Source organism: Mesorhizobium sp. M1322, from assembly GCF_040318085.1.
Taxonomy (GTDB): Bacteria; Pseudomonadota; Alphaproteobacteria; order Rhizobiales; family Rhizobiaceae; genus Mesorhizobium.
The window spans coordinates 111,682-159,499 of sequence record NZ_JAMYLP010000002.1; the positions used below are offsets into that span (position 1 = coordinate 111,682).

Consider the following 47,818-nt stretch of genomic DNA (forward strand, 5'->3'; position numbering starts at 1 on the left):
GGTCGCCCATCTGCATGGAAAGATTGGAACGCCTTGGCGCTGGTAGGAAAGTGCGGCGTCGAGCGCGACATTGGTTTCAGGCTGCGCGGCGGGCAGAGCGTTCATTCTGTATCTCCAAAGCGGTGACAGCAAGTTGGGCAATGTGGTCGCGGAAGGCAGGTGCGAGGTCGGCGCTGTGGACGCCGTTCTTTAGGTCAGGGGCATAGGCGTGATAGGCACCCGACGGCGTGAGGATGAGGCGCCAATCATGCACCGTGACGGAGTCGCCAAATGTCATGTCGAACATGGCGACGCGGCGGAAGCCCTTTGGGGACGGGTCCTCACCCGTCGCCCATATCGATCGAATGCTGGGCTCAAGCTGCACGTTGTGCCATCCGAGCGTAGGCCTCAACGCCAGTGTCTAGGTACTTCGCGTACAGTTCGTCAGCGGTAGTGGCTTCCGGGGTGACTGAGTTTCTGCACTCTTCCAAATAAGCAAGCATACCTTTAAAGGCTTCAACGTCTGCACGATGGTATGCAAACGCGATTTCGAGCGAGGCGAAGTCGCTTTCCGTCTTTCCGCCGTTCTTAATGCAGACATATCGTCCGACTAGGTCGACATCGCCGCCGTCATCGTAACTGCCGCGGGTGGAATTGATGAGAGCCTCAAGCCTATCCGAGGTGAATCCTAGTTCTGAACGACCACTCTTAAAGAAATCAAGCAGCAGGCTCTCTTTGGGATTGTTGGGATCGCGAACCAAGTGAAACTCTACGGTCAAAGACGTTATACCGTCGTCTTTTTCTTCTCTAAATGTACATCCAATACGATAAGTCTTGAATGCGAAAGTCGGTTTGAAAGTATGCATTATGCCGCCCTCGACGCGATTTTCTTATCAATCCAGTCTTCGACTTCCTGGCGGATATAGGCGTTGCGCCTATCCGATAGCGAAACTGGTTTTGGAAATTCGCCGGCCTCAGCCATAAGTACCAGCAAAGTTCGAGAAAGGGACGTTGCAATCGCCGCCTCCTTGGGCGCCATGAGGCGCGGTCGATTGTCGTTATCGGCTGGTTGCATTTTTTTCCTCCAGATGGATTGACATGATTTGGCAAAACTGCGATTGTGTATTGACGGTACTTCCAGACTTGGCGTATAGAGCGCAAAGCGGATTTGCAAACTAGGCGTTTTCACATTTTTTGTCAATGTGGAAAATGTGCGCCGTGGCGTTATTTCGCCGACTGGCAGTAAGCCGCCCACTGATCCATCAGCAAGCGCCTCTTCTCTAGCGCGTCAGACCGCCTATACGCTGCTTCGGTCTTGTCTTTGAGCGTGTGCGCTAAGGCAGCCTCGGCGACTTCGCGCGGATGGCTGGTCATATCCCCGCACCAATCCCTAAACGAGCTGCGCAGGCCGTGGAGCGTGGAATCGTCGCAAGTTGCTCTGCGCAACGACTTCACCATTGCTGTGTCTGATATCGGAAAGACAACCGAGGAGCCACTTGCCTGCTCCTTCATCTTGCGCAAGATGTCAACGGCACGCGCCGATAGCGGTACGCGATGCTCTCGACAGGCCTTCATCCTTATGGCGGGAATGACCCATAGCGCCTCGTCAAAATCAAACTCTGGAAACGTCGCGCCGCGAATCTCACCAGAGCGGGCTACAGTCAAGCAGGTGAACTCTACCGCCAGAGCAGAGATAGCGTCTGACGTTCGAAGGCGCGCAAGAGCTTCCGGCAGATCCTTATATCCGATCGCCTTGTGATGCCCACGGGACAGCTTTTGACGGGGCGCCAGAAGATCCTTTAATCCACCGCGCCAGTCTGCAGGATTGTCCCCAACGTATAGCCCCCGTGCTTTGGCGTGGTCGATCACAGAGGCGATCCGCATCCGCAGCCTATCGGCTGTCTCAGGTATTGTTTCCCATATCGGAGTCAGAACTCGCACCACATCGTCGCGAGTGATGTCTGCCACCGGCATGTGGTGCAGGTCAGCCGCATAACGCGTCAAAGTCATGGACCATTGAGCGCGGTGCTTTTCATTTCGAAATTCTTTCTCCTTCACGGCGATGGTAGCTTCCATCATCTCTCGGAACGTTGTCCGTGAAGACTTCCCACTCACCAATTCGTCGCCGCGCGCCAGGCGTTCACGAACAGCCTTGGCTTTCTCTCGAGCCAGGACTAGAGAAACAGGCGCGGTCCCCTGCCCGTATCCGCCTAGACCGATCTCCTTTCGAACCCTGCCGCGGCGGAATATGAAAATCCAATTGCGACTTCCGCCCTTCTGGACTCGGATGAACAAGCCGTCGCCGTCGCTATAGATACCCGGCTTTGTTAAGCGCTGTATCTTACTCTCTGATAGCTTGTTTGTTGCCATTCGTTGGCGCTGTGTCACGCGGGTTTATATACGACCCGCGTGGGCCGTCCTTCTCACCCCCAGCAGATGCGCCATGATTAAACCCGAATTGTTCCCGCTGCGCGGCACGCCCGTTATCATAACCGTGCGTATGGCATATGCGGTAAATAGGGGAAAAACAACCGCTTTTAGGCGCAAATACCCGCATTACGGCCAGCGCTGCGGACACTCCCTCCGCCAATGCACCCTGCCCCAACATTCTCTGGGTCGATTTGAGAGCGCAGTAATCCTGCAGAACTGCGGCTTCGCAAAGAAAAGCTGATAACCACATCCCCGCATATTTCCGCTGAACGCTCGTTCTCTCGGCGGATATTCTCCTAATCTGTCAACCTCGCAGTTTTGGTTCTCAGCTATCGACTTGAACAATTTCAGATACTTGCAGTGTGTCAAACCCGAGCAGGTTGCGTGAACTCTCACTAGGCGAATGCATCGGCTAAAAACTCCTTGGCGACCGCAGCTGATGAACGTTTCGCCCCCTGCGCAAGCACTACCGCCATGAGTTGAAGATCGGCCACACAAAGGCCAACTCAGCTGTTGCCCAGAGTCTGTTCCGCAAAGCCACAGGCGAAGGCCCTCATCCGTTACCGCGGCGATCTTCTGGGCCAAGACCTGCATGGGCTGGAAGGAAACGATCGTGAACGAACACAGCGGTGAGCCAGTGCGTAAGATCACTCGCATCATCATCTCTCCGCCGGATTCGCAAACTCTTCGAGCAAGACGCGCCATCGCAATCGAACCTGAGCCGGTCCAATGGGAACCGGTCAGCTCACGCCAGAGGGTTTTGCTTGAGAGTCCTGTGACACGCCCCGCGATAACGAATAAATAACGAGCCCGAACAGACGGTTAGCTTGCTATCCAAGGCCGTGTGAGCACACTGCAAACGGTGGTTGCAGTTTGAACACGCCGGAAAACAGCAGCATGACGAGCGCGGTCGCCTACTATCGTGTCTCCACACAACGGCAAGGACGCTCGAGCTTGGGCATTGAGGCCCAACGTGCTGCGGTCGCCCGCTTTGCCGAGGCCGAGGGAATGATCATCCTCCAGGAGTTCACCGAGATCGAAACTGGAAGGGCGCAGATGCGCTTGACCGACGCCCACAACTGACAGCCGCCCTCGCCCTTGCGCGCCAGACAAAATGCCCGGTGGTCGTGGCCAAGCTCGATCGCCTCTCTCGTGATGTCGCCTTCATTGCCGGACTGATGGTCCAGCGCGTTCCGTTCATCGTCGCCGAGCTCGGCGCCGACGCTGATCCATTCATGCTGCACCTTTACGCCGCGTTGGCAGAGAAAGAACGGCGGTTGATCTCGGAACGGACCAAAGCTGCCCTCGCCTCATGCAGGACCACTGGAATGAAGCTCGGTAATCCGACCAACACAGTGGAAGCTGCAGCGAAAGGTCGGAAGATCTCGATCCGGGAGGCTGACAGATTTGCCCAGACCGTGCTGCCGATCATCGCCTCCATCCAGCAGTCCAGCATCACCAGCCTACGTGGCCTAGCAATCGCTCTGAACAACCGCGGCGTTCGAACAGCGCGCAACGGCCAATGGCAGGTCTCTAATGTGCGCAACATCTTGGCGCGGCAATCTACTGCCAGCTTTAATAGGCGGGAGTAACTAGCAGTTGCCGTACTTTCGACAATCTCTATTGGGGATTAGCCAAGCTCACTGCCGCGTACCGACGGAAATCGGCATGACAAATGTGAACACCGTCTGGTCAACATCAGAGGTCACGGACAGTGTGCCGCGATGTGCCTGAGCGATCTGCGAAGCAATGTAGAGGTCCCAGCCCGAGACCTTGAGGGCTAGATCGGGGCCCCCTCGCTAGAACGGCTGGAACAGGCGCTGCATTGTCTCGTGCGGAATGGGCTCTCCGGCTAGCATTGCCGCAGTTCGCTTGCCGACAACTATTCCTGCTGGAATTGACAGGGCCAATCTTCAGGCCTCGTCAAGCCAGAAGGCAACTCGGTCCGGGCGTCTCCGCAAGCCATGTTGAGCTGCCACTGGGACAGACCCGCCGAATTGGAAAGGTCGACGCCCTCGATACGGGTCAGAAAGAAAAAGGCGCGGTCAAAGTCTATCGGCGCGGTGAACGTCGCTCCTCGGAAGTCCGCCCGTGCGAGATTGGCAAACGAGAAGCGGCTGCCGCTGATATCGGCGTCATGGAACTGCGCACGCCCCAATTCTGCCTTTGTGAAATCAACATTGGTCAGATTGGCGTCCTGGAAATTCGAGCGCTGCATTTCCGCGCTCGCAAACACAGCGCCCTGCGCGTCCATACGGCTGAAGTCGGTCCTGTAGGCCTCGATTCTGTCAAACCGGGCGCCTTTGGCGGTCGAGTCGGCCAGGGAAGCACGCACAAGCGTTGCCTTCTCAAGATTTGCCGCAAGGAGATTGCTGTTCCTGAGGTCGGTCGAAGTGAAATCAACACCGAACAGGTTCGCCCCGCTCAGGTCCTGTCCTTCTAGGATGAGAAGCTTCTTGTCACACTCGTGCCAATTGACGCCAGGCGTCGCGGCTGCGTGGCAATTGTGAGCAGCAGTGGCGTTCTGCCAAGCAAACACAGTGCAAACCGCTAGAACCAAGCCGGATGCGGCGTAAGCTCTGGTTCGCCTCAAAGTCATTGTTGCTGGACCTCTGCTACTCGCCGACACTCACCCTTACCACATCTGCTGACACTCGAGCCACCGTGACCACCGCCGTCACAGTTAGCGCATTTCTCATATTCAAGCTCTTGACCCGAACCAGTCATTGCCGGTGCACGGCGGCGTCGTCGCCAGAGGGTGGTGAGCGGTCGCCCAGGCTGCGGCAAGAATGCCGGATGTGGTTTTGCCAAACCGCGGCAGCCATCGCACTGCTTCTGTTTCGAGCAGCGTGCTCATGGCGAGCGGATTCTTTAGTCTCCTAGTGGTCAAATCTGACGCTTGGTTCCGGGGTGCGTAAGGGTGGAATCTTGCCGTCTGAGCTGACTACCGGAATGTGAAGCTTGCGCCATATCCTCGCCTCACGCCCCGATTCCCCTGGCGACCGCATTCGCGGACGATGTGGATGTGACCCTGCTTACGCCTGACAAGCTGGTATGGAATGATAATCCTCTCCTGCCGAAAGGGGCTCAAACCGCCATCTTGGTGGGCGATCCGGCGAAAGCTGGCGACGTGTCCTGCTGCGCGCTCAATGTCTGTTAATGCCCTTGCAGCATCCGACGTGCGCTCCTGCCTATCGTATTTTTCTTGATGGGTTAAGCCTTGTCTTCCCGCATTTCCTGTCCTCGATCTGACGGTATGGCGTTCTGCTGGCGACCCGAACGATCGTCGCGAGATCGTGTTCCCCCAGACAACGAAAAGTCCGCGCCTCTGGCGGAGCGCGGGCCCGATGTTCCGGCGGCCGAGTGCTATTCTTCGAAATGCGGGCCACGTGACACCCACCAGGAACTTAAGTGGGTGTCCCAGCATTGAGGGAGACCTGAAGTCGCCCCCTCCTTTTCAAGGAATTCAAGCATGGCCAAGACAACCAGACAGTCGTCGGGCAAGCCCGCGACGATCCATGATCAAAAGCTAGTGCGGGGGAACGGAGGCGAGCTTCACCAGATCGCCGAAGGCGATAGCGAGATCCTGACGACCGCCCAAGGCGGCCCAGTGGCCGATGACCAGAATACTTTAAAGATTGGCCAGCGCGGACCGTCACTAATCGAAGACTTCCACTTCCGTGAGAAGATTTTTCATTTCGATCACGAGCGCATTCCCGAGCGCGTCGTGCATGCACGCGGCTATGGCGCGCACGGCTTCTTCGAGACCTATGAATCGCTAGCGGCTTACACCCGCGCGGATATCTTCCAGCGTGCCGGCGAGAAGACGCCGGCCTTCGTGCGGTTCTCCACGGTTGCCGGTTCGAAAGGCTCGTTCGACCTGGCGCGGGACGTGCGTGGGTTTGCCGTCAAATTCTACACCAACGAAGGCAATTGGGATCTCGTCGGCAACAACATCCCGGTTTTCTTTATTCAGGACGCAATCAAGTTTCCCGACGTCATTCATTCAGTGAAGCCTGAGCCTGATCGTGCCTTCCCGCAGGCCCAATCGGCACACGACAATTTCTGGGACTTCATCAGCCTGACGCCCGAATCGATGCACATGGTCATGTGGGTCATGTCGGATCGGGCGATACCTCGGTCCTTCCGCTTCATGCAGGGATTCGGTGTTCACACGTTCCGGCTGGTCAATGCGAAGGACGAATCCACCTTTGTCAAATTCATCTGGAAGCCGAAGCTCGGCATGCAGTCGGTCGTTTGGAACGAAGCGGTCAAGATCAACGGCGCTGACCCCGATTTTCATCGACGCGACCTCTGGAATGCCATCCAGTCTGGTGATTTCCCGGAATGGGAGCTCAACCTCCAGCTCTTCGATCAGGACTTCGCGGACAGTTTTGACTTCGACGTTCTGGATCCGACCAAGATCATTCCGGAAGAAATCCTCGCGCCGGTCCCGGTCGGCCGCTTGGTGCTCGATCGTATGCCCGACAATTTCTTCGCCGAGACCGAGCAGGTCGCGTTCATGACGCAGAACGTACCGCCCGGCATCGACTTTTCCAACGATCCCCTGCTGCAGGGTCGAAACTTCTCCTACCTGGACACGCAACTGAAGCGTCTCGGCAGCCCCAACTTCACCCATATCCCGATCAACGCACCCAAATGCCCGTTCCACCACTTCCAGCAGGATGGCCACATGGCGATGCGCAATCCGGTCGGCCGCGTGAACTACCAGCCGAATTCATTCGGCGAAGGCCCGCGGGAATCGCCGCAGCACGGTTTCCGGTCGTTCGCCGAGGCGGAGGAAGGCCAGAAAGTCCGTCTGCGCGCAGAGAGCTTCGCCGACCACTACAGCCAGGCGCGACAGTTCTTCAACAGTCAGACCGCGCCTGAGCAGAAGCATATCGCCATGGCGCTGTCCTTCGAGCTCTCCAAGGTCGAGACAACGGTTATCCGCGAGCGCATGGTGTCGCATCTCCTCAACATTGATGAAGGCTTGGCAGAAACTGTCGCTGACAAGCTTGGCATGAAGCAATTGCCCAAGCCCGCGGATGCGGCGGTCGCGCCGAGGGACGATCTCGAACCATCGCCGGCGCTCAGCATCATCCGGAACGGGCCTGACAGTTTTGCTGGCCGCAAGGTCGGTGTGCTTGTCAGTCCCGGCGCCGATGCAGCGCTGCTGAAGAACCTCCAGGCAGCGATCGAGAAGGAAAGCGCGGTGATGGAGGTCATAGCGCCCAAGGTGGGCGGCGTCGAGGCGGCGGATGGAAGTCTCATCGCTGCAAAGCACATGATCGACGGCGGACCATCGGTCCTGTTCGACGCAGTAGCGCTGATCCTCTCCGAGGAAGGAGCGGAGCGCCTGACGGGCGAGGCCGCGGCGCGCGATTTCGTTGCCGACGCTTTTGCTCATTGCAAATTCATCGGCTTCACGTCGGGCGCCGTCCCGCTGCTGCAGAAGGCCGGCGTCGATCCGGAAGCCGATGAAGGCATGATTGGTCTCGATGATCCCAAGGCGATTACCGGTTTTATCGAGGGCTGCCGCAAGCTGCGTCTCTGGAGCCGGGAAATGGCCGTCAAATTGTAGCGATGGTGACGGAGTTTCTCATGCAGATCATTCGAACCGAAGTTACCCAGGCAACCGCCCCGACCGGACAGCCCATCCTGCGGGTGATCTTCTGCGGCGAAGGCGGTGACTGCGTTACCGTCGACATGGCAGGGGTTGACGGCGGAAACAACGAGGCCGCTATCAATCGAGCGAAGGCGGTCCTGGTCCAGACCGCGACCTTCGATTTGGCTGTGAACGACTATGATGCCCGAAGCAATGGCAATTTTGACGAAGTCGCCGTCACAGCGGCGAATGACGAAAACGGCGGGCTCTACATCTTCGAGTATCGCGACGGTGGACGCGGCCGTCAGGTTACTCCGTCCAGGATGCCAACTTTAGAGGCTGCGCGGGAGGAAGCGGTTCGATGCGCTATCGATCTTCTGGTCGACCTTCAGCCGGGCACGGACGATCTTTCAGGTTGGCTCGTGCGCCTGCGCGACGAGAACGGCGAACTGCTGTACGCCATCGACGTGCAGGAAGCGGAAGCGGCCCGCCTGACAAGAACATGAACCGGCAACGGCTAAAGGCGGATTGGCAGAGATGCGAGGCTAAGGCGGGACCTCCCGGGCTATGCCCGCGCTCAGATAGAGACAATGCATCACCCGACCGCGGCCGCGGCTGATCATGGCCGCCCTAGGCCTGGTACACGGTCCGCTTGGTGAGAATTCCCTCCGTCTTTGCGTTGACATGCAGCGCCTGTTCGCGCCGGGCGGGCCTTGGGCCGTGCCGTGGGCGCAAAACGTGCTGCCGGTCATCGAGGAATTGACCGCAAGACATCCGCAGCAAACGCTGTTCACACGCTTTGTTCCGGCCGCTCGGCCTGGCGAAGGACCGGGCATGTGGGCGCGGTATTATCGGCGTTGGGCCGAGGTCACCCTTGCCAACATCGATGCCGGCCTCGTCGATCTGATGCCTTCTCTGGCGCGGTTCGTGCCGCCGGCAAGAACGCTCGACAAGCATGTCTATTCGCCGTGGGCTGAAGGCCGGCTCGACGCGATGCTCAATGGATCAGGGATCGACACGCTGGTCATCACCGGCGGCGAAACCGATGTCTGCGTGCTTGCCACGGTTCTCGGCGCCGTCGACCGTGGTTTTCGTGTCGTCCTTGCGACCGATGCCATCTGCAGTTCGGTCGACCAGACGCATGACGCGCTGATGGAGCTCTACCGCTCTCGCTTCAGCGAGCAAGTCGAGGCGGTGAGGATTGAAGTAATTCTGGAGAACTGGCGCTAGCCGAAGGCTCCGTGGGAGACAAGATCATGAGAACCATATTTCGGGACAACGGGCTTACGATCGCCCTGGTGGCGATGTTCCTGTTCAGCGCGCTCGGCATGATCTGGTCGGGGCATTCTGCCTATAATGAAGAACTTCGTGAGCATGGCTCGGCAGCGATTGGACTGTTGGCTTATTTGAAAAGCGGCGACTTCCTCTCGGCGCTCTTCGAAAACTGGGAAAGCGAATTCCTGCAGATGTCGGCTTATGTCATGCTAACTGCAATGCTGTTCCAGCGCGGTTCCGCCGAGTCTCGTGATCCCGATGATCCCAACCGGCCCGAGGACGAACTTCCGCCCGCCACCCGCAGGCGCAACCCGATCCTGTCGTGGCTCTATTCATACTCGCTAGGCTTGGCGTTGGCCCTGCTGTTCATCATCTCATTTGCCTTGCATTGGTGGGCGAGCTTGGCGGCCGCGAATGAGGAGGCGCTTCGGCACGGCGGCGAGGTTCAATCCCTGGGAGACTATCTTCTCGACACCCAGCTATGGTTCGAGTCCTTTCAGAACTGGCAGTCGGAATTCATGTCGACGGCCGTCCTGGTCCTGCTGTCGATTTTCCTGCGCCACAAGGGCTCCCCGGAATCAAAGCCAGCCGGCGCGTCAAACTCCGAAACCGGCGCATGAGTCTCCGCGTGCAAGCAACGATCGCTATGCTTCGGCAATCAGGCGGTGCCCGAAACGGTCGCGAAACTGGTCGTTGAAGAACCGGCCCTTTACGAAGGCGTTTCGGAACGCCGCATAGGTCTCCGGCGGCACAGCCTCGTAGTCATAACGCTTGCCGCTCGCGACGAACCGCCGTTCTAGTTCCGCCCGCCTTTTGCGCCAGTCCGGCAGGTCGATGTCCTCCACCATCACTTCGATGATGACGATGTCATCTTTGCTGGACCGCTCGCCATCCTGCCACTGACCTTCCGCGGGCGCCCGCAGGTAGGCCGTGACGCCGTCGAAACGGCTGGCAAGGTCTTCCTTCACGCGGTCGAAATCGTCCCGGCCAAATGGCTGGCCGGTGTTGTCCGCTCGGGGAAGCAGGATCTGGACGAGGTGCATGACGACCGTTCTCTGAAAAGCGGTCAACGATTGCAAGACCAACGCGTTCCTTTTCGTTGGTCGAAGCCGCTTGCGATTTGCGCCGTCCGCCTAGCGCATCAGGCCCGCTGCCCGCAGGGCATCCTCGATGATCTTCTTCACGCCGGGTTGGCCCAATTCCGTGTGACGCGGGAACTGATGGATGGCAGTCGGCTGCGGGGGCTTCGACTTCGCATTTTCTATACCTGGCGCCGGTGACAGGCGTAGTTGCCGTTGGCTGGCGGTCACTTGCGGCCTCGATTTCCGGGAGGCGCTATCCTCGGTTGCCGCGATCCCCCAAAACTGTGCGATCTCGCGTGTGGAGGCGATGCCGACATCAAGCATATAAGGTCCCGGAGCGCCGAGGCCGTTGCCGAGCGGCGTGCCGTGGCCCATCCCGGCGATCATGTTGATTTCGATCAAGGCCTCTCCCGCGCCGTTACGCCAGACCTGCTTTGCGTGCGATCCGGCAACTTCGCGACGCGTCGGCGCTTTCTCAAGCCGGTGGACTCCCCGCCATTGGCCTGCGATCGCTTCCGCGTTGGAAGGCGAAACCGTGTGGTCAGCGGCACCGTGCCAAATCGAAATCCTCGGCCACGGTCCCCGATGATCCGATGCGCCGCGGAGGGCCCGTTGCAGATCCTGTTCCGAAGGACCGCCGTGGCCGCGCATGCGATCGAAGGCCTCCGGGATTGTCGTTGCGCTGCCGTAGGGCAGGCCGGCGATTAACGCACCGCCGGCAAACACTTCCGGATAGGTCGCCAGCATGGCCGCCGCCATTGCGCCTCCGGCCGAGAGGCCGGTGATGAAGATTTGCCTTCGGTCGAGGCCGTGGGTGACGACCATCGTCTCGATCATCTGGCGAATCGAAAGCGCCTCGCCCGAACCACGCTTGGTGTCGCCAGGCTGGAACCAGTTGAAACAGAGGTTCGGGTTGTTGCCTCGTTGCTGTTCGGGAAAGAGCAGCGCGAAGCCAGCCTCGTCGGCGAGTTGGGACCAGCCGGAATGATGGTCATAGCCGGCCGCGTTCTGTGTGCAGCCATGCAGCACGACGACGAGCGGGGCTCCCTTGGATAGGTCATTGGGAATGTAGAACTTCGCTTCCAACCCGCCAGGATTGGTACCGAAGTCGGCCAGCGTCCGGAGATGGTCTGACGCACCGAGGTCGGCGGGATGTGCGCCATGTCGCGCCTGCAGCGCGGCGAGGCGGGCGATAGTATCGGAGATTTTTCGCAATGGCGCCGTCCCTGTTCTGACGCCCGGAATGGACGCAATCTGTGTAACGCAGTGCAGCAATATCGTTGCTGCACTGCACAATAGCAAGGGGGCGTGGCGGGAGATGGAGTCCGGCCGACCCTCTGAATCGGCCGGGAGTAGACGTCTTCAGCCTCGACTTGCCGTGAGATAGAGCGCGCGTCTTCTTCGTCGTCGCGCTGCTTGCCGCCTAACGCTGCTGCTGCGCTGGCGATGAACGCACCGATGATGAGAGACAGCGCGCCAACCAGCGCGAAGATGGCGCCAGCTTTTTTAGCTGTGTCGGCTGCTGGTGCTTGGACTTTGGCCGCCTCGACCTGAGCAAGCACCGCATCAACCCGGGCAGTAGCATCCGCTTGCGACAGGCCAGTGCGAGCGGCCACGAGTTGGCCCAGATAAGTCTTGTCGTCGGCCGAGACTTCGCCGGCCCCGCACTCGTAAAGAGGATGCGGGAGGCTTGTGCGGCTGCTGTCGCATCGCCCTCCGCGCCCGGCGCCGCCAGCCTGGAAGGATCGGGCGGGCGGAACAGCGCATCGAGGAAATACGAAGTCGCGTCGCTGCCTCCGTCGTTCCCGGCGTTTGCGGTCGCCCCTGCCGAGGCACCCATTGCTGCTCCCGAGGCCACTGTCGAGGCCGCCTTGACGCCGGTGCCGATTGCCAGCCGAACCGAACACGAACACGACCAGAAGCGTCGCCAGCGCCGAGGCCATGAATCCGTGCGCGGTATCCCGGAAGAACGTCTCGTCCGTATGAATGCCGACCCATTTGGTGCGAAGGCGCCCAGTCAGGTAACCCCCGAGCCCGGATGACAACCATTGCACGACACAGCGAAGGTGGTGACGCTGGCGCTTTCGTTGGACCATGGAGACACCATCGTGAGCCCGAGGCCGGACCCGAGAAGCATCAGGATGAACGTCAGAGTCGAGGCAGCGAAGGCGCCGGCGATGATCGGTCCCAGTTGACTGCGGATGACGAGGACTCGACCGGCGCGGCGACGTCGGTCGCCAGGATGGATGAAGCCATGGATTCCTCCTACCGCATGAACAGCGCGAGAAGGATGATGATCGGAATGGGAACTCCGAGCAGCCAGAGTAGAAGGCCACGACCCATGATTGTCTCCTAGCGAAAGACGGATGTTGGGGTAAAACAGCCACCCCAACACAGTTGGGGGCGGCTGGAATTCAAGCGGCCTTGGCCATTTCGTTGGCCGAGGCGTCCGCCAATCCGGTGAGCACCTCGTCTGTCATAGACTCTTCGCCGAGCGTCTGTTCGAGCAGCTTGGCGGCGTCGCTCATGCCCAAGACCTCGGCCCAGCGCTTCAGCGTGCCATAGCGGGTGATCTCGTAGTGCTCGACAGCCTGGGCAGCGGAGATCAGACCGGCGTCCAATGCGGGAGTTCCCTTGAACTCCTCTATAATCTCCTCGCCCTCCTCGATGATGCCGTCGATCGCGGGACACGTCTTGCCCTGTGCTCGCTTACCAAGGAGCTCGAAAACCTGCTGCAGGCGCTCGACATGACCGTCGGTTTCGTCCTTGTGCTTCTCGAAGGCTGCCTTCAGATCGGCCGATGAGGCGGCGCGCGCCATCTTGGGAAGCGCCTTCAGGATCTTCTTTTCCGCGTAATAGATATCTTTGAGCGTATCGAGGAAGAGATCGTCCAATGTCTTTTCTTTCGCCATGGCGGATTTCCTTTTGGTTCCAGCGTTTTTTTGTTGGCGTTCACGGGGTGTGAAACGCATGCTCAACAAGCGCACAACGCCGGAAAGGTTCCCTTGAGACGTCTCGCTGCACGTCACTCTGACTTCGTGGGGTGGTCGAGGCGCAGCTTGCGATCGCGCGCGCAATGATCCGCGCCGGCCGGCTGATCTTGGTGCTGATAATCGGCCGCAGGGAGAGCTCTTACAGCTTCGGCCCTAGATCACGGCGCAAGAGACGCGCCTCTCTCAGGATCGAGGCACGATCAAGCCCGATCAGCGATGCAATGTCCCGTATTTGCTGCTCAGTTGCACCTGACTGCTGCGCAAGTGAGCGCACATAGTCATCTGTCGGGCGGACCCGCCCTGCTTCTTCTGCCATCGGACAATGCCTTACGTTTGGGGCAGGAGTGCGATGCTCGCTCCCAAGCGTCAGCGCCCATTGTGCGTGGCTGGCGATCTCATACTGTACGCGCTCGCACAGATTTTAGCCAGTCGCCCCTTTTTGGTTGGCCTAGCTTTCGTCACTGAAACCCAGCAGCGAAGCATGGCGTATTTGCTGTGGTCGCCGCGCAGATGCTTGATGCGCAGCTTTACACCAGGCCCGACCCGCTGCGTCGCCGGCCGTTTCTTCATGGCCTCTGGCGGCGGCCCGGCCTGTTCCTGGACACGCTTCCACAGCAGGGGATTCGGTCCGATCCTCCACCGGACCCTAAGTCTTATCTGTTCGCAAAACAGGCAAGGACGTATCGCCCCTTGGAACCGCGGCTGCAGGCAGTCGTTGCTATGGTCCTTTCAACGTACCGTTCGCTTGAACCCTGGTAGGAAGACGAAAATGGAAGACAACCAGAATCGTTTGTCGGTCGACGAGTATTACGAGGTAGAATATTTTGCGCGGGAGAATGGCATCTCGCCAAGCCAGGTCAGCAGGCTGATCAAAAAGAACGGCAATGATCGGTCAGCCCTGACAAAAGCCGAGAGGGCGCTGCGAGAGGGTAAGTGAGATATCGGACGAACAACGAAGGCACGGGATTACGAGCCAGGGACCACGACTCACTTTTCTTGCGAAGGCCCGCTTCTTTTGCACGGGCAACGGGCACCGAAGGCTCGCAAATGCCGCGCCGGCGTTTCAATCGCACCCGCCTCAGCCCTCACGTGAGCGCGTGTTTGATCAGGTTTGCGCAGATGAACACATCGACCCTTTAAGCCGGGATGCCGAGCCTTGGCGGTGACGATTGTCGCAATCTTCCGAACATTACTACCAGTGAGCGCGAATTTCTGGAGGCAGTCCGGTCTCTTTGTCGCGCAAAGGGCGCAGAGAAAGCGCACCAGTTTGGCGGCGTTCCGAGGCGATAGTTCTAGTCCCGCTTTGGCACAGCCGGATTGGCATCGTAATTGCCCATTGAGTCTCGCCAGAGTGTAGCCACAGCGCCTGCGAAGGGGATGGAAATGGGTTTAGCCGAAGACCTGTCTGATGTTGCCCTCACATTCGATTGTCCGGATTGCTCGCATCCGGCGGTAAGGAAGGGCTCTGCGCTAAGAACGATCGCGCACTTCAGATGCGACGGGTGCAACGCCAAGGTGCGGATCACTTATCCGCAGAAGCTAGCGATCTTCGAAAGGCACAAGCTATTGGCCGCGCAAGGGGCGTTGCGATAACTCAACGCTGCTTTGCGGTTAAGAGCCCGTTTTGAAAGTTGCTCACCATGCCCATCACTCATTTTCGGTCATAGCTCATGTCTGACAGATCGGGTGCTTTGGTGCCGTGCCGTCGAACGCTTCTTTGCATGGATTGACCGTAATCGCAGGCTGGCAAAGGACTTTAAAGCAACCATCAATTCCGCCGCAACCTTTCTGTATGCCGCCTCAGTCATGCTGCTCGTGCGCAGGATTGCGAGGAACCAATGACTTTTAAAACGGACTCTCAATCAAGGTGCTGCCGTTTTGGCAAAGAGAGTCTCTTGGCTATTCTCCAAAGCTGGAACCTCCGAATCTTGGTCCACACGTTTTGGGTCAGCGTCTGTCGGGTCAAGTCCGGAAAAGGGCGGATGAGGGAAACTTGCGTTACCTGCGATCAAATTCAACCCGAAGTGGTGTGAGTTTGATTACAACGACCTCCAGGAATAGAGGAGGACCGTCTGGCGAAAGTCCAGCACCGGAGCACGAAAGCCCACCCGACGCGATGACCACGACGATTGGCGACATATACCGGCCGCTGGCGGCACTGTTCCGACACGTGCCCTTCGCAAAGTTACAAACCAGCGACCGGTATCGATCTGCTGGCCTGCTTGCACGACAGGCACCTTTGGCGGATGGGCAGCTTCGTAGAGCGTCATCGAAAACGAGATTGCCGATGCGGCCAGCCCGCCCAGGCCAGCGATCAAAAAAGCATACAGTCTTTGCCGTATTGTCGTTCGTGTCGGTTCCGTCATGCGCGGTGCGGTATGCGATGGTCCTCAGGCCAGCCTTATACGATGCGGGTCCTACGCCATCGGACAATAATTGTTACATCGCTTAAACAGCAGCGCCGGCACCTTTGAGGAGGTAGCGCAGCGACAACCAAGCCGTACAATCGGATCCTTGGTGGGCGTCCAACCCATTCGAAAGAGGCGTCGGCTCGGCTCGGCGCCCCTTTCCGCTTCCTCACTTCTCCGACCACACTGCCAGTTCGTAGCCGTCCGGATCGGAGAAGTGGAAGCGGCGGCCGCCCGGGAAGGAATAGGCGGGCTTGACGATCTTCCCGCCGGCCTCCTCGACGTGGCGCTGGGTCTCGTCGAGCTGGTCGGCGTAGAGGATCACCAGCGGCCCGCCTGCCGCCTTGCCCTGGCCGCCGAGGGCGAAGCCGCCAGTCAGGCGGCCGTCGTTGAACTCGCAATAGCTCGGCCCATAGTCCTTAAAAGACCAGCCGAAGGCCTTGCCGTAGAAGTCGCGCGAGCGCGCGATATCGCCAACGGAAAACTCGACATAGTCGATGCGCTTGTCGTTGCTGGATTTGGCCATGATCTTCTCCTTTCGTGGTCTTTGGAAGGCTCAGCGTTCGAGCATTGCCTTCAGGGTATTGAGGTCGCGCTGCACGGCCTCGGCGTCGGCAGCGAATATCTCCTCCGTCATCTCCGGCGTCCTCAAGAGCACGAACATGACCTCCGCGCCGGTCCCGTTGGGAACCACGCGCACCGCATTGCGGGTTTCCTTGTCCTCGGCAAAGACGATGTGATCGAGGACACCGAATTCATTGGGCCGGGAGAAGCGGATGCGGATGAGGCGGCCGTCGGGGTCCTCAGCCGTCCATTCCTCGCCCGATCTTTCGAAGTGCCGGCCGAGGCCTGCCGCCCAGCGCTGGAAATTCTCCGGGATGGAGGCGAAGTCATAGACTTCGCGCCAGTCCCGGTCGATGGGCACGGTGATGATGCGGGATTTGTAGACGGTCATATCTGCCTCCTTTCAACGAAGGCAGACTAGACGGAGCTGGCTGTGGCGTATTGAACGAAACGGCCAGTTCAGGCGCCGAGCTGTCGCAGAACCGTCGCGGGCGAGAAGCCCGACAGGCGCCGCACCTCGCGCGTCAGATGCGCCTGGTCGGAATAACCCGCCTCGAACGCAAGATCGGCTAGGCGCGGCTCGGCGGACTGCCGCGCCAGGTTCAGAAACCGCTGGAAGCGGAGAATGCGGTCGAGCGTCTTTGGACCATAACCGAAAGCCTCTTGGCAGCGGCGGCGAAGCGTTCGCGGGCTGACGTCGAGCCGGTCGAGGATCACCGCCATGCCCGGACCGGCCGATTCCGTTTTCAGCGCGTTGAAGGCAAATCCCATGTCCGCAGGCGGCGGCTCGACATCGGGCGCAAGCCTAGAGAGTGCCGCTTGCATCGCCCGCATCCGCTCCGTCGTGGAGGATGCATCGCCAATTCTCTGGGCGATTTCGCGCGCCAGCGCTCCCCAGAAGTGGCTGAGCGCCAACCGGCCGCCAACGATCTCCGACATCGGCAGGCCGAGCCACCGGCTTGCCGCACCCGGTCGGAAGCGGGTACCGATCACGGTAGAGCCAGGTGTCAGCGCAGAGAGGGCAACGGCCACGTCGGGGCCCGCTACAGCCAGATCGCCGTCGATCCAGGTGATGTCGACGCAGCCGTCGGGGACCACGGCCGATAAGTTCCCCGCGTCCGGGCGCAATGTATTGGACCAGACACACTGGAAATGCCCATCGAGTGCGGCCGGAGGATCGAACTCGCGGTACTCCCCGATTGCTCCAGAAAGGATGGGCGCCCCGGAAAGGACGGGTGTGTTGTCGTCAGACGTCACGAGCCTCTCCTGTGAGGAACACTTTCTAAGGCGTCGTACTCTTCGGTCCCCGAAATCTATTGCGGCTCTCGGCGATTTCTACCCCCGATCAGGCGGTTTGCCGGCCTTGTCCTCAAGCGGTCTCTTGACGCGCGGGAACCATACACGTTAGGGCGTCCGGGCACTCCACGTGAACCTCGGCGACTAAGCAAGGAAATTCCAGCTGATGGAAATTTTTACCGCCGCTGGCCTGTCGGCCCTGCTCCAGGTCATCGCCATCGACCTTGTGCTTGCCGGCGACAATGCCATCGTCATCGGCCTTGCCGCGGCAGGCCTGCCGTCGGACCAGCGCAAGAAGGCGATTCTCGTCGGCATTGCGGCGGCCACCTTGCTTCGCATCTTCTTCGCTCTGATCACCCAGTGGCTCCTCACCATCGGCCCCATCCTCCTCATAGCCGGCGGCCTGCTGCTGCTTTGGGTGTGCTGGAAGATGTGGCGCGAGTTGCGTGTCAGCCACGAGCAGGAACATGACGCGACGGAATCGCTGTCGAATGTCGATTACGACAAAAGCGGGACGATTGGCGGCAAGGGACCGCGCAAGACCTTCGCTCAGGCAGCCTGGCAGATCGTCATTGCCGACGTTTCGATGTCTCTCGACAACGTCCTTGCAGTCGCAGGCGCGGCGATGGACCATCCGACGGTCCTGATCATCGGCTTGGCGCTGTCGATTGCGCTGATGGGCTTCGCCGCTTCGTTTGTCGCACGCCTCCTGCATAAGTACCGCTGGATTGCTTATATCGGCCTCGTGATCATTCTCTACGTCGCCGTGAAGATGCTTCTGGATGGTGCCGTGCAGCAGTTCCCCGAACAGTTTGCATTCCTGGCGCCCTGGTTCGGACCGGGCGGTCATTGAACCTGACCCTTGGCAGTGCAGGCACGCCGAGCGGCGCCAAGCCATTCCTCGGTTTGCTTGATTGCGGAACTATGCTATTGCGCCGTGCAATTGAGCTTCTGCGAAAGTTCAAAAGACCAACATGTATCGAGACTTCCGGGCCGGGCCTTAGGGTTTCCGGCCCGCGTCCATTGGAAACCGCACATGTCTGCCCCTCGCGTCAGTTTCGTCAGCCTTGGATGCCCAAAAGCCCTCGTGGATTCAGAGCGCATCATCACGCGCCTTCGCGCCGAAGGCTACGAGATCGCGCGCAAGCATGACGGCGCCGATCTGGTCGTCGTCAACACCTGCGGCTTTCTTGATTCGGCTCGCGATGAATCGCTCAACGCCATCGGCTCCGCCCTTTCGCAGAACGGCAGGGTCATCGTCACCGGCTGTCTCGGCGCCGAACCTGACGTCATCCGCGAGAAGCACCCCAACGTTCTCGCCATCACCGGTCCGCAGGCATACGAGAGCGTGATGGCTGCAGTGCATGAGGGCGCGCCCCCGAGCCACGATCCCTATGTCGACCTGTTGCCGCCGCAAGGGGTCAAGCTCACGCCGCGCCACTATGCCTATCTCAAGATTTCGGAAGGCTGTAACAACCGCTGCACCTTCTGCATCATCCCAGCGCTGCGCGGCGACCTCGTCTCGCGGCCGGCGGCCGACGTTTTGCGCGAAGCCGAGAAACTGGCCAAGGCCGGCGTTAAGGAGATACTGGTCATTTCGCAGGACACCAGCGCCTACGGCATCGACATCAAATACCAGACCAGCATGTTCGGCGATCGCGAAGTGCGGGCGAAATTCCTCGATCTGTCGGAGGAACTCGGCAAGCTCGGCGTTTGGGTACGCATGCACTATGTCTACCCCTACCCGCATGTCGCCGATGTCATCCCGCTGATGGCCGAAGGAAAGATCCTTCCCTATCTGGACATCCCGTTCCAACACGCCTCGCCGCAGGTGCTGAAGAACATGCGCCGGCCCGCCCATGGCGAAAAGACGCTCGACCGCATTCGCGGCTGGCGCGAAATCTGTCCGGATCTGGCGATCCGCTCCACCTTCATCGTCGGCTTCCCCGGCGAGACGGACGACGATTTCGAGATGCTGCTCGACTGGCTGGAGGAAGCCAAGATCGATCGCGCCGGCTGTTTCAAATACGAGCCGGTCAGGGGCGCCCGCTCCAATGATCTCGGCCTCGAACAGGTACCGCAGGAGATCAAGGAAGCGCGCTGGCACCGCTTCATGCAGCGCCAGCAGAAGATCTCGGTGACGCAGCTCGCAAGGAAGGTCGGCAAGCGCCTGCCCGTCCTGATCGACGAGGCGCATGGTACCTCGGCGAAAGGCCGCACCAAATACGACGCACCCGAAATCGACGGCTCGGTGAATATCCAGTCGCGGCGTCCGTTGCGGGCCGGCGACATCGTCACCGTCAAGATCGACCGTGCCGACGCCTACGATCTCTACGGTTCGGCGGTCTGATCGTATCTCTACTGCACCACGCGTCATTTTGGACGCGCAAAGAACGCTGTAGCGCTTTGATTTTGCGCATGATCCTTTCCGAAATCGACCCCGATTTCGGGGTCATGCGCTAAGCGAAAAGGGCGCCATGCGGCGCCCTTCCTTCTCATGATTGGCCCCCGTCTGCGCTTACTGCGGCAGCTTGTCGTCGACGCCCTTGACGTAGAAGTTCATGCCGAGCAGCGTAGCGTCGCCGGCGACTTCGCCTTCCTTCAGCCACGGCGTGCCGTCCTGCTTGGCAATCGGCCCGGTGAACGGGTTCCATCCTTCGACGATCTTCTTCTCGGTGGCTTCCGCCATCGCCTTCACGTCATCGGGCATGTTGGTGTAAGGGGCCATCTTAACGGCGCCGTCCTTGATGCCCAGCCAGACATTGCCAGGCTTCCAGGTACCGTCGAGTGCAGCCTTCACCCGGCCGATATAATACGGGCCCCAATCATCGACGATCGAGGTCAACTGTGCCTTGGGAGCGAACTTGATCATGTCCGAAGACTGGCCGAAGCCCTGCAGTCCGCGCTCTTCGGCGACTTGCAGGGGAGCGGTCGAGTCGGTGTGCTGGACGATGATGTCGGCACCCTGGTCGAACAGAGCCTTGGCGGCATCGGCTTCCTTGCCCGGATCGAACCATGAATTGACCCAGACGATCTTCGCCTTGAAATCTGGCTTGATCGATTGCGCGCCGAGCATGAAGGAATTGATGCCCATCACCACTTCGGGAATCGGGAACGAAACGATGTAGCCGGCGACGCCCGACTTCGATTGCTTGGCGGCGATCTGGCCGAGGATGTAGCGGCCTTCGTAGAAACGTGCGTTGTAGATGCCGAGATTTTCGGCCGTCTTGTAGCCGGTCGCGTGTTCGAACATCACGTCGGGGAACTTCTTGGCGACCTTCACTTCGGGGTCCATGAAGCCGAAGGACGTGCCGAAAATGATCTTGCATCCTTCGCGCGCCAGGCGCTCGAAGGCACGATCGGCATCGGGACCCTCGGAGACGTTCTCCAGATAAGCGGTCTCGACCTTGTCGCCGAGTGCCTTCTCTACATCCAGGCGGCCCTGGTCATGCTGGTACGAATAGCCGAAATCGCCGATCGGGCCGGTATAGACCCAACAGGCTTTCAGCTTTTCCTGCGCTTCGGCGGTCGCCGCCGCCGACAATGCTGCCGCCGTGGCTACCAGCGCAATAAGCAGTTTTTTCATCGTGTTACCTCTCTGAGTTAAGCCTTGGAGCTTCCCGTTTGTTTTTATTGTCAACGATCCGGAACGAATGGCTGCCCCAAGGAAGCCGGTGTGTTCATCATCGTCAAACGCTTGTTACGCGAGATTAGAACGAGAACCACGATGGTTGCCAGATAGGGCAATGAAGAAAGCAGTTGCGAGGGAACCGGAATACCAAAAGCCTGTGCATGAAGCTGGCCGATCCATACCGCGCCGAAGATATAGGCGCCAGCCAGCACCCGCCATGGCCGCCATGACGCGAACACGACCAGCGCCAGCGCGATCCAGCCGCGCCCGGCGGTCATGTTCTCCACCCATTGCGGCGTATAGACCAGCGACAGGTGGCCCCCGGCAAGGCCTGCACAGGCGCCGCCGAAGATCACTGCCAGGTAGCGGTAGCGGATGACCTGGATGCCAAGGGCATGGGCCGATGTGTGACTGTCGCCGATCGAGCGCAGCGTGAGTCCGGTGCGGGTCCTGAACAGGAACCACATGACGGCGGCGGTCAATGCAATCGAGATGTAGAAGATCGGGTCCTGGCCGAATAACAACCTGCCGATGACGGGGATCGCTGTCAGGCCGGGAATGTCGAGGTTTGGCAGCCTCGCGCCGGGCTGGCCGACAAAGCTAGTGCCCATCATGCCGGAAAGCCCGAGGCCGAGCAACGTCAGCGACAGGCCGGTCGCCACCTGGTTGGTGGCCAGCGACAGCGTCATGACGGCGAACAGCAGCGAAAACACCGCACCCAAGGCGATCGCCGCCAACAACCCGATCCACGGCGATCCGGTGAGATAGCCGGCGCCGAAACCGCCGACCGCCCCCATGATCATCATCCCTTCGACACCGAGATTGAGCACGCCGGAACGCTCGACCACCAGCTCGCCGATCGCCGCGATCAGCAAAGGCGTCGCCGCGGTTGCGATGGTCAAAAGAATGTTGACGGTGATGTCCATCAGCGGGCCTCCTCCAGCTTCGGCGCGGATTCAAGCTTCGGCGCGGCAAAGCCGATCAGACGAATGCGGTAGTGAATGAGCGTGTCGCAGCCGAGCACGAAGAACAGGAGCATGCCCTGGAACACGCGCGCCACCTTGTCGGAGATGCCGAGCGCGCTTTGCACCGCCTCGCCGCCGAGATAGGTCAGTGCCAGCACCAGGCCCGCAGCGACGATGCCGAGCGGATTGAGCCGGCCGAGGAACGCCACGATGATGGCGGCAAAGCCGTAGCCGGGCGAAATCACCGGCTGCAGCTGGCCGATGGCGCCGGAGACCTCCGAGATGCCGGCAAGTCCGGCGAGTGCACCCGACAGCATGAAGGCGAAGAACACCATTCGGTTGATCCCGAAGCCGGCGAAGCGCCCTGCCCTGGGGCTTGAGCCGAGCACGCGGACCTCAAAGCCTTTCAGCATGCGGCTCATCAGGATCCAGACCAGCACCGCCGCGACCAGCGCGAACACGAAACCCCAATTGGCTCGGCCGGAGGCCGGCATCAGTTCGGGGAGAATGGCCGAATCGTTGAACTGTATCGTCTGCGGGAAATTGAAACCCTTCGGATCGCGCCAGGGACCACGCACCAGCCAGTCGAGGAACAGCTGCGCGACATAAACCAGCATCAGGCTGGTCAGGATCTCGTTGGTGTTGAAACGCGTCTTGAGCAAGGCGGGAATGGCTGCGTAGGCGGCACCGCCGACCATGCCGAACAGCAGCATCAGCGGCAGCACCAGCGGCCCTTCGAACTGCGGAAACAGCACCGGAATGCTCGAGCCGACGATGCCGCCCAGGATGAATTGGCCTTCCGCGCCGATGTTCCAGATGTTGGCTCTGTAGCAGACCGACAGGCCGACCCCGATCAGGATGAGCGGTGCCGCCTTGATCGCCAGCTCATGCAGCTGCCAGACCTGACTGACCGGCTCTAGGAAATAAATTTGGAACGCCTTCAAAGGATTGACGCCAAGCAGCGCGAACAGGATGGCGCCGGCGATGATCGTCAACACGAATGCAATGAAGGGCGACAGCGCCGAGAACAGCATTGAGCGCTGTGGCCGTTTGACGAGTTCGAGGCGCATCATGACGTCTCCAGAGCGTGTTCGGCGTGGCCGGGCTCGGCCCCGCCCATCAGCAGTCCTATCTTTTCGAACGTGGCCTCAGCGATCGGCAAGGGCTTCGATAATTCGCCATTGTGCATCACCGCGATCGCGTCGGATATCTCGAACAATTCGTCGAGATCCTGGCTGATGACCAGCACCGCTGAGCCGCTGCGCGCCAATTCGATCAGCGTCTGGCGAATGTGGGCGGCGGCACCGGCGTCGACGCCCCATGTCGGCTGATTGACGACCATGACGCTTGGCCTACGGTCGAGTTCGCGGCCAACAATGAACTTTTGCAGATTGCCGCCTGAAAGCGCTGCCGCCTCCGGGTCCGGGGCGCTCTTGCGCACATCCATCGACTTGATGATGCGCTGGGCAGCGGCATAGATCGCATCGCTTTTGACCATTCCGCCGGCGCCGACAAACACCTTGCCGTCGGTGGCATGGCGCGACAGAAGCAGGTTTTCCGAAAGCTTCATGCGGGGTGCTGCACCGTGGCCGAGCCGCTCTTCCGGCACGAAGGCAGCGCCCATCAGCCGCCTGCCGGTGATGCTGAGGCCGCCGGCATCCTTGCCGCGGATGCGCACCGAGGCGGCATCCTGCTGCGGCACCTCGCCGGAAACGGATTCGAAGAACTCGCCCTGGCCATTGCCGGCAACGCCTGCAATGCCGATCACTTCGCCGGCGCGTACCGTCAGGTTGATGTTCCTGAGCGGGATCGAGAACGGCGTTGCCGGCCTGCGGCTGAGTGCGCGAATTTCAAGCAGCGGCTGCGCGGTCTCGATACCCTGGGCAGGTTCGCGCACCACCGCCTGAACGTCGTTGCCGACCATCATGCGTGCCAGAGATGCCGCGGTTTCCTTGCGCGGGTTGCAATGGCCAACCACCTTGCCGTGGCGCAGCACGGTTGCGCGGTCGCAGATGCGCTTGACCTCTTCCAGGCGGTGCGAAATGTAGAGGATGGACTTTCCTTCCGAGCGCAACCGTTCGAGCGTCGCGAACAGCTTGTCGGCTTCCTGCGGCGTCAGCACCGAAGTCGGCTCGTCGAGAATGATGAGCTGCGGCGTCTGCAGAAGGCAGCGGATGATCTCTATACGCTGGCGCTCGCCGACCGACAGGTCGCCGACCAGCGATTGCGGGTCGAGCGGCAGGCCGTAGCTGTAGGAAAGCGCCCTTGCCTTCGCGGCAATCGTGCTGATCGGCGAACCGTCGTCCAGCGACAGCGCGATGTTCTCGGCCGCCGTCAGCGCCTCGAACAGCGAAAAATGCTGGAACACCATGCCGATGCCGAGCTTCTTCGCAAAGCCGGGATTGGTGATCGTGACCGCCTGACCGTTCCAGAAAATCTTGCCCGAATTGGGCTCCAGTGTTCCGAACAGCATTTTGACGAGCGTCGACTTGCCGGCGCCGTTCTCACCGAGCAACGCGTGGATTTCGCCTTTTGCGACGTTGAGATCGATATGGTCGCAGGCTGTCAGCGTGCCGAACGTCTTGGTGAGGCCCCGGACCTCAAGCAGGTTTGCGTCGTCCTGATTTGCACTCACAGTGCCTCCCATCTGGTTTGCCAGATATATTCTGTGTTCCCGCAGGCATCGTATGCGCGGCCTGCTGTCATCGCAAAGCGGCACCCGTCTTGAAAGAGCTTCAAGAATTTCAGCGGAAACCTAACGCATTGGCCCGAAAATCGAAATCGATTTTCGGCAAGCACGATGCGTAGGTTCAAAATGTTAGAGCGTGCTTTTGTGCGTCCAAGTGGACGCACGCCGCTCTAAGCGATAGCAAGGCTCAGGGGATAAGAATGGTTGTCCCGGTCGTCCTGCGGCCTTCAAGGTCGGAATGCGCCTTGCCGGCATCCTTGAGCGCGTAGCGCTGGTTGATCTTGATCTTGACCGCGCCGCTGAGCACGATTTCGAACAACGCGGCGGCGGACGCCTCGAGGTCTTCGCGCTTGGCATTGTAGACGAACAGCGTCGGCCGGGTTGCGAACAGCGAACCTTTCTGCGCCAGCAACGACATGCTGAACGGCGGGACCGGTCCCGACGATTGACCGAAGCTGGCGAACATGCCGAGCGGCTTCAGGCAGTCGAGCGAGGCCGGAAAGGTGTCGTTGCCTACCGAATCATAGACGACATCGCACTTTTTGCCGCCGGTGATGGCGAGGACGCCGGCGACGAAGTCCTGCTCGCGGTAGTTGATGACGTGATCGAAGCCATGCGCCTTGGCGAGCTCGATCTTGTCGGCGGAGCTGGCGGTGCCGATCACGGTCGCGCCAAGGTGCTTGGCCCATTGGCCGAGGATCAGTCCGACGCCCCCGGCCGCCGCGTGAAACAGGATCGTGTCGCCCGCCTTCACCTTGAAGGTACGGCGCAGCAGATACTCCGCCGTCATCCCTTTCAGCATCATGGCGGCGGCCTGCTCGTCGCTGATGCCGTCCGGCACCCTCACCACTCGGTCGGCGGCGATCACGCGCTGCTCGGCATAGGCGCCAGTCGTGAGGGCATAGGCGATGCGATCGCCCGGCTTCAGCCAGTCGATATCCGCGCCCACTTCCTCCACCACCCCGGCCGCCTCGCTGCCCGGTATCAGCGGGAAACCGCCCGGCGGCGGATAAAGGCCGGAGCGATGATAGACGTCGATGAAATTGAGGCCGATCGCCGTGTGCCTGACCAGGATTTGTCCCGAGCCGGGTTGGCCCGGATCGGCGTCCTCATAGGTCAGAACCTCCGGACCGCCATTGGCGTGGATACGGATCGCTTTGGACATTTCTGGCTCTCTTGGGATCAAGCTTAATTGTCGTCCGGCTTGGCGCCGAGATTTGGAAAGAGCTGCATGATACCGCCGATGCAAGCGAGGTAAAGTCCGGTGACCGTGATGCCGATCTTGGTGAAGACACTCACCTGCTCGCCCAAGACGCCGATCTGGTCGTAGAAGGCGGCAAGAGCTGCCTGCGCCAGCGCCAGCGCTCCAAATGCGCACCATAGCAGCGTCATGCCAAGGTTGATTGGGCGCAGCCGCACCACCCGCACCGGGTGGATGAAATTGATCGGCATAAAGGTCAGAATGCCGGCCACCACGACGACGGCGAAGGAAACCCATTGTCCCGGATCGATGACGAATAGGGTGAACACCACCATGTTCCAGACTACCGGAAACCCTTTGAAGAAATTTTCCTTGGTCTTCATGCCGGTGTCGGCATAGTAGATCGCGCTCGAAACGACAATGATCGCCGCCGACAGGAACGACAGGCCCTCACCCATGAAGCCGCGCTGGTAAAGCGCGAAGGCCGGTATCAGCACGTAGGTGACGTAGTCGATGATGTTGTCGAGGAGTTCGCCCGACCATGTCGGCAGGATTTCCTTGACTTCGAGTTTCCTGGCGATCGGCCCGTCGATGCCGTCGACGAACAGCGCCAGCCCCAGCCACCAGAACATCGCCGTCCAGCGCTGCTCGCTCGCAGCCACCAGCGACAGAAACGCCAGGAACGAGCCCGACGCGGTCAGCAGATGGACCGAAAACGCGCGCGCCTGCGGCCACGTGACTTTCTTCTTTGGCCTCGGAATCCTGTCCGTGATTTTCCTGGCCGTTGTTTTTTTGCTCACGGGCCCCGCCAGTCCAGCTTGCAGATTTCGGCCGAGCGGCCGGCAAAATTCCAGTTGCGGCCGAAGGCCCGCATCTTGCTCTTGTCGGACCTGGCGACGACGATTTCCGGTGCGATCCAGTACTCCGAATTGCTGATCAGCGTATCCTTGTCGCGGTCCTTGCCTGGGATCGGCGTCACCGCCCCGTCGATAATCTTCGGTATCTGGAAGATCCGCGTCCTGTCGCGCGTCTCATAGGTGATCGGCGCTTGCTCGACGCCGAGGAACTTTCCGACCATGATGGAGAGCAGCGAGGTGGTTCCGCCAGCCTTGCCGGTGAAAATCTTGGTCAGCGCCTTTACCGCGTAGACTGAGGCGCGCTTGTCGATGAACAGTCCGGCGGTCCAGTTGCCGCGGCTCATATAACCGGGGATTTCCATGACCAGCCCAAGGTTGAGGCCGGACAGGTCGACCTCGCTGAAATGGCCGGCATCGATGCGGAACCCCGCCCAGGTCTGACAATAGCCCTCGGTCGGCGGATGACTGCCGAGAGACAGCACGCAAGGGCAAAAAACCGTGCAATTGCAGGAGAGCACCAGCTCTCCCTTCATTGCCCAGCCTTGATCTGCCATCGAATTCTCTCCCTATGCCGAGATTACTAGCAGGGCGGTTGCCCAGACAAGCAGTATCACACCGGCGATCCGGGTTGGCAGCCTGCCCGTCGTCTGTTTTTCGATCAAGGTGAACAGGCCGATCAGCGCCATCCAGAAGACGTTCATCACACCGACGGCGAACATCACCAGCATCAGCGCCCAGCAGCAGCCGAGGCACCAGACGCCCTGTTCCATGCCGAGCCGGAAAATCCGGCCGGGCCGCGCGCTCCAGTTCGAAAACAGGATCGAGAACGGGCTTTTGCATTTCGTCAGGCAGGCTTCCTTCAGGCCGCTGAACTGGTAAAGGCCAGCAACCAAAAGCGCAGCTGCTCCGGTCGCTCCGACCACCGGATCGAGTATCTGCACAGATGAGGCGTGGACGATGAGCGTCAGCGCCGCGAACGCTGCCGACGCAGCCAACCACACGCTGAGATAACCGGCGACCAGGACCAGCGGATGGACGACCGGTGCGGCCTTGATCCGCGCGGTATCGGCGATCTCGCAATAGGTGCGGATCATCGCCGCCGCCGAGGGCAGCATGGTGGCGACCGCCATCAGGAACCACATCACGATGAGCGCTCCGGCCTGCTCGCCGATGCTCCCGTCGAGCGGCGCAGGTGCAAGACAAAGGATGAAGAAGCGCTCAAGAAAATCCGGCAGCGGCAGTTGCGGCAGATATCTGAGCAACGTGTCGCCGGGTGCATCGATGCCCGGAACCCGGCTTTCGGCACCGCGAATCGCCATGGCGCCGAGAAGCAGCCAGGCCAGGAGGACGCCGGCACCCAAAACGATGTTCACCGCCAGTCGAGGATTGCGCGAGACGCTCGCCGCGGCACGGCCGAAACGGTCGAGATGACTGAAATCATGGTCTTGGCCGATCATGGCAATCGAATGGGCCGAATCGCCGCGTTGATCAAGCTGCATGATCTGACCTATAGCTCATTCAGGTCGGACCGACCGCCTCGCATCGCAACCGGGAAGCCGAATTTGGACCATCGGGAGACAGCACGGATACTGGTTGCCGGCAACGGCCCGGCAGGGCTGATCGCAGCGCTTGGTTTTGCGGATGCCGGCTTTCCCGTGACGCTCGTCGGACCTGAGGCAAATGGCCAAGACGGCCGCACGACGGCCTTGATGAACCCAGCCCTGAATATCCTAGAACGGTTGGGCGTCCTCGATGAGGTGAGGTCCAAAGCCGCACCGCTGAAGGTGATGCGCATCGTCGATGCAACCAGCCGGCTGATCCGCAGCCCGGTGGTCATTTTTCGTGCCAGCGAAATCGCCGAGGAGCAGTTCGGGCTGAACTTACCCAACAGCGCGCTCAACCCCGCACTTGCCGGGACTGTTGCCGCGCATTCCGGCATCGAATGGCGAAAAGCGATGGTGGAGACCTGGCGCCTCGACGCCGATCACGCCCATGCGATCCTGTCTGACGGCAACGAGGTTGCAGCATCGCTGGCGGTCGCTGCCGATGGCCGTCTGTCGCCGGCCCGCGAGGCTGCCGGCATCTCGACATCCGCGCGGTCCTATCCGCAGGCCGCACTGGTTCTCAATTTCGGTCACCGCAGCGACCACGCTTTCACCTCGACCGAATTCCACACCGAGACCGGTCCGTTCACCCAGGTTCCCCTGCCCGGCAACCGGTCCAGCCTTGTCTGGGTAGTAGAACCGGAAACGGCGAAAGAACTCGCCGCACTGGACGATGCTACGCTTTCGATGCGGGTCGAACAGCGGATGCAATCGATGCTGGGCCGGGTTTCTGTCGAACCCGGCCGGCAGATCTACCCGCTTTCCGGCGTGACGCCCCGGTGGTTCGCGCGTAACCGGGTGGCACTTGTCGGCGAAGCCGCCCATGTGTTTCCGCCGATCGGCGCGCAAGGTCTCAACCTTGGTATCAGGGATATCGATGATCTGGTTGGAATTGCTTGCGAAAACAGGGCTGACCCGGGCGCCGTCAAGGCACTCGCAGCCTATGATTTCAAGCGCCGGCCTGACATCCTGGCGCGCAGCAGTGCGGTCAACCTGCTCAACAAGTCGCTGCTCTCGGACATGCTGCCGGCACAGATGGCGCGCAGCGCCGGCCTCGGCGTGCTCGGCGGCTTCGCGCCGCTTCGCGCCTTTTTCATGCGCGAGGGGCTGCGGCCCGGCAGTGGTTTTGCGGCGCTCGCCGGCGGCTTAAGAAAACAAGTCAAGCGGTAGCACGCCCTCGGGCTAGCCCGCAGTGGCGGGGCGTCAAGCGCTGCGGCATTGAATTGATGCGGCGTCTGCGTCAAGTAGGCCCAGGTATCAGCCCTAAGTCGGGCTCGATTTTTGGAAGCGTAATGCGTAAATTCAAAGTCTTAGAGAGTCTTTGCGCATTCCAAGGACGCGGCGCTCCTAGGACTTAGTGGTGAGTACGATGATGAAAACAGCCAAATTCTCGATCGGGCAGGTGGTGCGCCACCGGCTGTTTCCGTTCCGCGGCATCATTTTCGATGTCGACCCGCAATTCGCCAACACCGACGAATGGTACGAGGCGATCCCAGCGGATGTGCGGCCGCGCAAGGACCAGCCCTTCTACCACTTGCTCGCTGAGAATTCGGAAACGGAATACATCGCCTATGTGTCTGAGCAGAACCTGCTCGAGGATCAGTCTGGCGAACCGGTGCGGCATCCGGAGATCGGTGAGATGTTCGACAAGAGGCCGGACGGGCGCTACGAGCCGAGACACCAGTCAAGACATTGACCTGACGGCAGGCCTGACCGGAATCAGGAAATCGCTGGCCGGAACGGAAAAAGCGGGAATGACCCCGCTTTTCCTTAGAAATTGCGCCTGAGAGGCGATCAGTTGGCGGTCTTCGCCTTGTCCTGCTCTTCCTTGAGCTTCTTGGCGAAGTCCTGATTGTTCTTGGCAACGAAATCCTGAAGCTTCTTCTGCCGATCCTCGATGTCCGACTGCTGCAGCGGCGGCCCGTCGAAGGCGCCGCTAAAGCCGGTCAGTGCGACCTTGATCGGGTTCGGCTGGTTCTGGAAATTGACCGAGGTGAGCGTCAGGTTCGAACCCTTCTTAAAGGAGGCGACGAGCTGGTCGGTCAGCGGCACTTCCGCCACGCACCGGTCAGGGAAGCAGATCACATAATCGAGCTTCTGCGCCTTCCCGGCATCGATCTGCAGGCCAATGCCGGGAGGAACCAGGCGGCCGGTCGGAACCGTCACCTGGAACACCTTGCGGTTCACCTTGCCCTTCAATTCGATCAGGCTGACGCCGGTGACGAGCTGGCCGTTGCCGGCAGTGGTGATGTTCTGGACATTGCAGATGTCGACGTCTTCCTGCTTGGTGCAGGCTTTGAACCAGCCCTGCGGAATCTGCTGTTGCTGCTGCGCAAGAGCAGCGGGAAGTTGTGCGCCCAGAAAGCCGACCACGCCAGCGGCCATGACCGACAGGCGGTACGCGTTGCTGTTCAGGCTCGTCATATCGTGCACTTCCTCTCAAATGATCCCAGGACCGGCTTCTTCGCGCCGTGTGGTCCAGCTAACTGTTGCCGAAATGAGGCAACAGAATGACTTCGGACGGCGTGTTACACTGCAAGCGGTGCCGAATCCAGCCCGATAGTCGCAATTCTTGAGCTCGCGATTGGCCGGGAGGCGGCCGGCTCATGTTAGGGTGCGCTCCGAATCATCAAGCCGACCCAGTAAGGAGACGGTCATGGGCCGCGTTCTTGTTTGGCTGATCGCCGCGATCTCGTCTATCACACTTTCGCTTCAGCCAGCTGTGTCGGAACCGAAACACGCGATCGCCATGCAAGGCGAGCCGGCGCTGCCGGCCGACTATACGCATTTCAACTACGTCAATCCCGATCCGCCGAAGGGCGGCAGCATCCCCTATTGCGTCGTCGGCAGCTTCGACAATCTCAAGCCGTTCATCCTGAAAAGCCTCCGCACAACGGCACGCGGCATGATCGATAGGATTTTCGGCAATCTCGTCTTCGAGCCATTGATGCAGCGCAACGACGATGAAGCCTTCAGTCTTTATGGCCTGCTTGCCGACACTGCCGACATGGATCCGGAGCGCAAGAGCATCGAATTCCACCTCGATCCGAGCGCCAAGTGGTCGGATGGCCAACCGGTGACTGCGGAAGACGTGCTGTTCACATACGACGTCTTTACCGAGAAAGGCCGGCCACCCTACAGCGCCCGTATGAGCATGGTCGCTAAACTCGAAAAAATTGGCGACCGCAGCGTGCGCTTTACATTCAATGACAAGGCCAACCGCGAGACCCCGCTGGTTATCGCGATGACGCCAATCGTACCGAAGCACGCTTTCGACAAGGAGACCTTCGACAGGACCACGCTAAAACCCGTGATCGGCAGCGGCCCGTACACCGTGGCGCACGTGGCGCCTGGCCAGCGCATCGTGTTCAAGCGCAACCCAAATTATTGGGGCAAGGACATCCCCGCCAAGCGCGGTTTCGACAATTACGACCAGATCACCATCGAATATTTTCTCAATGCCAATGCCAAGCTGGAAGCTTTCAAGAAAGGCATCTGCGCCATCGATGACGATAGCGATCCGGTCAAGCGCGAGCGCGATCTCGACTTCCCGGCCTTCCACAAGGGCGACGTGATCGCCGAAACGTTCGACACCGGGATCCCGCCTGTGGTGACGGGCTTTCTGTTCAACACACGGCTGCAGAAGTTTTCCAGTCCGGTCGTTCGACGCGCGCTCGGTATGCTCTACGACTTCGAATGGGCCAACAAGAACTTGTTTGGCGGCAAGTATATGCGCACCATGAGCTATTGGCAGAATTCCGAGCTGTCCGCGCTCGGCCATCCGGCCGACTACAGGGAAAAGGCGCTTCTGGCACCCTACCCGGGTCGTGTGCCAGCCGATGTCATGGACGGCACCTGGCGGCCACCCGTCACCGACGGCTCGGGCCAGGACCGCAAGGTGCTGAAAGCTGCCTTCGACATATTGAAGGGCGCGGGCTACACGTTGCAGGATGGAGTGATGCTCGATCCCGAGGGGGAACCCTTCGGCTTCGAGATCCTGACCGCCTCGCAGAACGAGGAGCGCCTTGCCGCCATCTACCAGCGCACGCTGGCGAAGATCGGCATCGCTGTCACCATCCGCAGCCTTGACGGCGACCAGATCCAGTCGCGCAAGCAACGTTTCGATTTCGATGTGCTGATCGGCACCAGCGGCTTCGAGAACTCGCTGTCGCCGGGCATCGAGCAGCTCGGACGGTGGGGGTCAGCTGCCGCCAATGCCGAAGGGTCATTCAACCTTGCCGGCGTCGCCGATCCGGCGATAGATGCCGCACTAGAGGCGATGCTCGACGCCCGCAGCCGCGAAGATTATGTTGCCGCCGTCCGGGTCCTCGACAGGTTGTTGATCTCCGGCCACTACATGGTTCCGATGCAGCACAACACGCAGCAATGGCTCGCCTACTGGAGCTATCTGGAACATCCGCGAAAGACCCCCATATCTGGCTATCGACTGCCGACATGGTGGCGCAAGCCGAAGTGACCTCTTCGCAACAGGAGACCAGGATGAGCGACGAGAAGTCGATTACCGTCGATGTGGTCTCCGATGTCGTCTGCCCTTGGTGCTTCATCGGCCAGAAGCGGCTCGACAAGGCGATCGCCGCGGCAAGCCATGTCGACGTGCACATACGCTGGCGGCCATTCCAGCTCGACCCGACCATCCCGCCCGAAGGCAAGGATCGCCGCGAATACATGGTGGCCAAGTTCGGCAGCGACGAACGCGTCCGCGAGATTCACGCCCGCATCGAGCCACTGGGCGAAGCCGAGGGAATCAACTTCGCCTTCGCCGCCATCAAGGTCGCGCCCAACACGCTGGACGCGCACCGCGTCATCCGCTGGGCTGGTGCCGCCGGCGAGGTCATGCAAAACCGGCTGGTGCGACGTCTGTTCCAGTTGAATTTCGAGGAAGGCGCCAATCTCGGCGACCATGTCGTACTGATCAACGCCGCCCGCGAGGCCGGCATGGATGCATCCGTGGTCGAGACGCTTTTGCCGACGGACGCCGATGTCGAGGCGGTGCGCACCGAAATCGCCACCGCTTCGCGCATGGGTATCACGGGCGTGCCGTGCTTCCTGCTTGAGGGCAAGTATGCGGTGATGGGCGCGCAAGACGTCGACACGCTCACTGACGCCATTCGCCAGGTCGCGGCGGCAAAGGCGCGGGGCGAGTTGGAGAAAGCGACCGGATAGACGTCATTCCATAGGCGCGTTTGGCGACATCGCCACGGCAGCCAACGCCCTCCAGTCCAACGCCCTCCGGTCACTTTCCGGCTGCCGCCAGGTCGATATGGCAACAAGGATGACGGCGCGTCTTTGCCTCGATTCGTCTTCCGCAGCATAAAAATCGGCCGATCTACCACGCTCTTCCCATAACAAAACTGTGCAAAAAGCTTTCCCTTGGGGAAGATGCTAGTGCCCGCACGCATGCACCGGCAACCCATTGAAATTATAGAGGTAATATGCGTCGAGAGCAGCATCGCATGGCACCGCCGCTGTTGCTTAATGGCAACGGCGAGGGGTTTAAAATCCTCCACAGACCGAGAAAGATAATTGAAAATGATCAATTGGTGTTACTGTCTGTAACAAAACTAAAAGAGGTTTGGGCGGGATTGTGATTCGGGTCGGTAGACCAGAACGACATTCAATATCGGAAAAATGGCTCCGCGGTGCCGCAAGGCCGCCGCTCCTGACACCAGTTTCCTCGATGCGCAGCTTCTGGGGACTGATGCGGGCCTACTGGTTCTCGGACCGCTGGGTTGAGGCCTGGACGCTGACGCTGGTGATTGCCCTGGTCACCGCGCTGTCCAGCAAAGCCGACGTCTGGTTTACAGTGGCTGCAGCAGAGCTGGCGACGTCGATCGCTTTTTACCACAATGCCGCGAATACCACGCCACTCAAGACAGTGCTGACCAACGCCGGTTTGCTCGTGTTGCTGGTCGTGCTCAAGGACTTGGTTATTGCCGGCGTTCGCAACCTTGTTTCTAAAACATTGCATCGCAAATGGCGTGGCTGGTTGGACGGCCGCTTCAACGAGTCCCTGCTCGACACCAATCATACCCATTTCCATGCCCAGCACGGGTCTTCCGGGAACGCAGCTCCCGACAACATTGACCAGCGCGTGCAGGAATCCGTCAAGGCCATGACCGGCGGAGCCATCGGGCTTGCTATGGGCGTGCTCGGTGTCGTCACTTCGCTCTACTTTGTCGGCGGAGAATTGCTGAGAAACTCCGTGGAGGTGAAGGGGCTGGAGTTTCTCGGTAGCTACGGCAGCGCCGTCCTTGCTCTCTTGGCAATCGCTATCTATGTGCCGTTCAACACTTGGATCGCCGTGAAACTCGGCCGAATGCTGGAGTGGCTCAACGTCAGAATGCAGCAGGCTGAAGGCAACTACCGCGGCGAGTTGATCACGTTCCTGCGCCGCAGTTTTCACGTGGCCGCATCGCAAGGCGAGAATGTACAGAAGACTGTGCATAGCCAGCGTTATGCCGACATTGACCGTACCTGGGCAAGATTGAACGTCGTCAACACCGGCTACGCTTCGTTCGAGCTGATCTACACTTTCATCGGCGCCAAGATTGTCGCTTACGGCCCTGGACTAGTGCCCTACATTCACAACGGCCTCGACTTCAAGGGTTACATAACAGCTTCCGAACAGGTCAATGCGCTGATTAGCAAGTGTTCATGGTTCATTCATGTGATGCCGGAGATCGCTACCTTGCGCGCCAACAGCCAGCGCGTCATCGAACTGGCGCAGGCAATCGAAAACGTCCAGCACCCGCAAGAATTCTACAGTCTGACCGGCCGCTCCGAGTTCCGTTACGACCGCCAGAACCCGGTGTTCGGCCTGACGATCCAGAAGCTGGAACTGGCGCATGCAGGCGAGGACGCCACACCCTTCCTGAGCGCTGCGAATTTGCGCTTCCGACGCGGCGAGTGGACGTTCCTGAAGGGCGAATCGGGCTGCGGAAAGACATCGCTGATCAAGGCGATCAACGGCTTGTGGCCCTATGGCCGCGGTATCATCGTCTTCCCGGAAGGGGTCGAAAGTCTCTATGCCGCCCAGGAGGTCAAGCTGCAGCAGGTCTCGCTGAAGCAACTGGTCTGCCTGCCCGGTTCAGAGCGCGATCATACCGACACCCAGGTTGCATCGGCTCTGCACAAAGCCGGCCTTGGCGATTTCATCGAACACATGGCCGATGAAAGCCGCGACGGAATGAACTGGGACCAGGTGCTTTCGGGCGGCCAGAAACAGAAGCTGGTTGTCGCGCGTATCGTGCTGCAGCAGCCGGGGCTGCTGTTCCTTGACGAAGCGACTGGGGCGCTCGACCCCGAAGGGAAGATCGCCTTCCATCAAGCGATCAAGGACAATTGTCCAGACGTCACGGTGATCTCAATCATGCACGAGGCCGTGCCGCCAAGATCGCTTTCAGGCGCCGAATTCTACCACAGCATCGTTGCCATCGCCGATGGCGTCGCGACCAAAAAGCCGCTGGCGCCGAGCCTGCCGGTCGAACTCACCACCATCCTCGAGCACCCAAGGCCGGTCGAGGAAAGATGGCTGCGCTTCCCTCGCCGCATGAGGCAGAAATAGCGGCGAACAGAATATCGTTGCCCGGTATCGCATCTTATACCGGACTGGTGATCTAAAATTGCGGTCGAGTGGCGCTGCACCGTTGCCTGCGTGCATAGATGCTCCGCTGGTGACAACACGGCAAAACGTCAGACGCGCTCGCCGTCCTTCACCCGGTAGGTCGGCTTGTACATGGTGACGAGTTCTTCCGCCGCGGTCGGATGCACGGCCATCGTGCGGTCGAAATCATCCTTGGTCAGCCCGGCCTTTACCGGAATGCCGAGAAGCTGCGCCATCTCGCCGGCATCCGGCCCGAGGATATGGGCGCCGAGAACTTTTTTCGAGGCGCAGTCGACCACCAGCTTTATCAGCATCTTTTCGTCGCGCCCGGACAGTGTGTGCCGCATCGGCCGGAAGGTGGCGCGGTAGATCTCAACATCGGAAAAATGCTTTATCGCCTCATCTTCCGACAGGCCGACCGTGCCGATCTCGGGCTGCGAAAAGACCGCGGTGGCGATCCTATCATGGTCGGGCGCGGTCGGGTTGCCCTTGAAGGCGGTCTCGACGAAACACATCGCCTCGTGGATCGCCACCGGCGTCAATTGCACGCGGTTGGTGACGTCGCCGATCGCCCAGATGTTGTCGATGTTGGTGCGCGAATATTGGTCGACATGGATCGCGCCGGTCTTGGTCATCTCGATGCCGACGCCCTCAAGACCCATGTTTTCGGTATTGGGGAGACGCCCGATGGCGAGCATGACCTGATCGACCGTCAGTATCTTGCCGCCTGTGACGACAGCGTCGAGGCGACCGTCCGGACGCTTCCTGACCCATTCGGATACGGCATGGCAGAGGATTTTTATCCCCTTCTTTTCCATCGTCTCGTGCAGCATGCGCCTGAGATCCATGTCGAAGCGGGAGAGGATCTCCTTGCCGCGATAGACCAGCGTGGTGTCGACGCCGAGGCCGTGAAAGATGTTGGCGAATTCGACGGCAATATAGCCGCCGCCCTCGATCATGATCGCCTTCGGCAATTCCTTGAGATCGAACGCCTCGTTGGAAAAGATGCAGTGCTCATGGCCGGGCAGAGCCGGGTGCGGCGCCGGGCGGCCGCCGGTGGCGATGAGAATCTGGTCGGCGGTGACGGTGCGGTCCTCGCCGAGAAGATGCACCGCATGCGGATCGACCAGCATGGCGCGCGACTGAAACGTCTCGCCGCCGGCGCCTTGGACATTCTTCCTGTAGATGGTTTCCAGCCGGCTGATCTCGCGATCCTTGTTGGCAACCAATGTCTGCCAGTCGAAGCTCGCCTGCGGCACGGTCCAGCCATAACCTGCGGCGTCGGCAAAATGTTCGGGAAATTGCGAGGCATAGACATAGAGCTTCTTCGGCACGCAGCCGCGAATGACGCAGGTGCCGCCATAGCGGTATTCCTCGGCAATGCCGACGCGCTTGCCGAGTGCCGCCGCCACGCGCGCCGCCCTCACCCCGCCGGAGCCGCCGCCGATGACGAAAAGATCATAGTCGTAACCGGCCATGGTGCGGCTCCTTGCCCTTCAAATGTTTGAGACAGGTAGGTTGCAAACCACCAAAAGAAAAGCCCGGACCACCGCGCCGCGCATGCTGTCGGACGCGCAATGGAGCCGGGCTTTCCGGTCCGGCAGCGATAACGCCGCCGGACAATATGCTCAGTTCTTCGGTGCTTCTGGTTCCGTACCAGCCGCAGGAGCCGCGGCATTCGGTGCTGTGGCCTTTGCTGCCGCGGCCAGCGTTTCGCCGACCTGCTGGGCGAGATCGCGAGCGACGCCGTTCTGCCAGATGTCGGCAGCCTTGAGCAGGTCACGCGTCACGGCTGGGCCGCTGTCGAGCAGCTTCTTGCCGGAATCGGAATTGTAGAAAGCGGCGATTTCGGTAAGCTCTTTTTCGGAAAAAACCTTGGCATAGGCCATGGCTGCTTCCTTCTCGAGATCAGCGCGGCGCGAGGCCAGCGCCAGAGCCTTTTCGCTAACCGTCCTGCCGATCAGCTCCTGCATATCCGGGTTCTTTTGGATAAGCTGCTGCTGAAGCGCGGCGGCGGCCTGCGGCAGGATGTTGTCGAACGGGTCCGTCGCGTGGATCGCCGCGACCGCGGCGCGGGCCGCCTTCAGATGCCCGTCGGTGACGTCCTGCGAGGACGCCGGCGATGAAAGCGCAAAGACGGCTGAAGCTGCCAGAATGGCAGAAAAACGGCGAACCCGGTTATGCAACATCATGATCGATAGAACTCCCTGGTTTTCGGGCGGCATGGACGGTTTGGATGCCGTCGCCGGCTATGATAGCCGCTGATGCCAGCCCGATGAAAAGACCGTGCTCGACCACCCCCGGAATGGCATGGAGAGCATTCGAAAGCGCTCTTGTATCCGGAATGCGGCCAAAAGATGCATCGAGGATAAAATGGCCGCCGTCTGTAACAAAAGGCTGGCCCCCCGTCATCCTCAATGTGACGGGACCGGAAAGGCCGAGCCTTTCGGCTGCCGCGGCGATCGCGATTTCCGTGGCACGCAGGCCGAACGAGTTGACCTCGATTGGCAGTGGAAAACGGCCGAGCGTCTCAACTATCTTCGAACGGTCGGCAATCACGATCATGCGGGCGGAAGCCGCCGCCACGATCTTTTCGCGCAGCAGCGCGCCGCCGCCGCCCTTGATCAATGTCAGCGCCGGATCGATCTCGTCGGCGCCGTCTATGGTAAGGTCGAGTTCGGGCGTTTCCTCCAGTGTCGAAAGCGGCACGCCAAGCTCGCCGCAGAGGATGGCGGTGCGCTCCGAGGTCGGCACGCCGACGATGGTAAGGCCGGTGGCGACCTTTTCGGCGAGCAGCCGCACGAACTCCTCGGCCGTCGAGCCGGTGCCGATGCCAAGCCGCATGCCACCAGTCACATGGGCAAGCGCCGCCCGCGCGGCCTCGACCTTCAGTTGCCTCGCATCCATACCTGCTCCGGATTTCGCTTGTTTCGGCGCTCCTAGCATCTTTGCCCGTCCGATCAAAGGCTCTGCCCTGTGGATTGACCAAGCACTGCTTGCCTGGATGGGCTGCAGCGGCTATCGCCTGCCGGCAGCGCAATCGTCACAGGACAGGCCATGACCCGACCGATCATCGTGTTCGACCTCGACGGGACGCTGATCGACACAGCGCCGGACCTGCTTGACAGCCTCAACCACAGCCTTGCCGCCAGCGAACTCGCAGCCGTCGACGAGGCCGGCTTCGAGCGTTTCGTCGGCCATGGTGGCCGGGTGATGATCGAGCGCGCGCATGCTGCGCAGCAAAGATCGCTGGCGGTAGAGGAACACGACCGATTGTTAAAGCTGTTCCTCGATCACTACACCGACAACATCCCGGGTAAATCGCGCCCCTACCCCGGCGTCGTCGAGACGATCGCCCGATTCGAAGCGGCCGGTTATCTCCTGGCCGTCTGCACGAACAAATACCAGGCCAACTCGGTGGCGCTGATCGAGGCGCTCGGCCTGGCGAAGCATTTCGCGGCGATTTGCGGTCAGGACACGTTTGCGTTCCGCAAGCCCGACCCGCGCCATCTGACCGAAACCATCGTTCTGGCCGGCGGCGACCCGCACCGCGCGCTGATGGTGGGTGATTCGCAGACCGACATTGATACGGCGAAAGCCGCCGGCATTCCCGTGGTGGCGGTCGATTTCGGCTACACCGACCGCCATGTGCGCGAATTCGAACCGTCGGCGGTGATCTCGCATTTCGATGCGCTGACACTTGGTCTGGCCGAACGCCTGATTGCCGCTGCGGGGCACTGAACGACGGCGACCGGTCGTTCCCGGCGGGGTTGCATTCGGTCTTCGTCGGAACGCCCGGACATCGCCTTGACTTCCCCGGCCGGCCTCCCTTATATCGCGACGCGCTTGGCCTTCGGGCAACGAGCGGGCGATTAGCTCAGCGGGAGAGCACACCCTTCACACGGGTGGGGTCGCAGGTTCAATCCCTGCATCGCCCACCAACCCCACAGCTTTCCAGGCTACCTCCGGTTCTCCGTTCAGGTCGACAACAATGCGGCGCGTCGGCACGGCGCTAGATTGTCGCGCTCATTGCCGCATCCGGAACAAACCTGCATGGCCGCGAGTTTCTCCTCGTCGAAGTGTGAGGGAAAGCCATGTTCAGATTTGTTTTGGCGGCCGCCGTGCTGCTTGTCGGCGGATCGGCGTTTGCCGCAGACGGAAGCCCGTTGCCGCCGCAGAATGCCAGGAAACTGTCGGAAATAATTGCCAAGGTCGAGCAGCGCGACGACTTTCGCTACGTCGACGAGGTCGGCTGGGACAGCGGCGCCTACACCGTCACCTATTACACAACCGATAAGGCGAAGGTCGAAATCACCTACGATCCGGTGACAGCCGAGCCGAAATAGATCGCGGCCCCCTTCCTCCAGGCGATACGTGCGGCCGGCTTTCTCTTAAAGGATCCGGAACAATTCCGGCAACTAGGTTACAGCGCAGCTTAAGGACGATCCCTCCGAAGCGGGCGGCGCCGTAGCTTCACCAGAGTGGAGCGACGGTTCCTGCACGCTTTTCGGCATCCCCTTGCGCCGATGCCCCTTTGATGGCTGACTGCGGGGTGATCATTGAGCCGACGGGGGTGGGCATGGCGACGGCAAAGCATGTGGTAAAACGCGTTCTTATGATGCTCGCCGGCTATTTCGTTGCGGTGCTGGTCGGACTGATTGCCGTGGCCACGATCTATGGTGCATTGAGTTCGCTGCCTAATGCACCGGCGTATTTCGATTTCATGGGGGTCTCCCCCATCGCGACGCTGGTCGTGCCGCTGCTCGGCATGTTCATCTATTTCCTGACGATCGTACTGACCGGCCTGCAGACGCTGATCTTCGCGCTGATCGCCGAATTGTTTTCACTGCGCAGTCTTGGGCTGCATATGGTCTTCGGCGCCGCCGCAGCAGCTGCCGGCTTCGTCCTGATCTGGCCGAGCGCGCCGGAGGACCTGAGCCCCGAGCGCTGGGCCGATATCGGCATCATCGCCGCCGCCGGCCTTGTCGCCGGTCTGGTCTACTGGCTGATTGCCGGGCGCGAGGCAGGCTTCCGGCGCCCGCTCCCCCTGCGTTAGGCGCCTCAGCTCGCCGGCGAGCGCACCACTGCCGTGCTGTCGAGTGCCTGCTGCAGCCGCGTGTCGCGGTCGTAGACGTCGCTGAAATATTCGACTTTGCCGGACATATCAGGCCAGGCGGTGAAATAGGCGACATAGACCGGGACCGTGCGCGCCACCTTTTCGGTCGAATGTCCGTGTTTCAGCTTCTCCGCAATGTAGTCGACCGAGGTGCCGAGCACTGCCGCCGCCATGCCGCGCGGATCCTGCAGACGAACGCAGCCATGGCTGAGCGCGCGCATGTCACGCTGGAAAAAAGACTTTTGCGGCGTATCGTGCATGTAGACTGCGTGCTTGTTGGGGAACAGGATCTTCAGTTCGCCCAGCGCATTGGCCTCGCTCGGCAGCTGGCGCACGCCATAAGGTATTTTCGCGCCATAGGCGCCCCAGTTGACCGAGGAGGAGGGAATGCGCTTGCCGCGCGCGTTGACCACTTCGTAGCCGGCGCGGTCGAGATAGCCGGGATCCCTGCGCAGCCGGGGCAGCATCTCGTTGACGAGGATCGACTGCGGCACGCCCCAATAGGGGTGGAAGTCGACCTGCTCGACCTGATCGTAGAAGAATGAAGTCTGGTTCGTGGTCTTGCCAATGACGGCGCGAGTCTTCAGCTTCTCCTCGCCATTTTCGATGTAGCTCGCCGTAAAGGCCGGCTGGTTGATGAAGACGCGCGGACTGCCGAGATCGGACGGCAACCAGCGCAACTCTTCCAGCGCGACCTGCACCTTTTGAATCTTGTCGGCCTTGGACGTCCCGACCAGCGCCGCGACGGTGCGCGGACCGATGACGCTGTCGCCCTTCATGCCAGCCTTCTTCTGCACCGCCTTGATGACCGGCACCAGTTCCGGCTCATAGAGCTCGCTGGTGGCGAGCCTGGCCAATATCTCGCCATAAGCGCCGCCCATCTCGTCGTCGAGATTGCGCGCGATCTTCGCCAGAAGCTTCGGCAGTTCGGGGCTGGTCTGCCCCGGCTTCAGCAACAGCTTGGGATCGACGACGATCTCGTCTTCGGCGCTGGCCTGAAGCGATTCCAGTTCGACGCGCAGCGCCTGGTACTCGGCGTTTTGCGGATGTCGCGATTCGAGATAGGTGCGCACTTGCTGGGTGCGCGCCAACGTCTTCAGCACGCCTTCCATGTCGAGCGGCTTGACCGGGAAATCATAGTAGCCGGTGATGCGATTGGGATCGACGCGGCCGTTTTGCGCGTCATGGACATAGCGCAAGACGCGCGCCGACAGTGCCATCTCGAAGCGGACGAACCCCTTCAGCCGCGCATCGGCGCCGCCGGTCGATGCGCCGGCGGCAGGCACTTCAACCGTATAGTCGGCCGGCGTGAGGCCATAGCTCGTCGCCTCGCCAAGCACCCGCACCGCATCCTGTGCGCGGCTATTGGCACTGGCTCCCGCCACCCAGATGAAATCTGGATTGGCCGAGTAATAGGCGATGAGCGCCTTGGCGATGTCCTTCTCAGCGTAGAGTTCGTAGTCATTGAGTCCGGCAATCGCTTCGCGGAAGGCAGCACTGGTGGCGGAAGACGGCTGGAAGGCGGCGTCCTGCGGCATTGCCGGCTCCGGCGTTGCCGTCAACGTCGAGAAGTCGACACGCGCGAGCGGATCGCTCTTGTAGGTATAGTAGGACGGGCTGCTGATACGAGAGGCAGCGGGCGCCGTTGCATTTGGCTTGTATTTCGGCTTCTGCCTTGACGGCGGCGGGGGGAAATCACCTTGCGGCGTGTGCCTGATGCCACCGCCGAAAAGCCTCTCGAAAAGCCCTTGCGCGTCTGCCTGCGGCACGCCGAAGGCCAGCATTGCCGCGACCGCCGCAAGCGGCATCGCGGTTGCTTTGTTTCCGAGGAATTTCATGGATCATCCGCTCCGGCTGCAACCGGCTCCCGTTCCGCATCGCTCGACGGTCTCGCCCACCGTACGGCGGATGTAAGACGCGACCACACCGATTCATACTGATTTCGTTAAGCTTCCATAAATTTCGGCTATCCTGTTGCAGAACAGTTTCACAACACCGTGACAACTAAAGCGAATTGGGTCCGCTCCAGTTCCAGGAAATAGTGCACGGGTCAGGCGTTGGCGCCGCCGTCGATAGTCAGTGCGGCGCCTGTCACGAAGCGCCCTTCGGGACCTGCCAGCCAGGCGACCATGCCGGCGATCTCTTCAGCCTTGCCGAAGCGAGGGGTCGCGCATCGCGCGCAGCCCTGCTGGCGACTGTCGCCGGTGCGATGGCAGCGTGGAAGGCGATGGCCGGCACCGACACGTGACGAACGCCGGCGGCGTTAATGCAGCGATACCGGCTCCCGGTGTTCGGCAACGAAGCCGACCGCACGCTCGACCACGCCCTTGTCGGCGAGGATGCGGCGGTGGCCGAGCCCGTCGGCCCAGTACAGCCGCACATGGTCGCCGGCGCCGGCATAGAGCCTTGCATGGTCGGCGGACACTTCGCGGTCGTCTGGCGCATGGATGACCAGCGTTGGCACCGGCGTGCTGGCAAGCTGGCGGTCGCCGGTGAATTCGTGCAGCGGCCGGCCGGCGATGCGTTCGACCCGGTCGGCCATGGCGGCCTGCGAGCGTGGGCCGACACTGAGCATGCGGCTGAAATCATTGAAGATCGCCGGCAGGGAGCTCGGCGCCGCGATCAGCACCAGCCGCTCGGCCGCCAGCGGCGGAATTTTCTTGACCGAACCGACGATGGCATTGGCGGCGACGGCACCGCCGAAGGAATGGCCGACGACCGCCACGAACGGGCCGAACCATTCGCCGGTCAGCCGTGCGGCTTCGACAGCGCTGACCAATGTGAGCCGGCGGCCCTGCGATTGGCCGTGGCCCGGCAGGTCGAGCGAGACAACCTTATAACCGGCGTCACGATAGGCTTCGATCAGCGTGCGCATATATTCGGTGCGCGAACGCCAGCCATGGATGACGAGCACCGTGCCGCCGGCCCGCCTGCCCGGCTCTGGCCTGAATTCATGCACCATGACGCAGCCGTTTTTGGTCTTCAGCCGATGATGGCGCGCCTCGGCCATGAAGCCGGCGGCGCGGTCGACGGCGCGTCGCTCGCCGTCGCTGAGAATTTTGGCGTTCGGCGTGCGGCAGAACAGTTCGAACGCCGCGCGCCCTGTAAGGCGAGGAGCCACGTGTTCGGCGGCGGCAAACACGCCCCGGATGACCTTCAAGCCAAATGATGCCATAGTGGCGATCCATCCATTCGTTCAAGCATGAACATAATAGTTCAAACATGAACATTAAACAAGAGCTGCCCTGGGACAACCCGCGTTTTCGTAACTGGGTCGCGGTGGCGCGCGCCTGCCATGTGCTGGAGCGCACGCTGGCGGTGAAGCTCGCGCCGCTGGACCTGAAGCCGGCGCAACTCGACGTGTTGATGAACCTTTACCGCCATCCCGGCATGTCGCAGCACGATCTCGCCCGCCGGCTGCTGGTCGGCCGCTCCAACATCACCATGCTGCTGCCGCAACTCGAGACACGCGGCCTGCTGCGCCGCGAAGGCGATCAGAAAGACAAGCGGGTGCTGCGGCTGACCTTGACCGAAGCCGGCACGGAACTGCTGATGCGGGCGCTGAAGGTGCATATGGCGCTGATCGAGAAAGCAATGAGCCAGTCGACGCCGGAGCAATGCGACATGATCGGCGAGCAGATGCGCAGGATTGCCGACGTGCTCAAGGAAGCGTGACCGGAGCATCGGACCCAAAAGCCCGCCCTCGGGCCCGACCCGGGGGTGGAAACCGGTTTTGGGGAAATCCGATGCTCAAACAAAAGGATGGGGTTCGCGGAGCGATGCGCTCACCACATCGACTTTTTCGCGCGCTCCGGCCATTCCTTGTCGTAAGCCTCGCCGTCGATGCCTTTCCGGCTGGTGATTTCCAGGATTTTCCCAGGTGTCGGCAGCGACTTCGGATCGATGTGCCTCGCCGGGTTCCAGAGTTCCGACCGATGGACGGCGCGAGCGCACTGGAAATAGACTGAGTCGACCTTGATGACCGTGACCGAGCGCGCCGGCTTGCCGTCGACACTGAACGAGGCACAGAGCGCGGCATCCGTGGTGATGTGGGCGCGGCCGTTGACGCGCAGCGTGGTGCCGGAGCCTGGGACCAGGAACAACAGGCCGACGCGCGGATCGCGAATGATGTTTTTTAGCGAATCGGCACGGTTGTTGCCGCGCCGGTCCGGCATCATCAGGGTTTTCGGATCATGGATGCGGACGAAGCCGGCGAGATCGCCGCGCGGCGAGCAATCCAGCCCCTCCGGCCCGCTGGTCGCGAGCCCGGCAAAAGGCGAGGCCTCGATGAAGGCGGCGTACTCGGGGATCACATGGTCGAGTTCCTTGACCAGCGAGGTCTCGCCGGGCAGGCCATAGAGCGCTTCGAGCTGTTCGACCGTGGTGATGACGGACATGTTTTCGTCTCCGACTATCTGCGGCCGCTACGCCCTATCCGTGACGTTTTGACGACAGCACCAGTCGAGCTAGCGGTCGCGACTGAGCCCCTTCTCTTCCAGCTCGGCGAGGTAGGCGGCCCAGCGTGCGTCCTTCTCATGACCCAGCGTATGCAGATAGTTCCAGGTGAAGATGCCGGTGTCGTGGAAATCGTCGAAGGTGATGCGGACGGCGTAGTTGCCGACCGGCTCGATCTTGAGGATCGCGACGTTGCGCTTGCCGGGAACCGTCACCCGCTGTTCAGGCGAATGGCCCTGCACTTCGGCCGATGGCGAGGCAACGCGCAGCAGTTCAGCCGGTAGTTCGAACGGCCGATGATCCGCAAATGTGACGGAAAGCAGCTTGCGGTCCTTGGAGACCCTGAGTTCCTTCGGCGCCGTCATGGTGATAGGTTCCGCATCAATGCGCCCTTCCCTACGCCGCTTCGCGCAGCGGGAAAAGGTCGCTTCGAAACTTCCGACACAATCTGTCGGTGGCGGCATGTTACCAAAGATCGAGACCCTCTATCTTGAATGGCAGGCCGGATCGTATCACATAGCGGTATATAACGACGCCGTTCACGGCCACGGGAAACGCATAGCATGGACATGATCGATCCTTTCGGTCGCACGATCAGCTATCTCAGGGTGTCGGTCACCGACCGCTGCGACTTCCGCTGCACCTATTGCATGGCCGAGGACATGGCGTTCCTGCCCAAGAAGGACCTCCTGTCGCTGGAGGAACTCGACCGGCTCTGCACGGTCTTCATCGAAAAAGGTGTCCGGAAATTGCGTCTCACCGGCGGCGAGCCGCTGGTGCGCAAGAACATCATGCATCTGGTGCGCCAGATTTCGCGTCATCTCGACAGCGGTGCGCTGGAAGAATTGACGCTGACCACCAATGGTTCGCAGCTTTCGCGCTTTGCCGCCGAGCTTGCCGATTGCGGGATCAAGCGCATCAATGTCTCGCTGGATACGCTCGACGCCGACAAGTTTCACGCCATCACCCGCTGGGGCCATCTCGGCAAGGTCATGGAGGGTATCGACGCGGCGCAGGCGGCTGGCTTGAAGATAAAGCTCAATGCGGTGGCGCTGAAGGATTTCAATGACGCCGAATTGCCTGACATGATGCGCTGGGCGCATGGCCGCGGCATGGATCTGACTGTTATCGAGACCATGCCGATGGGCGAGATCGACGCCGACCGTACCGACCAGTATCTGCCGCTGTCGCTGCTGCGCGCGGCACTTGAGCGGCAATTCACGCTGACCGACATTCCCTACAAGACCGGTGGTCCGGCCCGCTATGTCCACGTCTCTGAGACTGGTGGCAGGCTCGGCTTCATCACGCCGATGACGCATAATTTCTGCGAGAGCTGCAACCGCGTCCGGCTGACCTGCACCGGCACGCTCTATATGTGTCTCGGCCAGGAGGATGCCGCCGATCTGCGTGCACCGTTGCGTGCATCCGAAGGCAATGAACTGGTCGCCGATGCCATCGATGAAGCCATTGGCCGCAAGCCGAAGGGCCACGATTTCATCATCGACCGCCGGACCAACCGCCCGTCGGTGTCGCGGCACATGAGCGTCACCGGCGGCTGATCTCTCGATCACACCGCCGAACTAAGTAGTGCCGCTCTTGCGAGGAGGTTGTAACGAGCCGCCTAAAGGCCGTGGACCAGCCCTTTAACGTTGCTGTCCTATGACCGGCTGCTACAGGCTTGATGCAAAAGCACAACCGGTAACGCCTTTGCTTCTTTCCCCAAATCTTCGCGGCGCGCTGTTCATGGTGGTGGCCATGATTGGTTTCACCCTCAACGACGCGATCACCAAAGTCTCGTCGGAATCCATGAACATGGCGCAGGTCATGCTGATCCGCGGCGCCTTCGCTTCGCTTTTCGTAGGCCTGCTTGCCTGGCAACGCGGTGCGCTTGCCCTGCCCGGCTCGATGCTGCAGCCGATGGTTGCAGTGCGCGTCGCCCGCGCAGCCCGCGCGGCTGTGTGGTTGCGGGGTGGTTTTGGGCCTATGGCGCTCGCCAACCTCTCCGCCCTGGTGCACGCCCAGCCGCGGGGGGGGGCCCTGG

General features: G+C 60.7%; 48 protein-coding genes, 1 tRNA gene and 4 pseudogenes (1 of these 53 cut by a window edge). 23 read left to right on the top strand and 30 right to left on the bottom strand.

Annotation, left to right across the window (positions count from 1 at the left end; all coding sequences use genetic code 11):
• The 5 genes from NKH12_RS01350 to NKH12_RS01370 form a co-directional block, all read right to left on the bottom strand.
• Nucleotides 1-105, bottom strand: the 5' end (the start) of a protein-coding gene (locus NKH12_RS01350) for a bifunctional DNA primase/polymerase (RefSeq protein WP_352951531.1). 2,265 nt of this gene lie to the left of the window's left edge; only the first 105 of its 2,370 coding nucleotides appear in the window; it begins with the start codon at nt 103-105; its stop codon lies beyond the left edge, outside the window.
• Complete coding sequence (locus NKH12_RS01355) at nt 77-364, bottom strand: hypothetical protein (protein ID WP_352951532.1); 288 nt, start codon at nt 362-364, stop codon at nt 77-79. The genes NKH12_RS01350 and NKH12_RS01355 overlap by 29 nt, the downstream gene beginning before the upstream one ends.
• Complete coding sequence (locus tag NKH12_RS01360; protein WP_352951533.1) at nt 354-845, bottom strand: hypothetical protein; 492 nt, start codon at nt 843-845, stop codon at nt 354-356. Before NKH12_RS01360 ends, NKH12_RS01355 begins: the two co-directional genes overlap by 11 nt.
• Entirely contained in the window at nt 845-1,054 is a 210-nt protein-coding gene (locus NKH12_RS01365; RefSeq protein ID WP_352951534.1) for a helix-turn-helix transcriptional regulator, read from the bottom strand. Before NKH12_RS01365 ends, NKH12_RS01360 begins: the two co-directional genes overlap by 1 nt.
• 149 nt (nt 1,055-1,203) lie before the next feature.
• Nucleotides 1,204-2,349 carry a tyrosine-type recombinase/integrase gene (locus NKH12_RS01370; protein WP_352951535.1) on the bottom strand — a complete coding sequence of 382 codons (1,146 nt, stop codon included), beginning with the start codon at nt 2,347-2,349 and terminating at the stop codon, nt 1,204-1,206.
• Between the two features lie 957 nt (nt 2,350-3,306).
• On the opposite strand from NKH12_RS01370, the gene NKH12_RS01375 reads away from it, so the two are divergent.
• Nucleotides 3,307-3,492 (top strand): recombinase family protein, encoded by a 186-nt coding sequence (locus tag NKH12_RS01375; protein ID WP_352951536.1) that lies wholly within the window; start codon nt 3,307-3,309, stop codon nt 3,490-3,492.
• Nucleotides 3,489-4,001 carry a recombinase family protein gene (locus tag NKH12_RS01380; RefSeq protein ID WP_352951576.1) on the top strand — a complete coding sequence of 171 codons (513 nt, stop codon included), beginning with the start codon at nt 3,489-3,491 and terminating at the stop codon, nt 3,999-4,001. Before NKH12_RS01375 ends, NKH12_RS01380 begins: the two co-directional genes overlap by 4 nt.
• Nucleotides 4,002-4,291: 290 nt before the next feature.
• Here the strand turns inward: NKH12_RS01380 and NKH12_RS01385 are convergent, their stop codons facing one another.
• Nucleotides 4,292-5,008: a pentapeptide repeat-containing protein gene (locus tag NKH12_RS01385; RefSeq protein WP_352951537.1), complete on the bottom strand. Its 717-nt coding sequence runs from the start codon at nt 5,006-5,008 to the stop codon at nt 4,292-4,294.
• Nucleotides 5,009-5,881: 873 nt separating this feature from the next.
• Between NKH12_RS01385 and katE the strand changes: the two genes are divergently transcribed.
• From katE to NKH12_RS01405, 4 genes are all read left to right on the top strand, one after another.
• Complete coding sequence (katE, locus tag NKH12_RS01390) at nt 5,882-7,993, top strand: catalase (RefSeq protein WP_352951538.1); 2,112 nt, start codon at nt 5,882-5,884, stop codon at nt 7,991-7,993.
• Nucleotides 7,994-8,013: 20 nt separating this feature from the next.
• Complete coding sequence (locus NKH12_RS01395; protein ID WP_352951539.1) at nt 8,014-8,523, top strand: DUF6894 family protein; 510 nt, start codon at nt 8,014-8,016, stop codon at nt 8,521-8,523.
• A gap of 178 nt (nt 8,524-8,701) precedes the next feature.
• Entirely contained in the window at nt 8,702-9,247 is a 546-nt protein-coding gene (locus tag NKH12_RS01400) for a cysteine hydrolase family protein (protein ID WP_352951540.1), read from the top strand.
• 26 nt (nt 9,248-9,273) lie between these two features.
• Nucleotides 9,274-9,912, top strand: a complete 639-nt coding sequence (locus NKH12_RS01405; RefSeq protein ID WP_352951577.1) for a DUF6766 family protein — start codon at nt 9,274-9,276, stop codon at nt 9,910-9,912.
• Between the two features lie 24 nt (nt 9,913-9,936).
• Here NKH12_RS01405 and NKH12_RS01410 read toward each other — a convergent pair whose 3' ends face one another.
• The 4 genes and pseudogenes from NKH12_RS01410 to NKH12_RS01425 form a co-directional block, all read right to left on the bottom strand.
• A complete protein-coding gene (locus NKH12_RS01410; RefSeq protein ID WP_352951541.1) occupies nt 9,937-10,335 on the bottom strand; it encodes a KTSC domain-containing protein in 399 nt (132 codons plus the stop codon).
• A 90-nt stretch (nt 10,336-10,425) separates the two neighbouring features.
• Complete coding sequence (locus NKH12_RS01415; protein ID WP_352951542.1) at nt 10,426-11,589, bottom strand: extracellular catalytic domain type 1 short-chain-length polyhydroxyalkanoate depolymerase; 1,164 nt, start codon at nt 11,587-11,589, stop codon at nt 10,426-10,428.
• A 179-nt stretch (nt 11,590-11,768) separates the two neighbouring features.
• Nucleotides 11,769-12,630, bottom strand: a pseudogene (locus tag NKH12_RS01420) (hypothetical protein); the annotation flags it as partial.
• A 158-nt stretch (nt 12,631-12,788) separates the two neighbouring features.
• Nucleotides 12,789-13,286 (bottom strand): YciE/YciF ferroxidase family protein, encoded by a 498-nt coding sequence (locus NKH12_RS01425; RefSeq protein ID WP_352951543.1) that lies wholly within the window; start codon nt 13,284-13,286, stop codon nt 12,789-12,791.
• An 850-nt stretch (nt 13,287-14,136) separates the two neighbouring features.
• Between NKH12_RS01425 and NKH12_RS01430 the strand changes: the two genes are divergently transcribed.
• Both NKH12_RS01430 and NKH12_RS01435 read left to right on the top strand, forming a co-directional pair.
• Nucleotides 14,137-14,304 (top strand): DUF3606 domain-containing protein, encoded by a 168-nt coding sequence (locus NKH12_RS01430; protein WP_352951544.1) that lies wholly within the window; start codon nt 14,137-14,139, stop codon nt 14,302-14,304.
• Nucleotides 14,305-15,071: 767 nt separating this feature from the next.
• Nucleotides 15,072-15,209: pseudogene (locus NKH12_RS01435) on the top strand (IS5/IS1182 family transposase); the annotation flags it as partial.
• A gap of 735 nt (nt 15,210-15,944) precedes the next feature.
• On the opposite strand, the gene NKH12_RS01440 reads toward NKH12_RS01435, so the two are convergent.
• The 3 genes from NKH12_RS01440 to NKH12_RS01450 form a co-directional block, all read right to left on the bottom strand.
• A complete protein-coding gene (locus NKH12_RS01440; RefSeq protein ID WP_352951545.1) occupies nt 15,945-16,301 on the bottom strand; it encodes a VOC family protein in 357 nt (118 codons plus the stop codon).
• Between the two features lie 30 nt (nt 16,302-16,331).
• The gene (locus NKH12_RS01445; RefSeq protein ID WP_352951546.1) at nt 16,332-16,730 is read right to left on the bottom strand and encodes an SRPBCC family protein; all 399 of its coding nucleotides are present in this window, start codon (nt 16,728-16,730) and stop codon (nt 16,332-16,334) included.
• 68 nt (nt 16,731-16,798) lie between these two features.
• Nucleotides 16,799-17,596, bottom strand: coding sequence for a helix-turn-helix domain-containing protein (locus NKH12_RS01450; RefSeq protein ID WP_352951547.1), 798 nt, complete (start codon nt 17,594-17,596; stop codon nt 16,799-16,801).
• A gap of 205 nt (nt 17,597-17,801) precedes the next feature.
• Here NKH12_RS01450 and NKH12_RS01455 point away from each other — a divergent pair, with 205 nt between their 5' ends.
• Nucleotides 17,802-18,488 carry a TerC family protein gene (locus NKH12_RS01455; RefSeq protein WP_352951548.1) on the top strand — a complete coding sequence of 229 codons (687 nt, stop codon included), beginning with the start codon at nt 17,802-17,804 and terminating at the stop codon, nt 18,486-18,488.
• Nucleotides 18,489-18,671: 183 nt separating this feature from the next.
• On the top strand, nt 18,672-19,985 hold the full coding sequence (gene rimO / locus NKH12_RS01460) for a 30S ribosomal protein S12 methylthiotransferase RimO (protein ID WP_352951549.1): 1,314 nt from the start codon (nt 18,672-18,674) through the stop codon (nt 19,983-19,985).
• 168 nt (nt 19,986-20,153) lie between these two features.
• Here rimO and NKH12_RS01465 read toward each other — a convergent pair whose 3' ends face one another.
• The 8 genes from NKH12_RS01465 to NKH12_RS01500 form a co-directional block, all read right to left on the bottom strand.
• Complete coding sequence (locus NKH12_RS01465) at nt 20,154-21,221, bottom strand: BMP family ABC transporter substrate-binding protein (protein ID WP_352951550.1); 1,068 nt, start codon at nt 21,219-21,221, stop codon at nt 20,154-20,156.
• 50 nt (nt 21,222-21,271) lie between these two features.
• On the bottom strand, nt 21,272-22,192 hold the full coding sequence (locus NKH12_RS01470) for an ABC transporter permease (RefSeq protein ID WP_352951551.1): 921 nt from the start codon (nt 22,190-22,192) through the stop codon (nt 21,272-21,274).
• Complete coding sequence (locus NKH12_RS01475) at nt 22,192-23,304, bottom strand: ABC transporter permease (RefSeq protein ID WP_065010037.1); 1,113 nt, start codon at nt 23,302-23,304, stop codon at nt 22,192-22,194. The genes NKH12_RS01470 and NKH12_RS01475 overlap by 1 nt, the downstream gene beginning before the upstream one ends.
• On the bottom strand, nt 23,301-24,878 hold the full coding sequence (locus NKH12_RS01480) for an ABC transporter ATP-binding protein (RefSeq protein WP_352951552.1): 1,578 nt from the start codon (nt 24,876-24,878) through the stop codon (nt 23,301-23,303). The genes NKH12_RS01475 and NKH12_RS01480 overlap by 4 nt, the downstream gene beginning before the upstream one ends.
• A gap of 229 nt (nt 24,879-25,107) precedes the next feature.
• Nucleotides 25,108-26,085 carry a quinone oxidoreductase family protein gene (locus NKH12_RS01485; protein ID WP_352951553.1) on the bottom strand — a complete coding sequence of 326 codons (978 nt, stop codon included), beginning with the start codon at nt 26,083-26,085 and terminating at the stop codon, nt 25,108-25,110.
• 23 nt (nt 26,086-26,108) lie between these two features.
• Nucleotides 26,109-26,882: a phosphatidylcholine synthase gene (gene pcsA, locus NKH12_RS01490; protein WP_502910724.1), complete on the bottom strand. Its 774-nt coding sequence runs from the start codon at nt 26,880-26,882 to the stop codon at nt 26,109-26,111.
• 35 nt (nt 26,883-26,917) lie between these two features.
• Nucleotides 26,918-27,532 carry a DUF1326 domain-containing protein gene (locus NKH12_RS01495; protein ID WP_352951555.1) on the bottom strand — a complete coding sequence of 205 codons (615 nt, stop codon included), beginning with the start codon at nt 27,530-27,532 and terminating at the stop codon, nt 26,918-26,920.
• A 12-nt stretch (nt 27,533-27,544) separates the two neighbouring features.
• Entirely contained in the window at nt 27,545-28,477 is a 933-nt protein-coding gene (locus NKH12_RS01500; protein ID WP_352951556.1) for a DUF2182 domain-containing protein, read from the bottom strand.
• Nucleotides 28,478-28,540: 63 nt separating this feature from the next.
• Between NKH12_RS01500 and NKH12_RS01505 the strand changes: the two genes are divergently transcribed.
• Complete coding sequence (locus NKH12_RS01505; RefSeq protein ID WP_352951557.1) at nt 28,541-29,752, top strand: UbiH/UbiF family hydroxylase; 1,212 nt, start codon at nt 28,541-28,543, stop codon at nt 29,750-29,752.
• Between the two features lie 202 nt (nt 29,753-29,954).
• Complete coding sequence (gene hspQ, locus NKH12_RS01510) at nt 29,955-30,278, top strand: heat shock protein HspQ (protein ID WP_352951578.1); 324 nt, start codon at nt 29,955-29,957, stop codon at nt 30,276-30,278.
• A 98-nt stretch (nt 30,279-30,376) separates the two neighbouring features.
• Here hspQ and NKH12_RS01515 read toward each other — a convergent pair whose 3' ends face one another.
• Nucleotides 30,377-31,006 (bottom strand): invasion associated locus B family protein, encoded by a 630-nt coding sequence (locus tag NKH12_RS01515; RefSeq protein WP_352951558.1) that lies wholly within the window; start codon nt 31,004-31,006, stop codon nt 30,377-30,379.
• A gap of 232 nt (nt 31,007-31,238) precedes the next feature.
• On the opposite strand from NKH12_RS01515, the gene NKH12_RS01520 reads away from it, so the two are divergent.
• From NKH12_RS01520 to NKH12_RS01535, 4 genes are all read left to right on the top strand, one after another.
• The gene (locus NKH12_RS01520) at nt 31,239-33,059 is read left to right on the top strand and encodes an extracellular solute-binding protein (protein ID WP_352951559.1); all 1,821 of its coding nucleotides are present in this window, start codon (nt 31,239-31,241) and stop codon (nt 33,057-33,059) included.
• Nucleotides 33,060-33,082: 23 nt separating this feature from the next.
• On the top strand, nt 33,083-33,766 hold the full coding sequence (locus NKH12_RS01525; RefSeq protein ID WP_352951560.1) for a DsbA family oxidoreductase: 684 nt from the start codon (nt 33,083-33,085) through the stop codon (nt 33,764-33,766).
• Nucleotides 33,767-34,056: 290 nt separating this feature from the next.
• Nucleotides 34,057-34,191, top strand: coding sequence for a hypothetical protein (locus NKH12_RS01530; protein WP_352951561.1), 135 nt, complete (start codon nt 34,057-34,059; stop codon nt 34,189-34,191).
• A gap of 89 nt (nt 34,192-34,280) precedes the next feature.
• Entirely contained in the window at nt 34,281-36,167 is a 1,887-nt protein-coding gene (locus NKH12_RS01535) for an ABC transporter ATP-binding protein/permease (protein ID WP_352951562.1), read from the top strand.
• A gap of 128 nt (nt 36,168-36,295) precedes the next feature.
• On the opposite strand, the gene gor is transcribed toward NKH12_RS01535, so the two are convergent.
• The 3 genes from gor to rpiA all read right to left on the bottom strand — a co-directional run bounded on the left by gor (nt 36,296) and on the right by rpiA (nt 39,113).
• The gene (gor, locus tag NKH12_RS01540; RefSeq protein ID WP_352951563.1) at nt 36,296-37,684 is read right to left on the bottom strand and encodes a glutathione-disulfide reductase; all 1,389 of its coding nucleotides are present in this window, start codon (nt 37,682-37,684) and stop codon (nt 36,296-36,298) included.
• Nucleotides 37,685-37,834: 150 nt separating this feature from the next.
• Nucleotides 37,835-38,398: a DUF2059 domain-containing protein gene (locus tag NKH12_RS01545; RefSeq protein ID WP_352951564.1), complete on the bottom strand. Its 564-nt coding sequence runs from the start codon at nt 38,396-38,398 to the stop codon at nt 37,835-37,837.
• Nucleotides 38,385-39,113 (bottom strand): ribose-5-phosphate isomerase RpiA, encoded by a 729-nt coding sequence (rpiA, locus tag NKH12_RS01550; protein WP_352951565.1) that lies wholly within the window; start codon nt 39,111-39,113, stop codon nt 38,385-38,387. The genes NKH12_RS01545 and rpiA overlap by 14 nt, the downstream gene beginning before the upstream one ends.
• A gap of 150 nt (nt 39,114-39,263) precedes the next feature.
• On the opposite strand from rpiA, the gene NKH12_RS01555 reads away from it, so the two are divergent.
• From NKH12_RS01555 to NKH12_RS01570, 4 genes are all read left to right on the top strand, one after another.
• Nucleotides 39,264-39,947 (top strand): phosphoglycolate phosphatase, encoded by a 684-nt coding sequence (locus tag NKH12_RS01555; protein ID WP_352951566.1) that lies wholly within the window; start codon nt 39,264-39,266, stop codon nt 39,945-39,947.
• 125 nt (nt 39,948-40,072) lie between these two features.
• Nucleotides 40,073-40,147: transfer RNA gene (locus tag NKH12_RS01560), tRNA-Val, on the top strand.
• 153 nt (nt 40,148-40,300) lie between these two features.
• Nucleotides 40,301-40,552 (top strand): PepSY domain-containing protein, encoded by a 252-nt coding sequence (locus NKH12_RS01565; protein ID WP_352951567.1) that lies wholly within the window; start codon nt 40,301-40,303, stop codon nt 40,550-40,552.
• 233 nt (nt 40,553-40,785) lie between these two features.
• Complete coding sequence (locus NKH12_RS01570) at nt 40,786-41,262, top strand: hypothetical protein (RefSeq protein WP_352951568.1); 477 nt, start codon at nt 40,786-40,788, stop codon at nt 41,260-41,262.
• 5 nt (nt 41,263-41,267) lie between these two features.
• On the opposite strand, the gene NKH12_RS01575 is transcribed toward NKH12_RS01570, so the two are convergent.
• The 3 genes and pseudogenes from NKH12_RS01575 to NKH12_RS01585 form a co-directional block, all read right to left on the bottom strand.
• A complete protein-coding gene (locus NKH12_RS01575; RefSeq protein WP_352951569.1) occupies nt 41,268-43,160 on the bottom strand; it encodes a L,D-transpeptidase family protein in 1,893 nt (630 codons plus the stop codon).
• 212 nt (nt 43,161-43,372) lie between these two features.
• A pseudogene (locus NKH12_RS01580) lies at nt 43,373-43,498 on the bottom strand (SDR family oxidoreductase); the annotation flags it as partial.
• 87 nt (nt 43,499-43,585) lie between these two features.
• The gene (locus NKH12_RS01585; protein ID WP_352951570.1) at nt 43,586-44,497 is read right to left on the bottom strand and encodes an alpha/beta hydrolase; all 912 of its coding nucleotides are present in this window, start codon (nt 44,495-44,497) and stop codon (nt 43,586-43,588) included.
• Nucleotides 44,498-44,544: 47 nt separating this feature from the next.
• On the opposite strand from NKH12_RS01585, the gene NKH12_RS01590 reads away from it, so the two are divergent.
• Nucleotides 44,545-44,997 (top strand): MarR family winged helix-turn-helix transcriptional regulator, encoded by a 453-nt coding sequence (locus NKH12_RS01590; RefSeq protein ID WP_352951571.1) that lies wholly within the window; start codon nt 44,545-44,547, stop codon nt 44,995-44,997.
• 110 nt (nt 44,998-45,107) lie between these two features.
• Here the strand turns inward: NKH12_RS01590 and NKH12_RS01595 are convergent, their stop codons facing one another.
• Both NKH12_RS01595 and NKH12_RS01600 read right to left on the bottom strand, forming a co-directional pair.
• Entirely contained in the window at nt 45,108-45,719 is a 612-nt protein-coding gene (locus tag NKH12_RS01595) for a pyridoxamine 5'-phosphate oxidase family protein (protein WP_352951572.1), read from the bottom strand.
• A 69-nt stretch (nt 45,720-45,788) separates the two neighbouring features.
• The gene (locus tag NKH12_RS01600) at nt 45,789-46,142 is read right to left on the bottom strand and encodes a gamma-butyrobetaine hydroxylase family protein (RefSeq protein ID WP_502910722.1); all 354 of its coding nucleotides are present in this window, start codon (nt 46,140-46,142) and stop codon (nt 45,789-45,791) included.
• Between the two features lie 198 nt (nt 46,143-46,340).
• Here NKH12_RS01600 and moaA point away from each other — a divergent pair, with 198 nt between their 5' ends.
• Nucleotides 46,341-47,336 carry a GTP 3',8-cyclase MoaA gene (gene moaA, locus NKH12_RS01605; protein WP_352951573.1) on the top strand — a complete coding sequence of 332 codons (996 nt, stop codon included), beginning with the start codon at nt 46,341-46,343 and terminating at the stop codon, nt 47,334-47,336.
• A 100-nt stretch (nt 47,337-47,436) separates the two neighbouring features.
• Nucleotides 47,437-47,818, top strand: a pseudogene (locus tag NKH12_RS01610) (hypothetical protein); the annotation flags it as partial.

Coding starts and splice junctions, on each gene's coding strand:
- NKH12_RS01360 (WP_352951533.1), bottom strand. CDS start 845: ATGCATACTTTCAAACCGACTTTCGCATTCAAGACTTATCGTATTGGA.
- NKH12_RS01365 (WP_352951534.1), bottom strand. CDS start 1,054: ATGCAACCAGCCGATAACGACAATCGACCGCGCCTCATGGCGCCCAAG.
- NKH12_RS01370 (WP_352951535.1), bottom strand. CDS start 2,349: ATGGCAACAAACAAGCTATCAGAGAGTAAGATACAGCGCTTAACAAAG.
- NKH12_RS01375 (WP_352951536.1), top strand. CDS start 3,307: ATGACGAGCGCGGTCGCCTACTATCGTGTCTCCACACAACGGCAAGGA.
- NKH12_RS01385 (WP_352951537.1), bottom strand. CDS start 5,008: ATGACTTTGAGGCGAACCAGAGCTTACGCCGCATCCGGCTTGGTTCTA.
- katE (WP_352951538.1), top strand. CDS start 5,882: ATGGCCAAGACAACCAGACAGTCGTCGGGCAAGCCCGCGACGATCCAT.
- NKH12_RS01395 (WP_352951539.1), top strand. CDS start 8,014: ATGCAGATCATTCGAACCGAAGTTACCCAGGCAACCGCCCCGACCGGA.
- NKH12_RS01400 (WP_352951540.1), top strand. CDS start 8,702: ATGCAGCGCCTGTTCGCGCCGGGCGGGCCTTGGGCCGTGCCGTGGGCG.
- NKH12_RS01405 (WP_352951577.1), top strand. CDS start 9,274: ATGAGAACCATATTTCGGGACAACGGGCTTACGATCGCCCTGGTGGCG.
- NKH12_RS01410 (WP_352951541.1), bottom strand. CDS start 10,335: ATGCACCTCGTCCAGATCCTGCTTCCCCGAGCGGACAACACCGGCCAG.
- NKH12_RS01425 (WP_352951543.1), bottom strand. CDS start 13,286: ATGGCGAAAGAAAAGACATTGGACGATCTCTTCCTCGATACGCTCAAA.
- NKH12_RS01430 (WP_352951544.1), top strand. CDS start 14,137: ATGGAAGACAACCAGAATCGTTTGTCGGTCGACGAGTATTACGAGGTA.
- NKH12_RS01440 (WP_352951545.1), bottom strand. CDS start 16,301: ATGGCCAAATCCAGCAACGACAAGCGCATCGACTATGTCGAGTTTTCC.
- NKH12_RS01445 (WP_352951546.1), bottom strand. CDS start 16,730: ATGACCGTCTACAAATCCCGCATCATCACCGTGCCCATCGACCGGGAC.
- NKH12_RS01455 (WP_352951548.1), top strand. CDS start 17,802: ATGGAAATTTTTACCGCCGCTGGCCTGTCGGCCCTGCTCCAGGTCATC.
- rimO (WP_352951549.1), top strand. CDS start 18,672: ATGTCTGCCCCTCGCGTCAGTTTCGTCAGCCTTGGATGCCCAAAAGCC.
- NKH12_RS01465 (WP_352951550.1), bottom strand. CDS start 21,221: ATGAAAAAACTGCTTATTGCGCTGGTAGCCACGGCGGCAGCATTGTCG.
- NKH12_RS01470 (WP_352951551.1), bottom strand. CDS start 22,192: ATGGACATCACCGTCAACATTCTTTTGACCATCGCAACCGCGGCGACG.
- NKH12_RS01475 (WP_065010037.1), bottom strand. CDS start 23,304: ATGATGCGCCTCGAACTCGTCAAACGGCCACAGCGCTCAATGCTGTTC.
- NKH12_RS01480 (WP_352951552.1), bottom strand. CDS start 24,878: ATGGGAGGCACTGTGAGTGCAAATCAGGACGACGCAAACCTGCTTGAG.
- NKH12_RS01485 (WP_352951553.1), bottom strand. CDS start 26,085: ATGTCCAAAGCGATCCGTATCCACGCCAATGGCGGTCCGGAGGTTCTG.
- NKH12_RS01495 (WP_352951555.1), bottom strand. CDS start 27,532: ATGGCAGATCAAGGCTGGGCAATGAAGGGAGAGCTGGTGCTCTCCTGC.
- NKH12_RS01500 (WP_352951556.1), bottom strand. CDS start 28,477: ATGCAGCTTGATCAACGCGGCGATTCGGCCCATTCGATTGCCATGATC.
- hspQ (WP_352951578.1), top strand. CDS start 29,955: ATGAAAACAGCCAAATTCTCGATCGGGCAGGTGGTGCGCCACCGGCTG.
- NKH12_RS01515 (WP_352951558.1), bottom strand. CDS start 31,006: ATGACGAGCCTGAACAGCAACGCGTACCGCCTGTCGGTCATGGCCGCT.
- NKH12_RS01520 (WP_352951559.1), top strand. CDS start 31,239: ATGGGCCGCGTTCTTGTTTGGCTGATCGCCGCGATCTCGTCTATCACA.
- NKH12_RS01525 (WP_352951560.1), top strand. CDS start 33,083: ATGAGCGACGAGAAGTCGATTACCGTCGATGTGGTCTCCGATGTCGTC.
- NKH12_RS01530 (WP_352951561.1), top strand. CDS start 34,057: ATGGCACCGCCGCTGTTGCTTAATGGCAACGGCGAGGGGTTTAAAATC.
- NKH12_RS01535 (WP_352951562.1), top strand. CDS start 34,281: ATGCGCAGCTTCTGGGGACTGATGCGGGCCTACTGGTTCTCGGACCGC.
- gor (WP_352951563.1), bottom strand. CDS start 37,684: ATGGCCGGTTACGACTATGATCTTTTCGTCATCGGCGGCGGCTCCGGC.
- NKH12_RS01545 (WP_352951564.1), bottom strand. CDS start 38,398: ATGATGTTGCATAACCGGGTTCGCCGTTTTTCTGCCATTCTGGCAGCT.
- rpiA (WP_352951565.1), bottom strand. CDS start 39,113: ATGGATGCGAGGCAACTGAAGGTCGAGGCCGCGCGGGCGGCGCTTGCC.
- NKH12_RS01555 (WP_352951566.1), top strand. CDS start 39,264: ATGACCCGACCGATCATCGTGTTCGACCTCGACGGGACGCTGATCGAC.
- NKH12_RS01565 (WP_352951567.1), top strand. CDS start 40,301: ATGTTCAGATTTGTTTTGGCGGCCGCCGTGCTGCTTGTCGGCGGATCG.
- NKH12_RS01570 (WP_352951568.1), top strand. CDS start 40,786: ATGGCGACGGCAAAGCATGTGGTAAAACGCGTTCTTATGATGCTCGCC.
- NKH12_RS01575 (WP_352951569.1), bottom strand. CDS start 43,160: ATGAAATTCCTCGGAAACAAAGCAACCGCGATGCCGCTTGCGGCGGTC.
- NKH12_RS01585 (WP_352951570.1), bottom strand. CDS start 44,497: ATGGCATCATTTGGCTTGAAGGTCATCCGGGGCGTGTTTGCCGCCGCC.
- NKH12_RS01590 (WP_352951571.1), top strand. CDS start 44,545: ATGAACATTAAACAAGAGCTGCCCTGGGACAACCCGCGTTTTCGTAAC.
- NKH12_RS01595 (WP_352951572.1), bottom strand. CDS start 45,719: ATGTCCGTCATCACCACGGTCGAACAGCTCGAAGCGCTCTATGGCCTG.
- NKH12_RS01600 (WP_502910722.1), bottom strand. CDS start 46,142: ATGACGGCGCCGAAGGAACTCAGGGTCTCCAAGGACCGCAAGCTGCTT.
- moaA (WP_352951573.1), top strand. CDS start 46,341: ATGGACATGATCGATCCTTTCGGTCGCACGATCAGCTATCTCAGGGTG.